Origin of the sequence: Jiangella alkaliphila (assembly GCF_900105925.1) — a bacterium.
Taxonomy (GTDB): domain Bacteria; phylum Actinomycetota; class Actinomycetes; order Jiangellales; family Jiangellaceae; genus Jiangella; species Jiangella alkaliphila.
Genome location: NZ_LT629791.1, coordinates 1018166 through 1072670, shown reverse-complemented (window position 1 = coordinate 1072670; position 54505 = coordinate 1018166). Strand labels below are relative to the sequence as shown.

60 protein-coding genes and 3 tRNA genes (1 of these 63 only partly in view) are annotated in these 54505 nt (G+C 72.4%); 35 read left to right on the top strand and 28 right to left on the bottom strand.

Annotated elements, in window-relative coordinates; translation table 11 throughout:
• On the bottom strand, positions 1-98 hold the start of the coding sequence (locus BLV05_RS05020; protein ID WP_052762166.1) for a Stp1/IreP family PP2C-type Ser/Thr phosphatase. The gene continues 1171 nt to the left of window position 1, outside the view; only the first 98 of its 1269 coding nucleotides appear in the window; its start codon is at positions 96-98; its stop codon lies off the left edge, out of view.
• Positions 99-708: 610 nt separating this feature from the next.
• Here BLV05_RS05020 and BLV05_RS05015 point away from each other — a divergent pair.
• Entirely contained in the window at positions 709-1146 is a 438-nt protein-coding gene (locus tag BLV05_RS05015) for a hypothetical protein (RefSeq protein WP_052762167.1), read from the top strand.
• A gap of 160 nt (positions 1147-1306) precedes the next feature.
• On the opposite strand, the gene BLV05_RS05010 is transcribed toward BLV05_RS05015, so the two are convergent.
• Complete coding sequence (locus BLV05_RS05010; protein WP_046767082.1) at positions 1307-2254, bottom strand: AraC family transcriptional regulator; 948 nt, start codon at positions 2252-2254, stop codon at positions 1307-1309.
• Positions 2255-2334: 80 nt separating this feature from the next.
• Between BLV05_RS05010 and BLV05_RS05005 the strand changes: the two genes are divergently transcribed.
• A complete protein-coding gene (locus BLV05_RS05005; protein ID WP_046767083.1) occupies positions 2335-3168 on the top strand; it encodes an NAD(P)H-binding protein in 834 nt (277 codons plus the stop codon).
• A gap of 260 nt (positions 3169-3428) precedes the next feature.
• Positions 3429-3734, top strand: a complete 306-nt coding sequence (locus tag BLV05_RS05000) for a hypothetical protein (RefSeq protein ID WP_157524200.1) — start codon at positions 3429-3431, stop codon at positions 3732-3734.
• A gap of 83 nt (positions 3735-3817) precedes the next feature.
• Here BLV05_RS05000 and BLV05_RS04995 read toward each other — a convergent pair whose 3' ends face one another.
• Positions 3818-4375 (bottom strand): PIN domain-containing protein, encoded by a 558-nt coding sequence (locus BLV05_RS04995; RefSeq protein ID WP_046767085.1) that lies wholly within the window; start codon positions 4373-4375, stop codon positions 3818-3820.
• 3 nt (positions 4376-4378) lie between these two features.
• A complete protein-coding gene (locus BLV05_RS04990; RefSeq protein WP_046767086.1) occupies positions 4379-4873 on the bottom strand; it encodes a helix-turn-helix domain-containing protein in 495 nt (164 codons plus the stop codon).
• 140 nt (positions 4874-5013) lie between these two features.
• Here BLV05_RS04990 and BLV05_RS04985 point away from each other — a divergent pair, with 140 nt between their 5' ends.
• On the top strand, positions 5014-5307 hold the full coding sequence (locus BLV05_RS04985; protein WP_046767087.1) for a GRAM domain-containing protein: 294 nt from the start codon (positions 5014-5016) through the stop codon (positions 5305-5307).
• Between the two features lie 54 nt (positions 5308-5361).
• Here the strand turns inward: BLV05_RS04985 and BLV05_RS04980 are convergent.
• Positions 5362-5437, bottom strand: a tRNA-Arg gene (locus tag BLV05_RS04980).
• 158 nt (positions 5438-5595) lie between these two features.
• On the opposite strand from BLV05_RS04980, the gene BLV05_RS04975 reads away from it, so the two are divergent.
• The 3 genes from BLV05_RS04975 to BLV05_RS04965 all read left to right on the top strand — a co-directional run bounded on the left by BLV05_RS04975 (position 5596) and on the right by BLV05_RS04965 (position 9530).
• Positions 5596-6801 (top strand): metal-dependent hydrolase family protein, encoded by a 1206-nt coding sequence (locus BLV05_RS04975; RefSeq protein WP_046767088.1) that lies wholly within the window; start codon positions 5596-5598, stop codon positions 6799-6801.
• Positions 6802-7100: 299 nt separating this feature from the next.
• A complete protein-coding gene (locus BLV05_RS04970) occupies positions 7101-8936 on the top strand; it encodes a phosphoenolpyruvate carboxykinase (GTP) (protein WP_046767089.1) in 1836 nt (611 codons plus the stop codon).
• A 159-nt stretch (positions 8937-9095) separates the two neighbouring features.
• On the top strand, positions 9096-9530 hold the full coding sequence (locus tag BLV05_RS04965) for a VOC family protein (RefSeq protein ID WP_046767090.1): 435 nt from the start codon (positions 9096-9098) through the stop codon (positions 9528-9530).
• Here the strand turns inward: BLV05_RS04965 and BLV05_RS04960 are convergent.
• Positions 9527-10297, bottom strand: a complete 771-nt coding sequence (locus BLV05_RS04960) for a hypothetical protein (protein WP_046767091.1) — start codon at positions 10295-10297, stop codon at positions 9527-9529. The two genes, BLV05_RS04965 and BLV05_RS04960, sit on opposite strands and share 4 nt — an antisense overlap.
• Positions 10298-10395: 98 nt before the next feature.
• Entirely contained in the window at positions 10396-11286 is an 891-nt protein-coding gene (locus BLV05_RS04955) for a class I SAM-dependent methyltransferase (protein ID WP_046767092.1), read from the bottom strand.
• 87 nt (positions 11287-11373) lie between these two features.
• Between BLV05_RS04955 and BLV05_RS04950 the strand changes: the two genes are divergently transcribed.
• Positions 11374-11760 carry a VOC family protein gene (locus BLV05_RS04950; RefSeq protein WP_046767093.1) on the top strand — a complete coding sequence of 129 codons (387 nt, stop codon included), beginning with the start codon at positions 11374-11376 and terminating at the stop codon, positions 11758-11760.
• Positions 11761-11892: 132 nt separating this feature from the next.
• On the opposite strand, the gene BLV05_RS04945 is transcribed toward BLV05_RS04950, so the two are convergent.
• Positions 11893-11983 (bottom strand) — tRNA-Ser (locus BLV05_RS04945).
• An 80-nt stretch (positions 11984-12063) separates the two neighbouring features.
• Between BLV05_RS04945 and BLV05_RS04940 the strand changes: the two genes are divergently transcribed.
• Positions 12064-12717, top strand: coding sequence for a phosphoribosyltransferase (locus tag BLV05_RS04940; protein WP_083421273.1), 654 nt, complete (start codon positions 12064-12066; stop codon positions 12715-12717).
• 164 nt (positions 12718-12881) lie between these two features.
• Entirely contained in the window at positions 12882-14495 is a 1614-nt protein-coding gene (locus tag BLV05_RS04935; RefSeq protein ID WP_052762168.1) for an LCP family protein, read from the top strand.
• A gap of 1 nt (position 14496) precedes the next feature.
• On the opposite strand, the gene BLV05_RS04930 is transcribed toward BLV05_RS04935, so the two are convergent.
• The 5 genes from BLV05_RS04930 to BLV05_RS35555 all read right to left on the bottom strand — a co-directional run bounded on the left by BLV05_RS04930 (position 14497) and on the right by BLV05_RS35555 (position 18225).
• Positions 14497-15528 (bottom strand): hypothetical protein, encoded by a 1032-nt coding sequence (locus BLV05_RS04930; protein WP_046767095.1) that lies wholly within the window; start codon positions 15526-15528, stop codon positions 14497-14499.
• Between the two features lie 38 nt (positions 15529-15566).
• Positions 15567-16043, bottom strand: a complete 477-nt coding sequence (locus tag BLV05_RS04925) for a hypothetical protein (protein ID WP_046767096.1) — start codon at positions 16041-16043, stop codon at positions 15567-15569.
• A gap of 89 nt (positions 16044-16132) precedes the next feature.
• Positions 16133-16309, bottom strand: a complete 177-nt coding sequence (locus BLV05_RS35560; protein ID WP_157524198.1) for a hypothetical protein — start codon at positions 16307-16309, stop codon at positions 16133-16135.
• 166 nt (positions 16310-16475) lie between these two features.
• Complete coding sequence (locus tag BLV05_RS04920; RefSeq protein WP_052762169.1) at positions 16476-18131, bottom strand: bis-aminopropyl spermidine synthase family protein; 1656 nt, start codon at positions 18129-18131, stop codon at positions 16476-16478.
• Between the two features lies 1 nt (position 18132).
• Positions 18133-18225 (bottom strand) — tRNA-Ser (locus BLV05_RS35555).
• Between the two features lie 47 nt (positions 18226-18272).
• Between BLV05_RS35555 and BLV05_RS04915 the strand changes: the two genes are divergently transcribed.
• Complete coding sequence (locus tag BLV05_RS04915) at positions 18273-19028, top strand: phosphotransferase (RefSeq protein WP_152690600.1); 756 nt, start codon at positions 18273-18275, stop codon at positions 19026-19028.
• 83 nt (positions 19029-19111) lie between these two features.
• On the opposite strand, the gene BLV05_RS04910 is transcribed toward BLV05_RS04915, so the two are convergent.
• On the bottom strand, positions 19112-19942 hold the full coding sequence (locus BLV05_RS04910; RefSeq protein WP_083421272.1) for a sulfurtransferase: 831 nt from the start codon (positions 19940-19942) through the stop codon (positions 19112-19114).
• 101 nt (positions 19943-20043) lie between these two features.
• Between BLV05_RS04910 and BLV05_RS04905 the strand changes: the two genes are divergently transcribed.
• The 4 genes from BLV05_RS04905 to BLV05_RS04890 are packed head-to-tail and all read left to right on the top strand — an operon-like array spanning position 20044 to position 21645.
• On the top strand, positions 20044-20487 hold the full coding sequence (locus tag BLV05_RS04905) for an SRPBCC family protein (protein ID WP_046767097.1): 444 nt from the start codon (positions 20044-20046) through the stop codon (positions 20485-20487).
• Positions 20488-20504: 17 nt separating this feature from the next.
• A complete protein-coding gene (locus BLV05_RS04900; RefSeq protein WP_152690601.1) occupies positions 20505-20834 on the top strand; it encodes an ArsR/SmtB family transcription factor in 330 nt (109 codons plus the stop codon).
• Positions 20831-21208 carry a VOC family protein gene (locus BLV05_RS04895; protein WP_197683535.1) on the top strand — a complete coding sequence of 126 codons (378 nt, stop codon included), beginning with the start codon at positions 20831-20833 and terminating at the stop codon, positions 21206-21208. Before BLV05_RS04900 ends, BLV05_RS04895 begins: the two co-directional genes overlap by 4 nt.
• Positions 21209-21249: 41 nt before the next feature.
• The gene (locus BLV05_RS04890) at positions 21250-21645 is read left to right on the top strand and encodes a VOC family protein (RefSeq protein ID WP_046767099.1); all 396 of its coding nucleotides are present in this window, start codon (positions 21250-21252) and stop codon (positions 21643-21645) included.
• 6 nt (positions 21646-21651) lie between these two features.
• Here the strand turns inward: BLV05_RS04890 and BLV05_RS04885 are convergent, their stop codons facing one another.
• Positions 21652-22218: a hypothetical protein gene (locus BLV05_RS04885; protein ID WP_046767100.1), complete on the bottom strand. Its 567-nt coding sequence runs from the start codon at positions 22216-22218 to the stop codon at positions 21652-21654.
• Positions 22219-23844: a long-chain fatty acid--CoA ligase gene (locus tag BLV05_RS04880; RefSeq protein ID WP_046767268.1), complete on the bottom strand. Its 1626-nt coding sequence runs from the start codon at positions 23842-23844 to the stop codon at positions 22219-22221.
• A 240-nt stretch (positions 23845-24084) separates the two neighbouring features.
• Here BLV05_RS04880 and BLV05_RS04875 point away from each other — a divergent pair, with 240 nt between their 5' ends.
• From BLV05_RS04875 to BLV05_RS04855, 5 genes are all read left to right on the top strand, one after another.
• The gene (locus tag BLV05_RS04875; protein ID WP_082154969.1) at positions 24085-25440 is read left to right on the top strand and encodes an ammonium transporter; all 1356 of its coding nucleotides are present in this window, start codon (positions 24085-24087) and stop codon (positions 25438-25440) included.
• A gap of 70 nt (positions 25441-25510) precedes the next feature.
• Positions 25511-26782, top strand: a complete 1272-nt coding sequence (locus tag BLV05_RS04870) for a glycoside hydrolase family 15 protein (RefSeq protein ID WP_046767101.1) — start codon at positions 25511-25513, stop codon at positions 26780-26782.
• 25 nt (positions 26783-26807) lie between these two features.
• Positions 26808-27686, top strand: coding sequence for a hypothetical protein (locus tag BLV05_RS04865; protein ID WP_046767102.1), 879 nt, complete (start codon positions 26808-26810; stop codon positions 27684-27686).
• A gap of 88 nt (positions 27687-27774) precedes the next feature.
• Positions 27775-28134, top strand: coding sequence for a YciI family protein (locus BLV05_RS04860; protein WP_046767103.1), 360 nt, complete (start codon positions 27775-27777; stop codon positions 28132-28134).
• A 2-nt stretch (positions 28135-28136) separates the two neighbouring features.
• On the top strand, positions 28137-29345 hold the full coding sequence (locus tag BLV05_RS04855; protein ID WP_046767270.1) for an RNA polymerase sigma factor: 1209 nt from the start codon (positions 28137-28139) through the stop codon (positions 29343-29345).
• Here BLV05_RS04855 and BLV05_RS04850 read toward each other — a convergent pair.
• Positions 29338-29913: a dihydrofolate reductase family protein gene (locus BLV05_RS04850; RefSeq protein WP_046767104.1), complete on the bottom strand. Its 576-nt coding sequence runs from the start codon at positions 29911-29913 to the stop codon at positions 29338-29340. The genes BLV05_RS04855 and BLV05_RS04850 overlap by 8 nt on opposite strands.
• On the opposite strand from BLV05_RS04850, the gene BLV05_RS04845 reads away from it, so the two are divergent.
• Positions 29885-30904: an RNA polymerase subunit sigma-70 gene (locus BLV05_RS04845; RefSeq protein ID WP_331245859.1), complete on the top strand. Its 1020-nt coding sequence runs from the start codon at positions 29885-29887 to the stop codon at positions 30902-30904. The genes BLV05_RS04850 and BLV05_RS04845 overlap by 29 nt on opposite strands.
• A gap of 82 nt (positions 30905-30986) precedes the next feature.
• Here BLV05_RS04845 and BLV05_RS04840 read toward each other — a convergent pair whose 3' ends face one another.
• Genes BLV05_RS04840 through BLV05_RS04820 form a run of 5 tightly spaced genes read right to left on the bottom strand, consistent with a single transcriptional unit; the run spans position 30987 to position 37039 of the window.
• Positions 30987-32435, bottom strand: coding sequence for a sulfatase-like hydrolase/transferase (locus tag BLV05_RS04840; protein WP_052762170.1), 1449 nt, complete (start codon positions 32433-32435; stop codon positions 30987-30989).
• Positions 32432-33727: a Gfo/Idh/MocA family protein gene (locus BLV05_RS04835; protein WP_046767106.1), complete on the bottom strand. Its 1296-nt coding sequence runs from the start codon at positions 33725-33727 to the stop codon at positions 32432-32434. The genes BLV05_RS04840 and BLV05_RS04835 overlap by 4 nt, the downstream gene beginning before the upstream one ends.
• Before the next feature lie 2 nt (positions 33728-33729).
• A complete protein-coding gene (locus BLV05_RS04830; protein WP_046767107.1) occupies positions 33730-34593 on the bottom strand; it encodes a carbohydrate ABC transporter permease in 864 nt (287 codons plus the stop codon).
• Complete coding sequence (locus tag BLV05_RS04825) at positions 34593-35627, bottom strand: carbohydrate ABC transporter permease (protein WP_082154970.1); 1035 nt, start codon at positions 35625-35627, stop codon at positions 34593-34595. Before BLV05_RS04825 ends, BLV05_RS04830 begins: the two co-directional genes overlap by 1 nt.
• 5 nt (positions 35628-35632) lie before the next feature.
• Entirely contained in the window at positions 35633-37039 is a 1407-nt protein-coding gene (locus BLV05_RS04820; RefSeq protein WP_046767108.1) for an ABC transporter substrate-binding protein, read from the bottom strand.
• Positions 37040-37161: 122 nt separating this feature from the next.
• Between BLV05_RS04820 and BLV05_RS04815 the strand changes: the two genes are divergently transcribed.
• Both BLV05_RS04815 and BLV05_RS04810 read left to right on the top strand, forming a co-directional pair.
• Positions 37162-38181 (top strand): Lrp/AsnC family transcriptional regulator, encoded by a 1020-nt coding sequence (locus tag BLV05_RS04815; protein WP_046767109.1) that lies wholly within the window; start codon positions 37162-37164, stop codon positions 38179-38181.
• Positions 38182-38254: 73 nt separating this feature from the next.
• Positions 38255-38809 (top strand): GrpB family protein, encoded by a 555-nt coding sequence (locus BLV05_RS04810; RefSeq protein ID WP_046767110.1) that lies wholly within the window; start codon positions 38255-38257, stop codon positions 38807-38809.
• On the opposite strand, the gene BLV05_RS04805 is transcribed toward BLV05_RS04810, so the two are convergent.
• Together BLV05_RS04805 and BLV05_RS35550 are read right to left on the bottom strand one after the other, a co-directional pair.
• On the bottom strand, positions 38781-39731 hold the full coding sequence (locus tag BLV05_RS04805) for a DUF389 domain-containing protein (protein WP_046767111.1): 951 nt from the start codon (positions 39729-39731) through the stop codon (positions 38781-38783). The genes BLV05_RS04810 and BLV05_RS04805 overlap by 29 nt on opposite strands.
• 30 nt (positions 39732-39761) lie before the next feature.
• A complete protein-coding gene (locus tag BLV05_RS35550; RefSeq protein ID WP_157524194.1) occupies positions 39762-39914 on the bottom strand; it encodes a hypothetical protein in 153 nt (50 codons plus the stop codon).
• Between the two features lie 220 nt (positions 39915-40134).
• Between BLV05_RS35550 and BLV05_RS04800 the strand changes: the two genes are divergently transcribed.
• The 12 genes from BLV05_RS04800 to BLV05_RS04750 all read left to right on the top strand — a co-directional run bounded on the left by BLV05_RS04800 (position 40135) and on the right by BLV05_RS04750 (position 50439).
• Positions 40135-41067, top strand: a complete 933-nt coding sequence (locus BLV05_RS04800) for a 2-hydroxyacid dehydrogenase (RefSeq protein WP_231948745.1) — start codon at positions 40135-40137, stop codon at positions 41065-41067.
• 7 nt (positions 41068-41074) lie between these two features.
• On the top strand, positions 41075-41854 hold the full coding sequence (locus BLV05_RS04795) for a carbon-nitrogen hydrolase family protein (RefSeq protein ID WP_046767113.1): 780 nt from the start codon (positions 41075-41077) through the stop codon (positions 41852-41854).
• Positions 41851-42426, top strand: a complete 576-nt coding sequence (gene mobA, locus BLV05_RS04790) for a molybdenum cofactor guanylyltransferase (protein ID WP_046767114.1) — start codon at positions 41851-41853, stop codon at positions 42424-42426. Before BLV05_RS04795 ends, mobA begins: the two co-directional genes overlap by 4 nt.
• A 42-nt stretch (positions 42427-42468) precedes the next feature.
• Positions 42469-42732 carry a DUF6457 domain-containing protein gene (locus BLV05_RS04785; RefSeq protein WP_046767115.1) on the top strand — a complete coding sequence of 88 codons (264 nt, stop codon included), beginning with the start codon at positions 42469-42471 and terminating at the stop codon, positions 42730-42732.
• Between the two features lie 24 nt (positions 42733-42756).
• Positions 42757-43857 carry a potassium channel family protein gene (locus tag BLV05_RS04780; protein ID WP_046767116.1) on the top strand — a complete coding sequence of 367 codons (1101 nt, stop codon included), beginning with the start codon at positions 42757-42759 and terminating at the stop codon, positions 43855-43857.
• 13 nt (positions 43858-43870) lie between these two features.
• Entirely contained in the window at positions 43871-44848 is a 978-nt protein-coding gene (locus tag BLV05_RS04775; RefSeq protein ID WP_046767117.1) for an NAD(P)H-quinone oxidoreductase, read from the top strand.
• 99 nt (positions 44849-44947) lie between these two features.
• Positions 44948-45493, top strand: coding sequence for an NUDIX hydrolase (locus tag BLV05_RS04770; RefSeq protein WP_046767118.1), 546 nt, complete (start codon positions 44948-44950; stop codon positions 45491-45493).
• Between the two features lie 124 nt (positions 45494-45617).
• Positions 45618-46211: a PadR family transcriptional regulator gene (locus tag BLV05_RS04765; protein WP_046767119.1), complete on the top strand. Its 594-nt coding sequence runs from the start codon at positions 45618-45620 to the stop codon at positions 46209-46211.
• Positions 46208-46939, top strand: a complete 732-nt coding sequence (locus BLV05_RS04760; RefSeq protein WP_046767120.1) for an ABC transporter ATP-binding protein — start codon at positions 46208-46210, stop codon at positions 46937-46939. Before BLV05_RS04765 ends, BLV05_RS04760 begins: the two co-directional genes overlap by 4 nt.
• Positions 46936-49686, top strand: a complete 2751-nt coding sequence (locus BLV05_RS04755; RefSeq protein ID WP_046767121.1) for an FtsX-like permease family protein — start codon at positions 46936-46938, stop codon at positions 49684-49686. The genes BLV05_RS04760 and BLV05_RS04755 overlap by 4 nt, the downstream gene beginning before the upstream one ends.
• Positions 49683-49844, top strand: coding sequence for a hypothetical protein (locus BLV05_RS35545; RefSeq protein ID WP_157524192.1), 162 nt, complete (start codon positions 49683-49685; stop codon positions 49842-49844). Before BLV05_RS04755 ends, BLV05_RS35545 begins: the two co-directional genes overlap by 4 nt.
• Positions 49845-49854: 10 nt before the next feature.
• Complete coding sequence (locus BLV05_RS04750) at positions 49855-50439, top strand: bacterial proteasome activator family protein (RefSeq protein WP_046767122.1); 585 nt, start codon at positions 49855-49857, stop codon at positions 50437-50439.
• A 96-nt stretch (positions 50440-50535) separates the two neighbouring features.
• Here BLV05_RS04750 and BLV05_RS04745 read toward each other — a convergent pair whose 3' ends face one another.
• The 4 genes from BLV05_RS04745 to pheA form a co-directional block, all read right to left on the bottom strand.
• Positions 50536-50991, bottom strand: coding sequence for a DUF6918 family protein (locus BLV05_RS04745; protein ID WP_046767123.1), 456 nt, complete (start codon positions 50989-50991; stop codon positions 50536-50538).
• Positions 50992-51315: 324 nt separating this feature from the next.
• On the bottom strand, positions 51316-52125 hold the full coding sequence (locus BLV05_RS04740) for an HAD family hydrolase (protein WP_046767124.1): 810 nt from the start codon (positions 52123-52125) through the stop codon (positions 51316-51318).
• Entirely contained in the window at positions 52122-53384 is a 1263-nt protein-coding gene (gene serS / locus BLV05_RS04735) for a serine--tRNA ligase (protein WP_046767273.1), read from the bottom strand. Before serS ends, BLV05_RS04740 begins: the two co-directional genes overlap by 4 nt.
• A 57-nt stretch (positions 53385-53441) precedes the next feature.
• A complete protein-coding gene (gene pheA, locus BLV05_RS04730; RefSeq protein WP_046767125.1) occupies positions 53442-54377 on the bottom strand; it encodes a prephenate dehydratase in 936 nt (311 codons plus the stop codon).
• Positions 54378-54505: the final 128 nt, after the last annotated feature.

Sequence of the window (54505 nt, the reverse complement as noted above, 5' to 3'; positions counted from 1 at the left end):
ACCGCCAGGAGATAGGGACCGGCGTAGCCGGAATCCTCATTGCCCTCCCGGACCAGGCCGACGTCGGAGCGCGCGGCATAGCGCAGCGTCAGCGGCATCGATCTCCTACTCCCGCACCCAATCGAGGCGCCGGGGGCCCGAACGTGCCCACCACGCCGCCTCCCCCCAGAGACTTGTCGATCACAGCGGATCGTAACCGGCCCCGGTTCGTCACCGTGGAGGCGCCACGCGGACGCCGTTGTCCACAGCCCACTCCGATCTGCTGACTTGTCCACATTTCCGGGTTTGGCGGGAGCGGGCGAGGGCCGGTTCGGCGAACGATGAAGGGGTCCGGCCGGATCGCCGGGCCGGGGCCTCCGGGCCTCGTGTGGTCGTGGGAGAGGAATGGCGTTCATGCAGCTCATCAAGGGTGCCGCGGTGTGCGGCCTGACGGTTGCCGCGCTGGTCGCGGGAGGTTCGATGGCCGGCTCCGCAGCGGAGATTACGCCGACGTCGAGCGGGCTGGCCACGGGCGGACAGGCGAGTGGATCTACGGCAGGTGTCCTGCCAGCAAGTGCGCCGGCGCGGGCCGCGCCGACGGGAGGTATGTGGGCCGGGCCGTTGGGATCGGCCGGGAGCGGGTCGGCCGGTGGCCCCTCCGCAGGTGCTGTGCTGGCAAGCCCTGGGACGGCGCCCGTCGTCGCGAGCCGGACCGTCGACTGCAGACCAATGCCGCCGCCCCGGCAGCGGCCGTTGCTCGACGGCTTCGCGGTCGGCTGGGTGCCGCAAGGCATCGGACCGATGGTCACCGACTTCGAGTACGAGTGGGAAGACGTCGGCTTCCTGTCGCGCGTCTGGGAGTCCGGGCCCTACCCCGACGAGTCCTACCGGGTCGACCTCCAGGTCACGGTCATGCGCAGTCCGTCCTTCACCGACGTGGCGGCGCTGCGGGAGTTCCTGGTCGGGTACCTCGAACGCGATCCCGCCGCCTGGGCGACCGAACCGTTCCTGCACCTCGACGGCCCCGGACTCACCGACGTCGGCGAGCTGTTCTGGCTGGCCGAGCCCGGCGTCGCCGTCCGCGTGTTCGGGGGTGGCGAGCAGATCGACTTCCGCGACCTCACCCGCACAGCCTGTGCGGTACGGCAGGTGATGCCGGTGGACTGACGCCGCAAGCCAACGGGCACGCCGAGCACCTCGCCCGCCGTTCGACGTCGACGTCGGACAGCCATGGAGCAGCCGCCAGAACTGCATCCGCCGACCCCTGATCCCGGCGGGCGCGACCGCCGGCGAGGTGCCGGCACCGATCGATCGGTGTCTGACGGGGTCAGCCCGCGGCGGCGCGGAGGCCGGGCGCCGGCCGGCTGATCGCCCGGTGCTGCGACGGAGTCAGACCGCGGCGTCGCTTGAACGCGGCGCTGAGCGCGAACGCGCTGCCGTACCCGACCTGGCCGGCGATGCTCTCGATGGTCGCGTCGGTCTCGCGCAGCAGGTCGGCGGCGATCGAGAGCCGCCAACCGGCCAGGTAGCTCATCGGCGGCTCGCCCACCCGAGCGGCGAAGTCGCGGGCCAGCAGCGCCCTCGACACTCCGATCGCGGCGGCCAGCGAGCCGACCGTCCACCCGTGGCCGGGGTCGTCGTGCAGGAGCCGGAGCGCTTGGCTGACCGGCGAGTCGTCCAGTCGCCCGTACCAGTGCGGCGCCTGCGCCTGCGGCCGGTCGAACCATCCGCGCAGCGTCGAGACCAGCAGGAGGTCGAGCAGGCGGTCGAGCACGACCTGCTGACCGGGTCGGTCGGCGGCGAGCTCGGCGGCGACGAGGTCCAGCATGGGGCACGGGCAGTCGTCGTCGGCGATCACCAGCACGCGCGGCAGCGCGTCGAGCAGCCGTTCGCTGATGCCTGCGGCGCCGTCGTAGGTCCCGGTGAGCACGACGGCGTCGCCGACAGCGCCCGGGTCGCAGGTCCGTCCGGCCGCGCCCGCCTGCACGCTCCACGCGCAGTAGTCGGCGAGCTTGACGGCGTCCTCGGGCCGCGCGGCCGGGTCGGCGGCGACGGTGAACGGCTCCGGCCCGCGGACGACGGCGACATCGCCGGCGCCGACCCGCACCGGCTCGCCGTCGGCCGACCGGAGCCAGGCGGTCCCGTCGAGGACGGCGAGCAGCGTCAGTTCGGAGCCGGTCGCGAACCGCACCGACCACCTCGGGTCGAGCACCGTCCGCCCGATCAGTGCGCCGCTCGCCCGGACGCCGTCGAGCAACTCGGTCAGCGCGTCCATCCCACCACCGTAGACGACGTCGCATGAATCGGAGCGTCTGGACCATTCAGAGTCCACCCAGACGGAGGTTGGCTGGCGGCATGACGATTCTCCTCATTGGCGCCACCGGCAAGGTCGGCCGCCGGGTCGCCGCCCGTCTCGACGACCTCGGTGTGCCCGTGCGGCAGGCCGGACGCACCAGCAGCCCGCCGTTCGACTGGACCGACGACGCCACCTGGCCGGCCGCCCTCGACGGCGTGCGCTCGGCGTTCGTGGTGCCGTACGACGCCGCCCCGCTCACCCGTCCGTTCGTCGACGCCGCGATCCGCAGCGGGGTCGAGCGGATCGTGCTGCTCTCCGGCCGCGGCGTCGACGTGCCCGACTACCTGCCGGCGGACCTGATGGAAGGCAACCCGCACATCGACGGCGAGGCGGCGCTGCGTCCGGCCGCGGTGGACTGGACGATCCTGCGGCCGGGATGGTTCGCACAGAACTTCAGCGAGGGCTTCTTCCGCGACGCCGTCCTGTCCGGCGACCTGCGGCTGTCCGCCGGCGACGGTGCCGCGAGCTTCGTCGACGCCGACGACATCGCGGCGGTCGGCGTCGCGGCGCTGACCGAGGACCATCATGTCGGGCAGACGTACGAGCTGTCCGGGCCGCGCGCCCTGACGATGGCCGAGGCGGCCGCGGAGATCGCTGCGGCGTCCGGCCGCGACGTCCGCTACACCCACATCGAGCACGACGACCTCGTGCGCGAGCTGGTGGGTCAGGGCTGGTCCGCGGACGACGCAGAGGGGTACGCGATCATGGTCAGCCCGGTCCGCCGCGGCATCGACGCCTACCTCTCCGACGGCGTGGAGCGCGCCCTCGGCCGCCCGGCCCGCGACTTCCGCGACGTCGTCCGAGCGGCGGCGGAAACCGGGGCCTGGTCCTAACCTGCCTGGCTGGTCAGCACCGCCAGGCGAACTGGTACCAGCCCGGGTACCACTGCGCGGGCCGGACCGGCGACGCCCTTCGTGCACCAGACCGTGCCCGACGACCGGGCCGTCGCCGACGTCGACTCGGCGGCCGGCGGCGAGCGCCGCCATGACTCCGGCCATGGCCAGGCGAGACCTGAGACGCATGTAGCCGGGCGTGCTGCTGTGCATCAACGCGACGCAGCCCTTGCCTACCCTGACGGATCTGGAGGTGAAGGATGTCTACACCCACCCCAAAGCCGGTCAACCCGTATCAGATGACCCTCGGTATCCTGGCGATCCTGCTCCTGCTCGCCGGCCTGATCACGCTCCTGGCGAGCCAGCCGTCGGACGCCTCAGAGTTCTACGTGGACGACGGTAGCCCGGGCGGTCGGCTGGCCGGAGCGGTGCTGATCGGCGCCGGCGCATTGCTGTGCGTCGCCTGGCTGGGGGTCGGCGCGCTGCTGTGGAAGCCGGAACGGTCGCGGCCGCGGCATGTCCCCGACCCACAGCTCGATCGGATCGCGCCGGAGCCGCCCCTCTGAGAGCTCGGCATCGAACCCTAACCTTCTGATCCGTAGTCAGATGCTCTGCCACTCGAAGCGCAGGCGCTCAGGCACGGCGGGGCTCAGGCGAACTCGTGGCGGCGGGTCTCGGCGGCGAAGCCCGGCACACCGGCGCGAGCCAGTCGGCCGAGGAGTTGTCCCATCGTCAGCGGTGGCCGTTTCGCGGCCGTGAGCTGCGCAAGGAGCGCTCGTCCCACCTTCGCCGGATACAGATCGAGCTGGTCGAGGAGAAATGCGTCCGGGCTGACGACCGTGACATGGAACGGCTCGGTCGACTCGGGCGGAAAGTCCTTGAGGTTGAACGTCACGAGCACCTCGCACCCACCGTGTACCGCAGCGGCAAGAACGTGGCGGTCCTTCTGATCGCAGCTCATCACCTCGATGAGCGGCTCGTACTCGATGACCTCCGCCGCCGGGAACGCCCGTTGCATCTGGGCGATTCGGCGGGCGGCCTGCTCACGCTTGAGTCCGGCCTCGCGCACGAGCACGCTCGCCAGCTCGGTCATCACTCCAGCGGACCAGTGCGGCCGGAACGCGCGCTCCTCGGCGATCCGAAGCAACGTGTCAGTGAGGGTGGCACTGTAAAGAGCGCAGGTGTCGATGAACGCGGGGAAGCTCATGTGTCAGCGCGTCACCGGCGGAGGTCCGTCGGTCGCCGAGTACAGGTCGGTGTCGACGGCATCCTCGACCAGTTCGTCGAGAGTGGTTCGCGTCTGCTCGCGCTGCTGCGACTGATAGTCGAGCAGATCTCTGAGCTGGACGAACCGGTGCCGTCCTGGCTTCGTCATCGGAATGTCGCCGCGCTCGAGGATGCGTACCAGGGTCGGGCGCGCGATCCCGAGGAAATCGGCTGCCTCCTGAGTGGTCAGCATGGCGTTCATTGGGGCGATGGTGACGCCCATACCGCTTGACAGGGTCTCGGCGACCTGGAGCAGTACGTGATACATGGCCTCCGGCAGTTCGAGCCGGGCGCCGTTCGCCGCGACCAGCGCGGGACGCACGTCTGGACCGACCCGGCCGGCGGCCTCGAGCGCCTTCACGAAGTCGAGGATCTGGGCGTCCTGCTGCTCGTCGGGCATATATGTTCTGACGTTGCTGCTTGCTGCCGTTCTCGCCATGATCGCCTCCTCCCCTCAGTTTAAACGAACAAAACGAACAGGGGCCAGGTTTAGTCTCGCATCTCGCCGGCCTGCTCAACGTCACGGGTGCTGCCGATACGCTGCGCCGGTAACGGAATATCGAGCAGGAGGGCGGTCGCGTGGCTCAGGGCGGTGAACTCATCCGCGTGAAGGCGAATCATTGGCGCGGCGACCTGAGCGTGGGCGGTCATCTCACGCTGACAAACGAACTGCTGTCCTTTCGCGCCCACAGACTGAACACCGACACTGAACCGCTCGACCTCCCGGTCGCCGACATCGCCTCGGTCGCGACGTATCGCAGCATGGGCTTCATCCCCAACGGCGTCGTCGTCACCACGACCTCCGGCGTCGAGCACCGCTTCGTCGTTTCCGGCAGGGGTCGCGTCGTTGCCGCGATCGAGTCGCTGCGCTAGACCCGCGGGCACGACGAAACCCCAGGCAGCAACTCGCTGGCCTGGGGTTGTGGTTGGCGCGCCCGAAGGGATTCGAACCCCTAACCTTCTGATCCGTAGTCAGATGCTCTATCCGTTGAGCTACGGGCGCTCGACCCGCGACGAAGCGGACCGGTGACCGAGTGTACCGGTCTGAGCGGCGAGGCCGAAATCGGATAACCTCGCCGGCCGGCGGACCGCTCACGACCAGCGCGGACGGCCCCCTATAGCGTGTGACATGACACCGACGGGACGAAAGGGTGACCGCCCATGGGCCAGCAGCCGGCCAGCCTGACCATCACGAACGCGCGCATCTTCGACGGCTTCTCCGCCGAGCTGACCGAGGGCGACGTCCACATCGTCGACGGCGTCGTCGTCGACCCCGAGACGGTCGACACCGAGGACCGCGGCGGCGACACGATCGACGCGCGGGGCGGCACGGTGGTTCCGGGCCTGATCGACGCGCACTGCCACGCGTACGGCGTCGGGCTGGACATGGTCGGCATCGAGTCGAGCCCGCTGAGCTACGTCGCGCTCAAGGCGGCCCGGCGCCTGAGCAACGCCCTGCGCCGCGGCTTCACGACGGTCCGCGACGTCGCGGGCGGCGACCCTGGGCTCGCCCGGGCGCTGGACGAGGGGCTCGTCCGGGCGCCGCGCTACTTCTACACCGGCCCGGCGCTGTCCCAGACCGGCGGCCACGGCGACCCCCGTCCGGGCGACCGCGATCTGTGCGTCGGTCACGCGCACATGTCCGAGGTGGTCGACGGCGTCGACGCGGTGCGAGCGGCGGTCCGCGACCGGTTCCGGCGCGGCGCCCATGCGATCAAGATCATGGCGTCCGGCGGCGTCGTGTCGCTGACCGACCCGATCCGCCGGCCCCAGTACAGCGCCGACGAGGTCCGCGCGATCACCGACGAGGCCGCCCGGCGCGGCTCGTACGTCGCCGCGCACGCGTACTCACCGGAGGCGATCGAGCACGCCGTCGGCAACGGCGTCCGCTCGATCGAGCACGGCAACCTGCTCGACGAGGCGACCGCCCAGCTGATGGCCGACCACGACGCGTTCCTGGTGCCGACGCTGGCGGCGTACGACGCGATGGACCGGCGCGGGGACGCCGTCGGGCTGAACCCGATCTCCAAGGCGAAGAACCGCGAGGTCCTCGACTCCGGCAAGCACGCCATCGAACTGGCGAGGACCGCCGGCGTCGGCGTCGGCTTCGGCACCGACCTCATGGGCGACCTCGAGGACGACCAGCTGGTCGGGCTGCGGCTTCAGGCCGAAGTGCTCGGCGTGCTCGACACGCTCCGCTCGGCCACGTCGGTCAACGCCCAGCTTCTGGGTCGCGACGATCTCGGCCGCATCGGCCCGGGCGCGGCCGGCGACATCATCCTGTTCGACGGCGACCCGTTCGCGGACGCGTCGCTGCTCTGGAACGAGAAGGGACGCACCGTCATCCGCGCGGGCGTGGTCGTCTGACGAAGCGGCCGGGGCCCGAGCGGCCGGCGGCGCTGAAGACTGATCTGGTCCGTACCACTGCGCATCGGTGGTGAGGTGAGGTACGTACCAGTGTCTGATTTGTCCCGAATTTTGGCACCCTGTGTGGTCCTGATCACCCCGTTGTCGGTTCCAGTCCTTGAGATGCCGGCCCTAGCGTGCTGAGCATCCCCGCGGAACATCGCCCGTCTCCGAATGGCCTGAGATCGGGTCGCCTCCGCATACCCGGAACGCGCTGCAGGGCCGACTGCGCGCACCGACACGAAGAGGGTGACCGCTAGATGACGACGTTCGCCGAACCCGGAGCCGATCTCGATCTCGACGATGTCCCGACGTCCCATGCCCGGCTGCTCGCCTGGGTCCGCGAGGTCGCGGAGCTGACCCAGCCGGACCGGATCCACTGGTGCGACGGATCCGACGAGGAGTGGACCGCCCTCACCGACGAGCTCGTCGCCGCGGGAACGCTGACGCGGCTGAACCCGGAGAAGAAGCCGAACTCGTTCTGGGCGCGGACGGACCCGACGGACGTCGCGCGGGTGGAGGAGCGGACGTTCATCTGCTCGGTCGACGAGGCGGACGCGGGGCCGACGAACAACTGGCGCGACCCGAACGAGATGAAGGCCGAGATGACCGAGCTCTACCGGGGCTCGATGCGCGGCCGCACGATGTACGTCATCCCGTTCTGCATGGGCCCGCTGACCGCGGCGAACCCGATGTTCGGCGTCGAGCTGACGGACTCGCCATACGTGACGGTGTCGATGCGGATCATGGCCCGCATGGGCGCCCACGTCCTCGAGGCGATGGGCGACGACGCCGACTTCGTGCCCTGCCTGCACAGCGTCGGGGCGCCGCTGGAGCCCGGCCAGCAGGACGTCGCGTGGCCGTGCAACGAGACCAAGTTCATCACCCAGTTCCCCGAGGAGCGGATGATCTGGTCGTACGGCTCCGGCTACGGTGGCAACTCGCTGCTGGGCAAGAAGTGCTACTCGCTGCGCATCGCCAGCGCCATGGCCCGCGACGAGGGCTGGCTGGCCGAGCACATGCTCATCCTGAAGCTGACCGCTCCGCACGGCGCTGTGCACTACATCGCCGCCGCGTTCCCGTCGGCGTGTGGCAAGACGAACCTGGCGATGCTGGAGCCGACCATCCCGGGCTGGAAGGTCGAGACGCTCGGCGACGACATCGCGTGGATGCGCTTCGGCGACGACGGCCGCCTCTACGCCGTCAACCCCGAGTTCGGCCTGTTCGGCGTCGCGCCCGGCACCGGCTGGAAGACCAACCCGAACGCGATGCGCACCATCGCCAAGGGCAACAGCGTCTTCACCAACGTCGCGCTCACCGACGACGGCGACATCTGGTGGGAGGGCATGACGGACGACGAGCCGGCCCACCTGACCGACTGGAAGGGCCGTGATTGGAATCCGCCGTCGCCGGGCCCCTCATCGCACCCGAACTCGCGGTTCTGCACGCCGATCGAGCAGTGCCCGATCATCGCGCCGGAGTTCGACGACCCGCGCGGCGTGCCGATCTCGGCGATCCTGTTCGGCGGCCGCCGCCGGACGACGATCCCGCTGGTCACCGAGGCGCGGGACTGGACGCACGGCGTCTTCATGGGCGCCACGCTCTCGTCGGAGACGACGGCGGCGGCGACCGGCCAGGTGGGCGTCGTCCGGCGCGACCCGATGGCGATGCTCCCGTTCATCGGCTACAACGGCGGCGACTACTTCGCGCACTGGATCGCCATGGGCAAGGACGCCGACGCGGTCAAGCTCCCGAAGATCTTCTACGTCAACTGGTTCCGCCGCGACGACGAGGGCGGCTTCCTCTGGCCCGGCTTCGGCGAGAACGGCCGCGTCCTCAAGTGGGTCGTCGAGCGGCTGGACGGCCTGGCCGCGGCGACGGAGACGCCGATCGGCCACGTGCCGGCACCGGAGTCGCTGGACACCACGGGGCTCGACCTGACGGCGGAGCAGCTGGCCGCGTGCCTCGCGGTCGACCCGGAGGAATGGCGGGCCGAGGTACCGGGCATCACCGAGTGGTTCGACAAGTTCGGCGACCACCTGCCGACGCTGCTCTGGGCCGAGCTCGACGGCCTCAAGGCGCGCCTGGGCATGTGACCGCCCGTCGCCCATGATCATCAACCTTTCGTGTCGCCATCACAGCACAAGAGGTTGATGATCATGGGGCCACGGCGCCGTGAGGTCACATTCGTCCAAGCGGCTAGGGTGACGGGTGCTCTAGCGTCGGTTGTGTCACCCGGATCGAGGGGAGCCGACATGGCCACCGTCACGCCGTATCTCTGTGCCAAGGACACCGCGGCCGCGCTCGAGTTCTATGCCGCGGCGTTCGGCGCGGTCGAGACGAGCCGCTGGACCGACCCGGCGACCGGCACGATCGGCCACGCCGAGTTCACCGTCGAGGGCGCCGTCCTCATGATCGCCGACGAGTGGCCGGAGGGCGGCGTCTACGCGCCCGACCCCGGCCGCACCGCGGTGTCGCTCGTCCTCACCGTCGACGACGTGGACGGCCTGTTCGCGCGGGCGATCGCGGCCGGGGCGACCGTCGACCGTCCGGTCACCGACTCGCCGTACGGCCGCGGCGGTTGGCTGTACGACCCGTTCGGCCACCGCTGGCACCTGACCGCGCCCTCGGCCGACGTCTCGAAGGACGAGCTGCGCGAGGCCGTCGGCGACGAGTACGTGATCAGTTAGTAGCCCGCGGCCAGCAGCGCGGCGTCGATGATCCGCGCGACGTCGACGAGCGTGTCGCCGCCGCTGTCGAGGCTGGCGGCGAGCGTGACGGAGACGTCGTCGCGGCGCCAGGCGACCTGCAGGTTCGACGGCGCGCTCAGCGACGCCCACGCCTCGGTCCCGAGGTCGGCGATGTCCTCGGTGTCGCCGCCGAGCATGTCGGCGGCGCTGACCCAGTCGTCGAACGTCGAGATGTCGACGATCAGCTCGTGGCCGGTGCTGCCGGTCCAGGAACAGCCCGGGCCGAACTCCGTCGCCTCAGAGGTGTCCTCGGACGTCGGGTTCGCGCCGAGCACGCCGACGATCGCCTCGACGCCCAGCGTGCACGCGTCGACCGGCTGCGCGATCGGGTCGGCCGCCGGCGGGTCCTCGGCGTCGTCCGGATCGGGCGGCGGCTGGTCGCCGCCGTCACCGCCGTCGTCCGGTGCGCCCGCAGCATCCCCCGCCGCGTCGCCCTCGGTGCCGCCAGCGGGCGGGTCGGCCGGGGCCTCGCCGCTCTCCGCCGCCCCACCGGGCGCGGCCGGCTCCTCCGTCCCGCCGTCCGTCGCCTCCGTCGCCGGGGTCTCCGCGTCCGTCGGCGCCGCCCCCGCGGGCGTCGACTCCCATGCCGGCGTCGCGGAGGACTCGTCCCCCGCCTCGGCGTCGTCGCCGCCACCACACCCGGCCAGGACGCCGGCGGACAGGACCAGGGCAGCCGCGACCGCGGACCGCTTGGACGAAGAGATCACCTGCGGATGCCTCTCGTGAGCACGTCGAAAGCGGTCCCGACACTAGCAACAGTCCAGGTGAGACTCGATGGCTGAGCGGGTAACGGTCGAGGAACGACTCACGAGAGCTGGAAGTGCCAGATGACGGTGGACGGCTTGTCCCACACGGCCCGGACCACCGCGGGAACCACGGGCAGCAGGGTCCACGGCCAGTCCGCCCAGTCGCCGATGGCGGCGGCCTCCGCGGGCGGCGGGACCGGTTGGTCCGGCGTCGCGGGCCGGGGTTCCTCACAGCGCCGGACCTGGAACCCGGCCGGCAGCGCCGCGCGAAGGTAGTCGCCGGTGAGGTGTCGGTAGGTCGGCGTGACGCCCGGCTCGCCGGCCGGTCCGGGCGAGTGGACGACCGAGCCCAGCAGCACGAGGTCGCGGTGGACGTCGGAGATGACCAGGTGCCCTCCGGGGCGCAGCACGCGGGCGAACTCTGCCATCACCGGGGCCAGCGACGGGACGTGGACCAGCGCCAAGGCGCAGACCACGATGTCCACCGAGTCGTCGTCCACGGGCAACTCGTGCAGCTCGCCGCTCAGGAACGTCCCGTCCGGCACTCGGGTGCGGGCTCGGCCGAGCATCGCGGGTGAGCTGTCCACACCGACGATCCGGTGCCCGCGACCGGCCAGGTACGCCGCGTACCGCCCCGTGCCACAGGCCGCGTCGAGGACCGTTCCGGCCGGCAGTTCGTCCAGAATGGCGTGCATGACCGGCTCGTCGACGTCGAACAGGCTGTTGCGCGGCTCGTCGTACGTCGTCGCCCACGCCTCGTAGCCTGCCAGCGTGTCGCCGCGACGCACGACCACGCCGTCGTGGCCGGCCAGCGTCTCGTCGTCCAGCAGCCGGCGTACCTCGGCCAGCCGCGCCTCGACGAACGCCTGATCGTGCTCACCGGCCCACGCCCGCAACAGCGCCAGACCCTCGATCCCGACCAGGTACGCCAACGGGTGATGGTAGATCACGGCCCCGACCGTAGCCCGACGTCGTCGACCACTTCCACGCGTTTATGGCGCGGTCAACTGTCGGACCTCGCCATTACCGTGGCGAGCATGAAACCACAAGCCAATGCCCTTGCGCTGATCGTCTCGGACATCGCCGCATCGGTCGACTTCTATCGGCGGCTCGGCCTCGACTTCGGAGACGTGACCAGCGCCCACATCGAGTGCGAGTTGATGCCGGGGTTCAAGCTCATGCTGGACGACGCAGCCAATGCCAAGGTGTTCTATCCGGACTGGACGCCACCGACCGGAGGTGCCCACACCGCGCTCGCTTTCGAGTTCGGCTCGCCGTCCGAGGTCGACGAGATCTATCGGGAGCTAGCAGATGTGGGATTAGGCAGCGCGCACGAGCCGTTCGACGCTCCATGGGGACATCGGATCGCGACCGTGCGCGACCCCGACGGCAACAACGTCGATCTCTACGCCCGACTGAGTTAGGGCGACTGCCCTCGCGACCTGCACCTAGTGCGGCTTCCCTGCGGACTCTGACAACTGAGATCAGAATTGAGACCGGACGCACGTCGGGCCGGTCCTGGTTCGGACCGGCCCTCGGCATTGGTGCTGGTGGTGCGGAGGCGGCGGGATTTGAACCCGCGAGAGGGTTTGAGCCCTCAACCCGCTTAGCAGGCGGGCGCCATAAACCGGGCTAGGCGACGCCTCCATGCCCGAGGGAGCACTGCGTGCAACACCGGGCGACGCAAGGCTACCGTTCCTGCGCCGGAGACGGCAAAGTCGGGTGGTGTGAGATCTCGCGGGCGAGCCTGGCGCGATCGTCGCGAGGCTGGTGAGCAGCTGGGCGCGGCGGTCCAGGAGCAGCTCGGCGACGTCGGGGACGTGCTGGTGCTGGGGCTGCCGCGCGGCGGGGTGGCCGTCGCGGCGCCGGTGGCCGCGGCACTGGGCGGCGAGCTGGACGTGCTCGTGGTGCGCAAGGCCGGCGTGCCGTGGCAGCCAGAGCTGGCGCTGGGCGCCGTCACGGCGTCGGGGCACCGGGTGGTGAACGCCGAGGTGGCCCGGCGCATCCGGCTCGGCGACGCAGAGGTCGAGGTGGTCTTCGCCGACGCCCAGGCCGCGGCCGAGCAACGCCAGCGGCTCCTGCGCGGCGGCCGCCCGGCCCTGCGGCTGGCCGGCCGCACCGTCGTCCTGGTGGACGACGGGATCGCGACGGGCGCGACGATGAGGGCGGCGGCCGAGCTGCTCGCGACGGCGGAACCGGGGCCGCGCGTCGTCGTCGTGGCGGTGCCGGTGGGGCCGGCGGACACGGTGGACGAGCTGGCGGAGGTCGTGGACGCGGTCGTCGCGCTGGAGATCCCGGCGACGTTCCTCGCGGTCGGCGAGTGGTACGACGACTTCACCCAAGTCGAAGATGCCGACGTCAGAGCGTTGTTGAGGCCGTGACCGTGGTCACGTAGGCAACTTATGCGCGGGTTCGGGCGTCTTGTACACAGGGGCGTTGGGTCGACGTCCGCCGGTGCCGGGCCGAGGTGTGATTATCCTGGCTTCGGCGAATAGAGCGGATCATGAGAGCTGACGACGTGAGAGCAAGGAGGGGTGACCGGCCGGTGCAGCGTGCACGACGAGGCCAAGGTGCTCGACGCTCCCGGCTGCAGACGCGCCGGGCCGAGCGCAACGGACGCTACGGCCGCTTCATCGGGCTCACCGCACTCGGCTCGCTGGTCCCCGGCGCCGGGTTCATCGCCGCCGGCAAGCGCCGGCTCGGCACGACGCTGCTGGTGATCCTCGTCGCGCTGCTCATCTTCGGGCTCGCCGTCGTCGTGCTCGTGCCGCCCGGCGAACTGGCGTCGTACGGCGGCGACCGCCAGATGATGCTGATCCTCGGGACGGCGCTCGCGGCCGGCGCCGTGGCCTGGCTGCTCATCGCGCTCGGCAGCCACCGGTCGTTGGAGCCGGACGGCCTGACCACCGGCAAGCGGCTGGCCGGCGCGGCCGTCGTCATCGTCTGCGCGTCGGTCGTGGTCGCGCCGATGGCGGTCGGCTCCCGGTACGCATTCACCCAGCGCGAGCTGGTCGGCAACATCTCCTCCAGCGGCGCCAGCAACACCACGCCTGACGTCGACATCTCCGACCCGTGGGCGGACAAGCCGCGGCTGAACGTGCTCTTCCTCGGCGGCGACGCCGGCGAGGGCCGCACCGGACTACGTCCGGACACCCAGATCGTCGCCAGCATCGACACCGAGACCGGCGCGACCACGATGATCTCGCTGCCGCGCAACCTGCAGGGCATCCCGTTCCCCGAGGGCACGCCGCTCGCCGAGGCCTATCCCGACGGGTTCAGCGGCGGCGGCGACCCGCTCGAGTGGATGCTCAACGCCGTCTACGCCAACGTGCCGCGCGACCACCCCGAGGTGTTCGAGGGCGTCGGCGACCCTGGCGCCGACGCCACCAAGTGGGCGGTCGAGGGCGCGCTGGGCATCGAGGTCGACTACTTCATCATGGTCGACCTCGCCGGCTTCGAGGCGGTCGTCAACGCCCTCGGCGGCATCACCGTCGACGTGCCGCGCGACATCCCGTGGGGCAACAAGAGCCTCCCCGACGGCACCTGCACCGAGGCCAACGGCTACATCCAGCAGGGCGACGACCAGCTGCTCGACGGTTTCCAGGCGCTCTGGTTCGCCCGCTCGCGCTGCGGCAGCGACGACTACGAGCGCATGGAGCGGCAGCGCTGCGTCATGAACGCCATCGTCGACAAGGCCGACCCGGCCACGCTGCTCAGCCAGTACCAGAGCCTCGCCTCGGCGGCCGGCGACATCATCACCTCCGACGTGCCCGCCGACCTGTTCCCGGCGCTGATCGAGCTCATGGTCAAGGTCCGCACCCAGCCGCTGGAGAGCCTGACCCTCGACAACGAGTTCTTCGGCAGCATGGGCACCACGTCGAGCGACCCCGACTACGACCAGCTGCACGCACGCATCCAGGAGATCCTCGCCGGCACCCCGGCCGCCCCCGAGGGCGGCGAGACCGGCGAGACGACGCCGCCGCCCGAGGACACCACCGAGGCGACCGGCCAGAGCGCCGACAACGCCAGCAGCGACCGCTCCGGCGCCACCATCGAGCAGGCCTCCGGCGAGACGGACGAGCCGGCCGAAGAGCCGACCGAGGGCGCGACGGACGAGCCCGCGGCCGACGAGCCGGTCGACGCCGGCGCGGTCTGCTGACTCACTCGTACAGCACGTAGTCAGGCGTCGGCAGCAGCGCGAGCACCTCGGCGGGTGTCATCAGCGGCCCCCGCGCGGCGTCCTCCTCGAAGAACAGCTTGAAGCCGGCGGCGACGTGCGGCGGCTTCGTGCGCATGAGCGTGGTCCAGGTCCGCTCCTTCTCCGCGCGGTTGCCGATGCCGTCGACGCTCTTGATGGTGACGACGCCCGGGTGCGGCAGCAACGCGGCCTCGTCGAGGACGACCGACGCGTGCACCTGGTGGAACACCATGACCTTCTCGGGCAGGTCGTGCGCGGCGACCAGCGTCGACAGGTAGGCGGCGACGGAGTCCAGCTCGGCGCCGGTCGTACTGCCGTAGACGTCGCCCGGGACCTCGTCCGGCCCGACCGCCCACTCCGGGTCCAGCGCCAGCCCGACGTCGGGCTCGGTCAGCCACGGCTCCAGCCGGGCCACCTCGTCGAGGAAGCCGGCCCGCCCGGGCTGGACGTTGAGCAGCAGCAGGGCGCCGTGGCGCCGGGCCGCCGCCAGGTACGCCGCGATGACGTCATCGGGCTCGTGCGTGCGGTACAGCCCGTCGGCCGCCGGCGACCCGTGGGCGACGACGGTGATCAGCTCGAATACCGGCAGCACGCTGCGCCCGTCGCCGGTGTACGAGGCGGCGATCGCGTCGATCTGCTCGGCCGCGGCGTCGAGGCCCTCCGGGACCAGCCGCCCGAACGCCGGTGAGCGGCCGCCGGCGAACCCGACCAGCCGGTGCTCGGGCAGGATCGTCGTCCCGCCGCCGGGCAGGGTGGCCGGCGGCGTGGGCGTCGGGCTCGGTGTGGGTGTCGAACTGGGGGACGGCGACGGCGTTCGGCTCGCGGCGGGTGGACGGCCCGGGTCCAGCGGGGGTGACTGTGACGTCGATTCCGTCGGGTCGCCCGCTGCCCACGGCGCGACCGGGGTGCGTCCGTCGCCGGCGCCGCCGGGCCCGGCGGCGCACCCGGCCGTCGCCAGGACGGCGATCGTCAGCAGGATCAGAGATCTACGCACTCATCCCAGTGTGCCCGGCGGCCCGGACAGCCATGCGTTCAGCGCGCCTCGTCCTGGCCCGACAACGGCCGGTAGCCGCGGTCCTGGTTGAGCCGTCCGCGCAGCTCACGGGCCAGCACCCGCGGCTCGACGTCGATGGACGTGGTGCGGATGAGGCTCTGCCGGCCGCCGGAGAGGTCGACGGAGACGATGGCGCCGTCGGTCTGCACCTTGCGGACGTCGCGCCACGGCACCCGCCGCCCGACGCCGAACCCCGTCGCGTTGACGAACCCGTCGTCGTCGAGCACCAGCCGGGTGCCGCGGCCGAACACCCGCAGCACACCGACGAGCAGGATGACCAGCGACACGACCGCGGCCAGCGCCAGCAGCACCAGCAGCGTGCCGCGCAGCCAGCCGGCGGGGTCGGCCGCGAGCACGATCGTCAGCGCGATGGTGACCAGGCCGAGGCCGGCGGCGCCCACTCCGATGCCGCGGACCGCGAGCTGGGTCGGTGGGCCGTAGACCGTGCGTGTCACGGACCCAGTGTGTCACGCGAGCGCAGGTCAGCCCGCGTAGAGGGATGGTAGCCGACCGCAAGGTCTGACGTCAGTCCCCAAATGTTGAGTCAGGCTGTGGACGCCAGCCGGGCGCGGTTCTCGGCGATGATCCGGCACAGCGGGCACAGGTCGAGCCCGTGCCGCCGGGTCCAGCCGGAGAGCGTCGCGCGAGCATGGTGTGGCGTCGACCCCAGGGTCCCCAGATCGCCGCATTGGTCGCAGACGATGGCCACTTGTGCGCTCATGGTCTCCTACCTGTCTGTCGTGCGCCGCCCCGGCGCATCCCACCCATGTCAAGGATGCCTGACCGATAGTGATGTCGCGAGCAAACTCGCCGCGCAGCACGATCGAAAACCTCCGTGACCTGCATCCAGGCTAGCGATCACAACGGTGCGAGGAGGGCGAAAACGATCAATTCGCGTCGAGGCCGGCGATGATCGAAGCGATGCGGTGCGCGGGAAGCTCGATCAGCGGGCTGTCGAGCACGTGGGCCGGCAGCCCGGACTCGTCGACGATGCGCCGGGCCTCGTCCTTGCCGAGCGGCTCGCCGCCCGTGCGCCGGCTGCCCTTGATCAGGGCGTCGCGCCAGGCGGTGCCGAGGCGCCGGTGGCCGTTGTCGAGCAGGAACCGCCGCGCGACGTCGGCGGGCGCGAGATCCGCCGCGTCGACCTCGGCCGCCTCGACGATGGCGTGCCGCGAGTCAGGGGTGCTGCGCCGGAACCGGAGCCGCCACTTCGCGCCGACCAGCCGCTGCAGCTCCTGCTGGCCAGCCTGCGACGTCACGGCCGGATGGGCGTTCTGGACGGCGACCGCCAGCCGCCGCACGTCCAGGGCCAGCAGCGTGCGGAGCAGCCAGGTGCTCGGGTCGCCGACGAGGTGGACGGCGACCGCGGCCGAGCGGGCGTTCGGAACGGCGGCCGCGGCCCGCCCGGCGAACACGTCGCCGAGTGCGATGCCGCCCGGCGGACGCCGCAGCGCGACGACCGCGCCGACGTCCAGCGACTCGGGCCCGGCGGCGGCCTCGAGCAGCGTCGTCATGACGTCCTCGGCGTCGGGCCGGCCGCCCTCGAGCGACTGGGGACCGTGCGTGTAGATCGTGACGGCCTCCTGCGCCGCGCGCGGCAGCGCCTTCCACGTCGCGGCCGTCGGCTGGCAGACGTAGAGGTCGCTGGCGCTGCCGATGGCCTGCGCGCCGTCGTAGCGGTTGAAGTGCGGCAGGATCGCCTCGGTGGCCAGCGACAGCCCGACGAGCTCACGCTGGACCTTCAGCCCCAGCGCCGGCTGGTGCCGTCCGTACCCGTAGGCCAGGACCAGCCGGCCGTTCGCGCGGTCGCGCAGGCTCTCCAGGCCGCGGGTGAGGAAGAGGCGCACGCCCTCGGGCGTATAGGGCGGGTCGGTGAAGACGAGGTCGCCCACCTCGCGCGCGGCCGACGGCAGCCCGGCCCGGAAGTCCGCGTAGGCGGTGCGGATCGGCAGGTCCAGCGCCGCGGCCTGCTGGTCGACGTACGCGAGCAGGTCCTCGTCGAGGTCCGCGACCACGACGTTCACCCGCGGGTTGACCAGGCACACCGCGACGGACGTCAGGTCGTGGTCGCCGACGCACACCAGCGTCGCGCCGTCGAGGTCGAAGGTGCCGTCCAGCCACAGCGCGCGGCGCAGCGCGGTGACCCGCGTCGCGGGCACGTGGTCGAGCGCTTGGACGGCGGCCGGTGCGGCGGCGACGACCTCCGCGATGCGCCGCGCGACGTCGTCGGCCGGCAGCGCGTCGACCGGACCCGGGAGTTGGGGCCGCTCCAGGCGGTCCAGTCCGAACCGCTCGCGGTACCGCACCCGCGCGTCGGCCCGCACCCCCGCCGACCGACTGCCGGACGTCGTGAGGTCGCCGCCCAGCGCGTCGAGCAGCGCCTCGGCCAGCCGCCGCGGCAGCGCGAACCGGCGGACGAGGTCGTCGAGCGTGACGGACCCGGCGACCAGGGCGGCCAGCGCCGCACGCACCGGGCGCGCGCCGATGCCGAGTCCCGACACGAGGTCGGCGACGCGGTCGATGGGGTCGGTGCGCGGGTCCAAGCGGAGGGCATGGGATTCGAACCCATGAGGACGGAGAGGGCCCCGCCCTAGAACTTTTCAAGAGTTCCCCGTTCGGCCACTCCGGCAGCCCTCCAGGCAGGTGCAAGTGTGCCATGTCCGGCGTGTGGCAGCATCGGGCCGGTGAGCGAGGCCGAGACGCCGTTGCCGGGTGGCCGGGTCGGTGGGGCCGTGCGCGTCGGCGACACCGTGCGGCGGCCGACCGGGCCGTGGACGCCGGCGGTGCACGCGCTGCTGGACGCGTTGCGGGCCGCCGGACTGGACGGCGTCCCCGCGGTCCATGGGGTCGACGAGCAGGGCCGCGAGGTGCTGGGGCTGATCCCCGGCCGCAGCATCGCCCGCGACGAGGTCGTCGGTGAGGCGCTGCTGGCCGACGGGGTCAGCTGGCTGCGCCGCTTCCACGACGCGGTGGCCGGCTACCGGCCGGCGGGCGAGGTGACGTGGCGGCACGGGCGCCGCGCGCTGGCCGACGGCGAGCTCGTCTGCCACAACGACCCGGCCGCCTACAACTGGATCGCCGACGGCGACCGCGTCGCCGGCGTGGTCGACTGGGACATGGCCGGCCCGGGTGTCGCGCTCGACGATCTCGCCTTTGTCGCATGGATGTCGGTGCCGCTGCGCCGCGAGCTGCCGGTGGACGACGTCGCGCGGCGGCTCGGGGTGATGGCCGACGCCTACGGCGACGTGAGCCCGGAGGCGATCCTGGCGCACGTGCGGGTCCGGATGAGCATGGCGGCCGACCGCATCGAGGCCGGTCAGCGACGTGGTGACCAGGGGCTGCTGAACCTCGCGGCGATCGGCGAGCCGGGCAACACCCGGGCGGCGCTGGCCGCGCTGGCCGCTCGCGAACCCGCGATCGCCGCCGCCCTCCCCCGTTGATCTTGGAGTTGTTCGGCAATTGCGGGGTGGAATGTCCGATAGATACGCGAAGAACTCCAAGATCAACTTCTATGGCGGGGTAGTCAGGGGCCGGTGGCCACCGGGCGGTCGGGGTCGGACGACCACTGCGACCAGGAGCCTGGGTAGAGGGTCGCGTCGATGCCGGCGACGGCGAGGGCGGCGACCTCGTGGGCGGCGGTGACGCCGGAGCCGCAGTAGGCGCCGACGGGCCGGTCGCCGTCGACGCCGAGGGCGGCGAACCTCGCACGCAGCGCGGACGGGTCCAGGAACCGGCCCGCGGCATCGAGGTTGTCCGCCGTCGGGGCGCTCAGGGCGCCGGGGATGTGCCCGGCCCGCGGGTCGACCGGCTCGGTCTCGCCGCGGAAGCGCTCGCCGGCGCGGGCGTCCAGCAGCACCCCGTCGTCAGGCAACGCGGCGGCGTCGTCGGCGGACAGCGTCGGCAGCGCGCCCGGCCGCAGTGTCACGTCGCCCTCCGGCGGTGTCACCGGACCCGACTCCAGCGTCCCGCCGGCCGCCGTCCACGCGCTCAGCCCGCCGTCCAGCAACCACACGTCCGTCAGCCCGGCCCAGCGCAGCAGCCACCACGCCCGGGCCGCCGACAGGCCGCCGAGGTCGTCGTACGCGACGACGGTGTCGCCGTCGCGCACGCCCCACCGGCGGGCGGCCGCCTGCAGCACGCCGACGTCGGGCAGTGGGTGCCGGCCCTGCTCCGGTGACGGCGGCCCGGCCAGCTCGGTCTCGAGGTCGGCGTAGGCCGCGCCGGGCAGGTGACCGGCCAGGTAGTGGTCGTGGCCGTGCGGGTCGCCGAGCTTCCAGCGGACGTCGAGCAGGACGGTGCGCTCCCCCGCGGCCAGCCGCCGGCCGAGCGCGTCGGTGTCGATCAGGACGCTCATGCCGCTCACGCTAGCCCAGCCCGAACCGCAACCCGTGAGTTGCACAACCATCATGCCATGTGCAACTCTGTAGTTGCACCACCGACCAAGGAGGAGACTCGATGAGCACCGACCGCATCGAACGCGACATCGTCATCGCCGCCGCCCCGCAGCGGGTCTGGGCGATCGTCACCCGCCCCGAACACCTGGGCACCTGGTTCGCCGATGCCGGCGCGGAGATCGACCTGCGCCCCGGCGGCGAGCTGACGCTCACGTGGAAGGACCACGGCGTCTCACGCGGCGTCGTCGAGACCGTCGAGCCGTACACGACGTTCGCGTTCCGCTGGGCGCTCGACGACGGCCGGCCGGGCGAGGGCAACTCGACGCTCGTCGAGTTCACGCTGAGCCCTGACGGCGACGGCACCCGGCTGCGGGTGGTCGAGAGCGGGTTCAGCCGGCTGGCCGGCGGGCCGGACCAGCAGGCGAAGCATGTCGCCGAGAACACCGAGGGCTGGCGGCTGGAGCTGGACGAGCTGCGCGGCTACGCCGAGTCCGTCGCGGCATGAGCCGAACGACTGATGTCATGAGCCGAACCCTGCTCGACGCGGTGCTGGTCGCGCTGGCCGAGCCGACCCGGCGGCAGCTGCTCGACCTGCTCGCCGACCGCGGCGAGGCCAGCGCCAGCACTCTGGCCGGCGCGTTGCCGGTGACCCGGCAGGCGGTCGTCAAGCACCTCGCCGTGCTCGACGACGCCGGCCTGGTCAGCGGCCGCCGGGTGGGCCGCGAGGTGCTCTACCGGACCCGGCCCGAGCGGCTGGCCGAGGCGGCCCGCGACCTGAGCGAGCTGGCGACGGCGTGGGAGTCGCGGCTGGCGACGATCAAGCGCCTGGCCGAGGAAGGAGACCGGCCGTGACGTTCCACGGCAGCGTCAACATCGCCATGAAGATCCCGCGCGCGCAGTACGCCGCGACGGTCGCGTTCTACCGCGACGTGCTGGGCCTGCCCACGCGCGACGTCACCGGAACAGACATCGCTGCCGGGGTGACGCGCAGCATGCGGGTGGAGTTCGGGGCGAACGTGCTGTGGCTGGACGAGGTGCCCGCCTACAGTCGCTCCGACGTCTGGCTGGAGCTGGGAACCGACGATCTCCCGGCGGCCATGGAGCGGCTGGCCGCCGCCGGCGTCGTGGCCCGGGACGAGCTGGAACCGCTGCCCGACGCCATGCGGGCGCACTGGATCGCCAACCCCGCGGGCGTCGTGCACCTGGTGGCCGAGGCCCCCGAATGATCCGGAAGGATTCCGTCCGGAACCGCGGCTAGGGTCGGGCCATGGCGACGCACTGGACGCTCGGGGGTGATGCCGCCGACCCGCAGACGCTGGCCGCGTTCTGGGCCTTCGCGCTCGGTTACGTGCCCGAGCCCGGCTACGACGACCCCGACGGTGCCTCGATCGTCGATCCGGACGGTGTGGGCCCGGCCATCGGGTTCCTGCGGGTGCCCGAGCCGAAGACGGCCAAGAACCGGCTGCACATCGATGTCCGCGTCGCCGGCGAGCCGCCGTGGGACTGGCTCGCCCGGGCCGACCTGATCCGCGCGAAGGTCACCGGGCTCGTCGAGCACGGCGCGACCGTCGTCCGGGAGGAGCACTACCGGGACGAGCGCGGCTCCGTGCTCGGGCACGTCGTGATGCTGGACCCGGAGGGCAACGAGTTCTGCGTCGCCTGACCAGCGCTAGGCCGGCGGGACCTGCCGGGTCCAGGTCTCGTGCGTCGCGATGACCGCCGACGAGTGGGCGCGGCCGTCGGTGCCGCCGACCTCGGGCCGGCCGAGCACCCGGGCGCCGTCGACCTCGAGGGTGGCGTCGGTGCAGAAGGTCAGCAGGTTGGTCAGCGTCCACGGCACCCCGCCCAGCTGCCACGCCGACGCCTCGCCGGGACGCGTCTCGACCGGCCGGCTGATCGTCGCGACGACGCGGGTGCCGTCGGCGCCGACCACCTTGACGCGGGCGTGGTCGGAGCCGATGTGCCACTCGACGACGTCGCAGTCGACCGGCTCGCCGATCTCCGGCAGCCCGTCCAGCTCGGGGAACCAGCGGCTGAACGTGCTGGACAGCCAGGCGCCGAGCGGTGCGTCGGGCGTGAGCAACCGGACGACGTCGTCGCCGTCGACCCAGACGAGGATCGCCAGACCGGAGCCCTCGACGCTCCACTCCGCCTCCCAGAGGGAGACGAATCCGGCGCGTGAGTCCGCGCGCATGAGGGTGGCGCTCGGGTTGGCTCCGATGAACTCGACCGGCATTCAGCCGAGCGTAGTGACGTTCAGGTCATCTTGTGCGTACGCCGCGCGAATGATCTTCTTGTCGAACTTGCCGACGCTGGTCTTCGGGATCTCCGGCACGACCGCCCAGCGCTCGGGCAGCTGCCACTTGGCGACCTTCGTCGACAGGAAGTCGCGCAGCTCGGTGACGTCGACCTGTTCGCCCTCCTTGACGACGACGGTGGCCAGCGGGCGCTCGCCCCACTTGTCGTCGGGCACGCCGACGACGGCCGCCTCGACGACGGCGGGATGTGCGGCGAGGTGGCCCTCCAGCTCGACCGAGCTGATCCACTCGCCGCCGGACTTGATGACGTCGCGCGCGCGGTCGGTGAGGCGCAGGTAGCCGTTGGACGTGATGGTGCCGACGTCGCCGGTGCGCAGCCAGCCCTCGTCGAAGCGGTCCTCGTCGTTGTCCAGGTAGTACGACCCGGTGATCCACGGACCGCGCACCTCGAGCTCGCCGACGGTCTCGCCGTCCCAGCCGAGCACGTCGCCGTCCGGGCCGACCAGCCGGGCCTCGACGGGCGCGGCGAACCGGCCCTGGGTGAGCCGGTAGCCGGCGGACTCCTCGTCGTCCGCGCCGGCCGGCGGCCGCGAGAGCGTGCCGAGCGGGCTCATCTCCGTCATCCCCCATGCGTGCAGGCCGGTGATGCCACGCGCGTCGAGGCCGCGCATCAGCGCCTCGGACATCGCCGACCCGCCGACGACGAGAGAGGTCAGCGACGAGAGGTCCGCCTCCGGGTGCGCCTCGGCGTACTGCAGCAGCCCCATCCAGACGGTCGGCACGCCCGCGCCCTTGTTCGGCCGCGCTGCGGCGATGAAGGCGGCCAGCGGCTCCGGCGCGAGGAAGCGGTCGGGCATGGCCATCGACGTGCCGGTGGCGAACGCGGCGTATGGAAGCCCCCACGCGAGCACATGGAACTGCGGGACGACGCCCAGCAGCAGGTCGCGGGCGGACAGGTCGAACACGTCGGGCATCGACTCGGCCAGCGCGTGCAGGTAGATCGAGCGGTGGCTGTAGACGACGCCTCTGGGGTGGCCGGTGGTGCCGGACGTGTAACACATGGCCGCGGCCGCGCGCTCGTCGACGTCGGGCCAGTCGTAGGTCACCGGCTGCGCCGCCAGCAGCGTCTCGTAGTCGTGTACGCCGACACCGGTGCCGTCGAGCACGCTGCGGTCGGCCGCGCCGGCGACGATGACGTGCCGCACCGACTTCAGCGACGGCAGCAGCTTGGCGAACCCCGCGAGCAGTGAGTTGTCGACGATGACGACGCGGTCCGCCGCGTGGTTGGCGGTGAACGCGATCTGCTCCGGGAACAGCCGGATGTTCAGCGGGTGCAGCACCGCGCCCATCGCGGGCACCGCGAAGTACGCCTCGACATGGCGGTGGTTGTTCCACATGAACGTCGCCACCCGGTCGCCGGGCCGGACCCCGAGCGACGACAGCGCGCCGGCCAGCCGGGCCGCGGCGCGGGCGATGTCGGCGAAGGTCGTCTCGTGCGTGCCGGTGCCGGTTGCCGTGACCACCCGGCTGGTGCCGTGGATCGTGGAGCCGTGCTCGAGCAGCCGGCGCACCTGCAGCGGAACGTCCATCATCGTGCTGGTGATCACGAGACCTCCCCATCGAGGACCCGGCGACGCCGGCGTCTGTCGGTCCACCCTGCCGCAGGAAAGCGGCCGGCGGAAGTCTTGATCTCTCTCGTGTTTAACGATCACGACATACGCCGGTAGTCGCGACATCACCTTGTAACCACCTGCGTCACCTGGCGAAACGCCCGAGGAACACGCTGTCCGCGTTCGGAGGTCGCAACGGCGCGGCCCGGCACGGAAGGGAGGGGACGGCACTCCATGGATACCGGAGACACCGCCTGGATTCTCGCATCCACGGCACTCGTCATGCTGATGACTCCGGGCCTTGCGCTGTTCTACGGCGGCATGGTCCGGGCGAAGAGCGTCATCAACATGATGATGATGAGCTTCGGCGCGCTCGGCGTGATCAGCGTGCTGTGGGTTCTGTACGGATACTCGATGGCCTTCGGTTCCGACGTCGGCGCCGGTCTCCTGGGTGACCCCAGCGAGTTCTTCGGCCTGACCGGTCTGATGAGCCCTGACGCCCTGGTAGGCACCATCCCGTCGACGGTGTTCGTCGGTTTCCAGGGCATGTTCGCGGTCATCACGGTCGCGCTGGTGTCGGGCTCGATCGCCGACCGCGCGAAGTTCTGGACCTGGCTGCTGTTCGCCGGCATCTGGGGCACGCTCGTGTACTTCCCGGTCGCGCACTGGGTGTTCTACTTCGCCGACGGCGACGGCGGCTGGATCGCCGACCGGCTGCTCGCCCTCGACTTCGCCGGTGGCACCGCGGTCCACATCAACGCCGGTGCGGCCGGCCTGGCGCTGGCGCTCGTCCTCGGGCGGCGCCGCGACTTCGCCAAGGGCTCGCACCGTCCGCACAACCTGCCGCTGGTGATGCTCGGCGCCGGCCTACTGTGGTTCGGCTGGTTCGGCTTCAACGCCGGCTCGGCGGTGGGCGCCAACGGCATCGCCGGTGTGGCGCTGGTCAACACCGTGGCCGCCACGGCCGCGGCGATGCTGGCCTGGATCATCGTCGAGAAGCTCCGCGACGGGCACGCGACGTCGCTGGGTGCGGCCTCCGGACTGGTGTCCGGTCTGGTAGCGATCACGCCGGCCTGCGCGGCGCTGAACCCGGTCGGCTCGCTGATCCTCGGCGTCGTGGCCGGCGCCATCTGCTCGCTGGTGGTCGACCTGAAGTTCCGGCTGCGCTACGACGACTCGCTCGACGTCGTCGCGGTGCACCTGGTCGGCGGCCTCGTCGGCACCATCGCCATCGGCTTCCTGGCCACGGCGGACGCTCCGGCGGGCGTCGACGGCCTGTTCTTCGGCGGCGGTGTCGACCAGCTCTGGCGGCAGGTCGTCGGCGCCGGTGCGGTGCTGGGCTACTCGTTCGTCGTCACGTACCTGATCGGCCTGGTGCTGCAGCGGACGATCGGGTTCCGGGTGGACGACGACCACGAGGTGGTCGGCGTCGACCGGATCCACCACGGCGAGTCCGGCTACGAGATCGGCTCCGAGGAGGTCTCGGAGGACGTGCTGGCCCGGGTGGCCGCGCCCGCGGCGGCCGACGTGACCGACGCTCCGGCGCCCGGTCGCGTGATCCCGGCCGGTGGTGACGTCGCCACCGCGTAGTTCGACCGTTCGACAGCGGCCCGGGGTGTCTCGCCCCGGGCCGCGGCTTTTCCGCGTCTAAGGTGTGCCGATGCAGCTCGGCACCAAGGGCACGGCGTGGTCGCCGGAGACCCGGCTCTACTCCGACGGCGTGGTCATCGGCACCGACGGCGCCCCGGTCGTCGTCCCGCCGCACAGCGGGCTGCGGCGGCTGCCCGGCACCGGCTACCTCGACCCCGCGTCCGGCGCGCTGCCAAGCGCGGCCGTGCCCACGACAGACGACGTCGAGGCGGCGTGCGAGCTGCTGGCGGCCTGCGAGCTGCCCGGCCGGGGGACGCCGTACCAGGCGATGGCCGAGGAGGCGCTGACCGACATCGGCGTGCTGACGTTCCCGAACGGCGCCGTGGTGGCGGCCGGCAGCCCGTACTGGCGGTACGTGTGGCCGCGCGACGCCGGGTACATGGCCGCCGCGCTGACGGTGTGCGGGCGGCCGGGGCCGGCGTACGCGCAGCTCGCGTACGTGGCGGCCATGCAGGAGAAGGACGGAACCTGGCAGGCGCGATACCTGCCCGACGGCTCCCGCGCGGTGCCCGACGACCGCGGCCTGCAGCTCGACGGCATCGGCTGGACGCTGTGGGCGACGTGGCTCTGGGCCGGCGCCGGTGGCTCCGCCGGCCCGCTGGCGCCGATGGTCCGCGCCGCCGTCGAGGCCGCGCTGGCCGCGCTCGACCCCGCGACCGGGCTGCCACGCGCGTCGCAGGACTTCTGGGAGATGGACCTCGACGAGGCGACGCTCGGCTCGGCGGCGCCGCTGCTGCTCGGCCTGCGCGCCGGCCGTGAATTGCTGGCGCTGCTCGGCGGGCCGGACGACGCCGAACTGGCGGCCCGGGCAGCGGACGGCGCCGGCCGGCTGGCCGCGGCCGTCACCGAGGGGTTCGGCGGGCACGGCTACGCCCGGCGGATCGGCGGCACCGGCGGCCGGGACGCGTCGGGCGCGTTCCTGCTGCCGCCGTTCGCCCCGTTCACAGACGGAGCGGAAGCCGCCTGGCGGGCGGCCGTCGACGCGACCACTGTCGGCAACGGCGGCGTCCGGCCGGGCGAGGAGTGGACCGACCTCGTCACCGCGTGGACGCCGCAGGTGTCGCTGCACGCGCTGACCGCCGCGTCGATCGGCGACACCGCGCTGGCCCACCGGCTGCTCAGCTGGCTCGACCTGCGCCGGACCGCGCTGGGCGCGCTGCCGGAGAAGGTCACCGCCGACGGCCGGCCGTCGGCCGTGGCGCCGCTCGGCCTGACCGGCGCGACCGTGCTGCTGGCGCTCGCCGCGCTCGGCGGACGCCCGCTCCCGGTGCCTCCCGCCTGAGGCTGTTCACGGGGGATAATGCACCATGCGCCGCTTGCGGTTCGTCCTGGCCCTCGTCGTGACGGTGCTGCTGGCCGCCATCGCTGCCACCATCGTCGCGCTTGCCACCGGCGATGACGACGAGGTCGCCTCCGGCGAGGCCGCGGCCGGCCCGGTGCCGGACCTCTCGGCGACGGCCGAGATCCGCCGCTCGTTCAACCGGTCCGGCCTGGTCGTCATCGCCGTCACCAACCACGGCGCCGAGCCGGTCACCGTCACGTCGGCGGAGCTGCTCAGCGACTCGTTCGCGGCCACCGGGCCGCAACCCTTCGACGCCACCATCCCGCCGGGCGAGACCCCGCGCGACCTCCAGGTCGAGTACGGCCCGGCCAGCTGCCCCGACGGTATCGACTCCACGACGCCCGCGTCGCGCGTCAGCCTGGTGGCGCGGGCCGAGGGCGGTGCCGACCAGGTACTGGCGGTCGACCTCCCGTACCCCAACGGCACGCTGGATCGGCTGCTGCGCGCCGACTGCGGCGCCCAGGTACTGGCGGAGTCCGTCACGCTGACGATGGGCCCGCTGGCGTCGAACGCCGACGGCACGCTGACCGGCGTCCTCACCGTCACACCGGTCGTTCCGGGCAGCACGCCGATCATCACCGACACCCGCGGCAGCGTGCTCTTCGAGGTGGCGCCGCAGCCCGATCCCGCGACGCCGCCCGGGCAGCTACACGTCCGGTCCGACGTGCAGCGCTGCGGCGGGCACGCCATCGGCGACGCCAAACGGCCGTACGGATTCACGGCCTGGATCGACCTCGGCGACGGCCAGGAGATCCCCACCGCCATCCCCGTCGACGACGATCAGCGCGCCGCCCTCGACGCGATGCAGGCGGTGCGGTGCGCGGACCGCAACGACGAGAGCTGACACCGCCGGGTTGTCGAGAACGCGGAGACGGCTCCGACCCACTGCCGAGAGCGCCCCGAAACGGCGCCCACGAGACGGGAGCGACCCGATGAAGTACATGCTGATGATGTTCGGCGACGTCGAGACCACGATGGCCACCCGCTCGAAGGAGTGGATCGAGGAGATGATCGGCTTCATGGTCCAGTTGGACAAGGACCTCGAGGCCTCCGGCGAGCTGGTCTTCCAGCAGGGCCTGGCCGACCCCCGCACGGCGAAGACCGTGCGCCTGCAGGACGGCCTGCCGGTCGCCACCGACGGCCCGTTCGCCGAGGCGAAGGAGTCGCTGATCGGCTTCTGGGTGGTCGACGTCGAGAGCGAGGAGCGGGTCCTCGAGCTGGCCGGGCAGATCGTCCAGTACTCCGAGCGGCTGGAGGTCCGCCCGGCGATGGACGCCCCGCCCGATCTGTGACCATGCCCGCCGTCGAGGACCTGCTGCGCGAGGCCGCGCCGCAGGTCCTCGGGGTGCTCGTGCGCCGGTACGGGCAGTTCGACGCCTGCGAGGACGCCGTGCAGGAGGCGCTGCTGGCCGCAGCGACGCAGTGGCCGGTCGACGGCGTGCCCGACAGCCCGCGCTCGTGGCTGGTGACGGTCGCCTCGCGGCGGTTCGTCGACGAGGTGCGCAGCGCGGAGGCCCGCCGTCGCCGCGAGGAGACCGTGGCCGCGCTGGATCTCGTCGAGCCGGGCGAGGTGGAGCGCTCCGACGACACGTTGACGCTGCTGTTCCTGTGCTGCCACCCGGCGCTGCCGCTGCCCGCCCAGCTGGCGCTGACCCTGCGTGCGGTCGGCGGCCTGACGACGGCGGAGATCGCGGCGGCGTTCCTGGTGCCCGAGGCGACGATGGCGCAGCGGATCAGCCGGGCCAAGCAGAAGCTGCGGGCCGGCAACGCCCGGTTCGACCTGCCGCCGCCGGACGAGCGGGCCGCCCGGCTGCGCGCCGTCCTGCACGTGCTCTACCTGATCTTCAACGAGGGCTACACCGCCAGCTCGGGCGCGCAGAGCGTGCGGACCGACCTCACCGGCGAGGCGATCAGGCTGACGCGGCTGCTGGTGCGGCTGGCGCCCGGCGACGGCGAGGTCACCGGGCTGCTGGCGCTGATGCTGCTCACCGACGCCCGCCGGGCGGCACGGACGACCGGCGACGGCGTCCCCGTCCCGCTGGCCGAGCAGGACCGGACCCGCTGGGACGCCGCGCAGATCGCCGAGGGCGTCGCGCTGCTCACCGGCGTGCTCGGCGGCGGCCCCGTCGGCCCGTACCAGCTGCAGGCCGCCATCGCCGCCGTCCACGACGAGGCTGTGACGGCCGACGCGACCGACTGGCCGCAGATCCTCGCGCTGTACGAGGTTCTGGAGAAGGTCGCGCCCGGCCCGGTCGTGACGCTGAACCGGGCCGTCGCCGTCGCGATGGTGCACGGGCCGCGGGCCGGGCTGGCGCTGCTCGGCACGCTCGACGCCGACGACAGGATGTCGCAGACGCACCGGCTGGACGCCGTCCGCGGCCACCTGCTCGAACTGGCCGGCGACCCGGACGGCGCCCGCGCAGCCTACCTGCGCGCGGCCCAGCGCACGGCGAGTCTGCCGGAGCGGCGCTACCTCACGCTGCGTGCCGCCGACGTCACCTGAGCACGCGATAGAGCACGTGCGTGGCCGCCTCGGTGTGCACCGCGCTCACGGGCTCCAGTTCGACGTGTCCGTCGCCGGTCCGGTCGAACAACGGCGTGCCGTCGCCGAACAGCACCGGCACCACGTGCAGGGAGATCTCGTCGACCAGCCCGGCGGCGATGTACTGGCGGGCGATGTCGGCGCCGCCCATGACGCAGACCGCGCCGTCGCCGGCCGCGTCTCGGGCCTGGGCGAGCGCGTCCTCGATGCCGCTGGTGACGAACGAGTACACGCCGGTCTCGGGCGACTCCGCCGGAACCTCGTGCGTCAGGACGACGACCGGTCGCCGGGCCGGCCCCGAGGGACCGTCGGCGCCCCATCCCGGGAGCGAGTCGTCGTAGGTGCGCCGGCCGGTGATGACGGCGCCGAGCCCGGCGACCGCCTCGGTCAGCAGGTCACCGCCGCTCTCGGTGCGGATCCAGTCGTGCAGGCGCTCGCCGCCGCGCCCGAGGGGCTCCTCGGGGGTCCGGCCGGCCGCCGCGATGTAGCCGTCGAGGGAGATGCTGATGTCCAGGGTGAGTGTGTTCATGCCCCCTGTAACGACGCCGCGCGCGCCGACTCATCGGTCCCGGGGCGACGAAATGCAGAATGTCCCGATGGACGACTTCTCGGCAGCCATCCAGGAGCATCGGCGCGAGCTGCACGTGCACTGCTACCGCATGCTCGGCTCCTTCGACGACGCCGAGGAGGTGCTGCAGGAGGCGCTGCTGCGGGCCTGGACGCACCGCGACACCTTCGAGCCAGGCAGCAACCTGCGCGCCTGGCTCTACCGCATCGCGACCAACGCCTGCCTCGACCAGCTGCGCAAGCGCTCGCGCCGGCCCGAGCAGCTGAGCTCGTTCGCCGAGGTGCCGTGGCTGCAGCCGTACCCCGACGTGCTGCTCGACCAGGCCGCCCCGCGCACGGAGGAACCGGACGCCGTCGTCGTCGGACGAGAGACCATCGAGCTGGCGTTCATCGCGACCATGCAGCTGCTGCCCGCGCAGCAGCGCGCCGTGCTGGTGATGCGCGACGCCATCGGCTGGTCGGCCGCCGAGACAGCGGCCATCCTCGAGACGACGGTGCCGACGGTGAACAGCGCCCTGCAGCGGGCCCGCGCGACGCTGCAGCGCGAGCAGCCGTCGCCGGCGAGCACGCCCCGCACCGGCCTCAGCGCCGACGAGCGCGACCTGCTGGACCGCTACATCGTCCTGTCCGAGCGCCCCGACGCCACGCAGATGGCGGCGCTGGTGCGCGACGACATCCGGGTCACCATGCCTCCGCAGCCGGTCTGCTTCGACGGCTGGGCCGCACTGGCGCCCCTGCACGCCGCCGCGGCCGAGCACGGCGAGTGGCGGCTGCTGCCGACCAGCGCCAACCGGATGCCGGCCGCCGCGTGCTACCTGCGCGCTCCCGGCGCGAGCGGGTTCGCCGCGTTCAAGCTCGACGTTCTCCGGGTCGAGGACGGCCTGATCGCCGAGGTCACCACGTTCGGCCCGGAGCTGTTCCCCGCGTTCGACCTCCCCGCCGAACTCCCCTGACCCCCTTTTGCAATGAGCACCTATACGCACCACGCGTGGGTGGTGCGTATAGGTGCTCATTGCAAAGGGGGAGACGCGGTGGTCAGTGCCGGACGTCGAGGTGGAAGGCCTCGGTGTGGTAGCCGGGCCAGCCGCTCGCGCGCTGTTCGGCGACGGTGTCGTTCAGCGGCGCGACGGCGGGCAGCTGGCCGGCGTCGAGGTGGTGGGCGCCGCCGGCGTCAGTGATCGCCGCGACGAGGCGGTCGCGCCAGCCGGCCAGGTCGCCGTCCGCCGCGGAGCCCGCGAGGTCGTGCCGCTCGTCCGGGTCGGACGCGAGGTCGAACAGCTGCTGCGCCGGTCCTTCCGGATACCAGACGTACTTGTGCCGCCCGTCGGTCATGGCGAGGTAGTACGGCAGCCCCGGCGGCCCGGCGTCACCGCCGGCCAGGCCCACGACGACCCGCTCCCGATGCTCGGAGGCGGCCAGCGCGACGAGGTCCGTCCCGTCGACGTCAGGCGGAACCGGCCCGCCGGCCGCCGCCACGAACGTCGGCAGCACGTCGGCCAGCGTCACCGGTGTCTGCACCACGGTCCCGGGCGGCACGGACGACGTACCCGCCGCCGGCCGCACGATCATCGGCACGCCCGCCGACGCCTCGTGGAAGAACACCTTGTTGCCGGTGCCGTGGTCGCCGAGGAACTCGCCGTGGTCCGACGTGAACACGATCGTCGTGCGGGTCAGCTCGCCGGCGTCCTGCAACGCGGCCAGCACCCGGCCGAGGTTGTAGTCCAGCTGCGTCACCAGTCCGTAGTACGCAGCGCGTGCCGCCCGGACCGTCGAAGAGTCCAGCAGGTCGAACGAGCCGCGGTGCCGCTGCCGCCGGAACGCGGCCGGCGCGTCGTCGCCGGCCCAGTCGCCCACGACCGGCGCGGGGATCGACGCGTCACGGTACATCGAGTAGTACGGCTCGGGCGGGTCCAGCGGCGGGTGCGGCTTGCTGTAGGACAGCCACAGGAACAACGGCCGGGTCGGGTCGCGGCGGTACCGGATGTGCTCGACCGCCCGCTCGGACAGCCACGACGTCAGCGTCTCCGCCTCCGGGACGGTCGCCATGCCCGGCGACAGCTCGTTCTGCCCGAGCCCGTGCCGCATCGCCGGCACACCGGTCCGGTAGTAGTCGTCGGGCAGGATCAGCTGCTCGAAGCCGTGGTGCGCCCGCGGCGGCGTGAAGTGCATCTTCCCGATGCCGACGGTCGCGTACCCGAGCGCGCCCAGCCGGGCCGGTAGCGTCGGCGCGCCCGGCGCCAGCACGTCGCAGGTGCGGCCGTTGTGCGTCATGCCGTGCCGCAGCGCCGACTGCCCGGTGAGCAGCGTGACCCGCGACGGCACGCACACCGGCGTCGACGCGTACGCGGCGTCGAACCGGATCCCCTCGCGCGCCAGTTGGTCCAGGTGCGGCGTGCGCAGGAACGACGGCGACCGCGGGCCGACGGTGTCGCGGCGCTGCTGGTCGGTGGTGACGAGCAGCAGGTTCGGCCGGTCCGGTGTCATAGGTACTCGACGGTACCGTTCTGCCGCGACCGCTCGGCCGCGAACGCGACCCAGTGGCTCTCGAGGCTCTCCTCGAACGCGCTCGGCGCGGCCTGCACCGGCAGGCCGGCCCGGCGCCGGCGGATCCGCTCGGCGAAGTCGGCCATCAGCCCGGCGTCGCCGCCGGAGTGCCCGGCGCGATCGTCGGCGATCTGCTCGACGTGCCGGGCGGCGGGCGGCAGGCCGGCGACGTCAGGTGCGGAGTCGCCGAACCGGACCACCTCGATGCGGCCGGCCTCGAGGTCGGCGTTGATCTCGCCGTGGCTGCCCATCAGCGTGATGATCCGGGTGTTCTTCTCGGTGAACGCCGACACGACCAGCGACGCCGTCACGCCGTTGGCGTAGCGCAGCGAGGTCGTCTGGTGGTCGACGACGTCGTTGTCCATGCGGTAGACGCAGCGGCCGTAGTCGGTCTCGCGCAGCGCCTTCAACCGGCCCTCCGGCGACGGGTCGCTGGTGATGACCGAGACCGGCCAGGTGTCGACGCCGGCCAGCTGCTCGACGTAGAACCGGTGCGCGTTGTACGGGCAGGTCGCCGCGACGGCGCACCCGTCGATGCAGCGATCGGTGGAGCCGGGCGGCGCGTTCTCGATGCGGAAGTGCCGCCGGTCCCCGAACGAGGACACCGCGATGCACGGCGAGCCGACCAGCCAGCGCAGGATGTCGAGGTCGTGGCATGCCTTGGCCAGCAGCATCGGGCTGGAGTCGGCGGTCCGGTGCCAGTTGCCGCGGACGTAGCTGTGCGCGTAGTGCCAGTACGCGATGTGCTCGGCGTGCTCGACGCCTTGCAGCTCGCCGATGCGGCCCTCGTCCAGCAGCCGCTTGAGCGCGTTGAAGAACGACGTGTAGCGCATGACGTGCGAGACGGTGATCGCGCCGGGCCGGTCCTTCGCGGCGGCGATCAGCCGGTCCAGCTCGCTCGGCGTCGGCGCGATCGGCTTCTCCAGCAGCACGTCGAAGCCGAGCTCCAGCGCCCGCAGCGTCGGGTCGACGTGCATGCGGTCCGGGGTGGCGACGACGACGGCGTCCCAGGGACCCGGACGGGACAGCGCCGCCCGCCAGTCGGTGTAGCGGTGCTGCGCCGGCACGCCGTGCGCGTCGCCGACGCCGGCCAGCCGCGCCTCGTCGCGGTCGGCGAGGCCGGTGACCACGGCCGTCCCGGGATGCTGCAGGCACCAGCCGGCGTAGGCGTTGCCGCCCCGGCTGCCGGCGCCGATCACCAGCAGCCGCACCGGCGCGTCGAAGTCCGTCATGCTCACCCTTTCTCGGCCCCGGCGGTGAGGCCCTCGACCAGCAGACGCTCGGCGGCGAAGAACAGCGCGATGACCGGCAGCGTCAGCAGCACCGACCCCGCCATCAGGACGGTCGCCGACACGCTGATGTCGTCCAGCTGTGCCAGGCCGAGCGAGACCGTCCAATTGTCCCGGCTCTCCAGCAGGAAGAGCAGCGCGAACAGGTACTCGTTCCAGGCGATCATGAACACGTAGAGCGAGGTCGCGGCGATCGACGGCATCGCCAGCGGCAGCACGATCCGGACGATCACCTGGACCCGGTTGCAGCCGTCGACCATCGCCGCGTCCTCCAGTCCCTTCGGGATGGACCGGAAGTAGTTGCGCAGCATGTACACCGACACCGGCACCGTCGACGCCAGGTAGATGACGATCAGCGCCGGCAGCTCGCCGCGCAGCCCGAGCCGCGAGAACAGCACGAACAGCGGGATCGCCATGACGATGCCGGGGAACATGTAGACGGCGAAGAACGAGACGTTGACGACGTTCTTGCCCGGGAAGCGCAGCCGGGTCGCGGCATACGCGCCGAGCACCGACACCAGCACGGTCGCCACGACGGAGCCGAGCGCGACGATCAGCGAGTTGCCGAAGAACGAGAGCAGGCCGTAGCCGCCGTCCTCCGGCGAGGCGACGACCCGCCGGTACGCCTCCAGGTTCAGCTCGCTGGGCGACGGCACGCCGAGCGGGTCCTGCAGCACGGCCTGCAGCGGCCGTACCGACAGCAGCAGCATGTAGAACAGCGGCAGGATGCAGGCGACCATGATGAACGCCAGCCAGAGCACCCGCGCGACCCCGAGGACGCGCGTCTCGACCACCTCGCGCGACGCCATCAGACCTCCGCCTCCTGCTTGAGCACGCCGTACCGGTAGTAGACGGCGAAGGCGATGATCAGCACGACGGACATCAGCAGGCCGAGCGCGGCCGCGCCGCCGACGTCGTTGCGGGCGACCAGGTACTGGTACACCTGCACCGCGACCACCTCGGTGCCGGCGGCGCCACGGGTCAGCAGGTACACGTCGTTGAAGTTCTGGAACGTCCAGATGAACCGCAGCAGCACCAGCAGCGCGATGACGCCGGACAGCTGCGGAGCGACGATGTAGCGGAAGCGCTGCAGCGGGGTGGCGCCGTCGACGCGCGCCGCCTCCTCCAGGTCGCGCGGCATGCCCTGCAGCCGGGCCAGGATGAACAGGAACGCCAGCGGGAACGTCTTCCACGCCTCGAACACGATGACGGTGAGCAGCGCGATCGGCGCGTCGAACCCGACGCCGAACAGTTCGACGTGGTGGAACCGCTCGCTGAGGAACCCGATCGGCTGGTCCCAGCCGAGCACGTCGACGCCGAACACGTTGACCGGCCCGAACTGCGGGTTCAGCAGCGTCCGCCAGACCAGCGCCGCGGACACCACCGGGATGACGTACGGCACCAGCACGAACGCCCGGATGATCATGCGGCCGGGGAACCGCTGCCGCAACGCCAGCGCGGTCGCCAGCCCGGCGCCGATCGACAGCACCGTCCCGCCGATCGAGTAGATCAGCGTCGTGCGGACCATCTCCCACAGGTCCGCGCTGCCCAGGACCGTCTCGAAGTTGCGCAGCGTCAGCGTGATGTCGAAGACGTTCTGCAGGTCGATCAGCCGCAGCCGCTGGAACGACATGACGATCGTCCACAGGAACGGCAGCACGACCACCAGCAGGACGATCAGGACCGTCGGGCTGACCAGGACGAGGCCGGCGCGCGACTCGCGGGTGCGCAGCGACGGCCCGCCGCCGCGGCGGCCACGGCGCCCGCCGCGCCGCGGGCCACCGTCGCCGGTGCCGGCCGGCTCGGTGTCCGCGGCGGACGGGGCGATCGGTCCGGAGGCCACGGGCCTCAGCCCAGTTCGGACTGGAGCTGCGTGGCGCTCTCGTCCATCTGCGCGGCCGCCTCGGCCGCCGTGATGGTGCCGTCCAGCGCGTCGCGCAGGATGTTCGTCAGCTCGAGGTCGCCGTACATCGCGGTGACCAGCGCGCCCTGACCCTGCGGGAAGCCCCAGCGCTCGAACCCGGTGGCGCCCTCGGTGATGGTCTGGACCGCGTCGTCGCCGTACAGCTCGCCGACGCTGAGCTGCTCCTGCCCCGAACCCACGGCCAGGCCGGTCCAGCCGTCGACGTAGGACGTGTCGCCGGCCTCCGGGCCGGTGCGCATCGGGAACCGGCCCTCGGGCGAGATGGACAGGAACCCCATGTACCCGTCGCCGAGCAGGTACCGCACCAGCTCGCTGGCCGGCTCGGTGTCGGCGGACGTCGTGATGCCCAGGTTGATGGTCAGGCCGAACTGGGTCGGCTCGTCGCCGGACGGACCCTGGAACAGCGGCAGCATCGTGGTGCGGTCGACCAGCCACTGCTGGTCGTTGGCACAGTCGGCACAGGTCAGCGGCGTGTCCGGGAACAGGCCGGCCAACTCGTCCAGCAGGTGCGGCGACCACGACGTCATCGCCGTCTGCCCGGCCAGGTAGTTGGCCCGGGTGGTGTCGACGTCGCCGGCGCCGGTGGGCGCGTACTGCGCGAGGTCGACGTAGAACTGGATCGCCTCCTCGCACTCGGGGCTGTCCAGCGTCACCTCGCCCTCGTCGTCGACCAGCTGGCAGTCGTTGGCCAGCGCGACGTGCTCGAAGACCTGCATGGTGAAGCCGTCGCCGCCGGTGCTGCCGATCGCGAAGCCGGAGCCGCCGTTCTGCCCGTTGAGCTGCTCGGCGGCGGTCAGCACGGCCTCGTAGCTGGTCGGCTCCTCCAGCCCGGCGGCGTCGAACAGGTCGGTCCGGTAGAAGATCATCTGGCCCCAGCCGTCGGACGGGACGGTGGCGTACTCGCCCTCGGCGTCCTCGACCCGGATGAGGTTCAGCGCGCTCTCGTTGAACGTGTCGGTGCCGAGCTCGTCGATCAGCTCGCTGGCCACGGCGGAGTCGAGGATGCCCTCGGCGACCCAGCCCGCGGCCAGCTCGACGCCGTGCACGACGACGTCGGGGAGGTCGCCGGCGGCGGCCGCCGACACCATCGCCTGGGAGAGGTCGGGCGCGCTGACGCCGACCAGCTCGACGTCGATGCCGGACTCTGCGGTGAAGTCGGCCAGCACCTGCTGCATCGTCGCGATCCGGTCGGCGGTGTCGTAGACCGTCCACAGCGTGATGCTGCCGCCGTCACCCTCGCCGGAGCCCGCGCTGTCGCCGTCGTCGTCGCCGGAACACCCCGCCGCGACCAGGCCGATCACCGCCAGTGCACTCAGAGGTCGTCGCCACATGTTGCCGTCCCTCCTCGATGGAGCGCCTGCAGATGTGGGGCACCATGGTTGGTAAATGTGATTCAAGGTGTCAACGAATGGAGAAGGTATGCAAGGAATCGTGAACGCGAGACGGTGATCTGATGAAATCGGTGAAGATCGACGAACTCGACCGGCTGGTCGTCGCCGCCCTGCTCGCGAACCCGCGGGCCACCCACGCCGTCATCGGGCAGGCGGTGCGCAGCTCCGAGGCGACGGTGTCGCGGCGGCTTGCCCGGCTGCGGCGGACCGGCGCCGTGCGCGTCGTCGGCGCACTCGACTCGCAGATCAGCCACCGGGCCCGGTCGGTGTTCGTGCGGCTGCGGTGCGCGCCGGGCGCGGCCGACGACCTGGCGCTGCCGCTGGCGCAGTGGCTCGAGACCGGCTCGGTCAAGGTGCTGACCGGCAGCGTCGACTGCGTCGCGGAGGTCGCCTACACGTCCAACGAGCACCTCTACGCGCTGATGATGCACCGGCTGCCGCAGTTCGACGGCGTCATGGCGACGTTCAGCAATCAGGTGATTCGCCGCTTCTCCACCCCGCACGGCTGGAACCCCGGCCTGCTGCCCGACACCGTCGTCGCCGAGCTGCGGGCCGAACGGCGCGACCGGTGGAGCGAGCACCCCGAGCCCGACGACGCGGCGCCGATGTCGGAGCTGGACGAGCAGCTCGTCGACGCGCTCATCGACGACGGCCGGACGAGCTGGCAGGACCTCGCCGCCCGATGCGGTGTCACGCCCAGCACCGCCCGCCGGCGCACCGAGGCGCTGATGGCGCAGGGCGTGCTGCGCATGCGCTGCGTCGTCGAGCCGGAGGTGCTGGGGCTGACGGTGAACGCGTTCGTCTGGCTGACCATCAACCCGACGAAGATCGGCATCGCCGGCGAGATCCTGGCCCGGCACCGCAACGTCATCATGATCGCGGCCACCACCGGCGACCGGAACCTGTGCGGCGAGATCGCCGTCGCCAGCGACAGCGCGCTCTACGAGTTCCTCTCCGAGACCGTCGGCCACCTGCCCGGGCTCATCCACGCCGACGTCGCGGTCGCGCTACGCACCGTCAAACGGGCCGGCATGATCGCTCCGGAACTGCGTAGCGCCGACTTGTCCCCGTCTGTGCCGTGAACAGGGCCGGAACTCCTCACGATCATGGGTATCTCATGCGTCACATCGGGCGCCGGAGGGCTATGGTCGGGGTATGCACGAGAGTGATGCAGCGCACGATGCTGTGCGCCGCGACCCGATAGAAATCCTTCCTTACGACACCGCGTGGCCCGAGTCCTTCGAGCAGCAGCGCCGCAACGTCGAGCCGGTACTCCGCCCCTGGCTGATCGGCTCGGTCGAGCACGTCGGCAGCACGGCGGTGCCGGGCCTGTCCGCCAAGCCCATCATCGACATGATGGCCATGGTCCCCTCGTACGAAGAGGCCGAGGGCACCATCGCCGCCATGCGCGAGATCGGCTGGACGCACGTGTGGGAGACCGGCGACGCCGAGCTGCGGCGCTGGTCGTTCTGCCACCCCGACCCGGCCTGGCGCACCCACCACCTGCACGTCGTCGAGTATGTGTCGCAGCTCGGCCGCGACTGCCTGGCCTTCCGCGACCACCTGCGGCACCACCCCGACGACGCGCAGAAGTACGCCGGCATCAAGCAGAGCCTGGCGGCCGTGCACCACGACGACCGTCCGGCCTACCGTGCGGGCAAGGCGCCGTTCATCGAGGACATCATGCGACGGGCGTCCGTCCAGCACTGAGCCGGGGCAGCCGGTCGGCGGTGGCCTTCTGCGCGAGCAGGGTCAACACGCCGGCCAGCACGATCGCGGCCATGTTGATACCGAGCTGAGCGGCCGCGCCGCCCAGCTCGGTGGCGTCGCCGAGAGCCAGGGCCAGTCCCAGGTTCCCGGCCGCGGGCACCGTCGTCACCGAGATGAACACGCCCACCAGCGCACCCGACTTCGCGGACGTGAGCGACAGGATGCCGGCGATCCCGGCGATGAACGCCACGACGAACGACCACCGGTCCGGCCGCCAGATGAACCCCGTGAGTGGCCGTTCCGCGGTCAAGACCGACGCGTCGATCCATCCTGCCCACGATGCCAGCAGGCACAGCACCGTCGTGACGGCGATCGCAATGGCGAACCCGGCCACCAGCGTCACCAGTGACTGACGCACGATGCCGAACCGTCGGTGCACCAGCCCGACGGCGATGCCTGCCAGCGGGCCGAACTCCGGCCCGACGACCATCGCGCCGACCACGAGGATCGCGGAGTCGAGCACGATCGCGATGGCGGCCAGAACGGCGGCCAGGCTGAGGAACCAGACGAACGTGTTCGACAGCACCGAGTCCTCGTCGGCGCGGCGCACCACCTGCTCCCAGATGACGGCGTCGGCGCCGTGGCCGGGCGCGTCGTCCTCCGCGCGTTCGGCGGCCGCCGAGATGGACGTCTCGACCGACTCCAGTGCGATGCTGCCGGTCTGGTCGACGCCGAGCTCGCGCAGCGCGCCGATCAGCTCCTCGGCCGACTCGCGGGCCAGCTCGGCCAGGACGACATCACCCTCGGGACGCACCGAGGCGCCGCGCAGGACCGCGATGCTCGCGACGCCTGTCGACTCCTGCAACAGCGCGACGATGCGGTCGGTCGTCTCCGCCGGAGTCGAGACGCGCAGGTGCAGCACGCCGCCATCGTAGGGGTCCCGCGGGCGGGGTCAGCGCAGCGCGCTCGCCAGCAGGGTGGTGTCGCAGGGCCAGGCCGAACCGCAGACGGCGCACAGCCCGGCGTCGTCCACGTGGTCGTTGAGCACGGTGTTGCCGTCGGTGAGCCAGAGCAGGACCCCGGGCTCCCGTTGCTTGACGTCCATGCCCCTCATTCAAAGACGATCATGTTGAGTCCGGTGTTCGGGCACGTGACGGCGGTGTGAACAGTGGCTTGTACGCTGGCGGCCAGTGGAGGGCCGTGCACACCGGCGGCGACTGGGGGCCGGAGGCTCCCACGAGTCGTCGGTCGAGAGCGGAACGGGATCGGAGGGCGTGTGATGACGTGCATGGCCCGACACATCGGAGGCGTAATTGTCTGATGGTGTGATCCTGCAGGTCGGCGGCCTCCATCCCACGGTCGAGCGTGAGCTCTCGACGACGTACGGCGCGCTCCGGCTGCCTGCCGGCGACGGGCCGTACTATGCGTTCCTCGCCGAGCACGGGCCGCAGGTCACCGTCGCGGTCACCGGCTCCGGCATGGACGCCGCGCTCATCGGCGCGCTGCCCCGGCTGGCCGCCGTCATCAACCTCGGCGTGGGCTACGACTCGGTCGACGTCGCGGCGCTGAAGCCGCGCGGCATCGCGCTCAGCAACACGCCCGACGTGCTCACCGACTGCGTGGCAGACCTCGCCGTCGGCGGGTTGATCGACGTCTTCCGCGGCATGTCCGCGAGCGACCGGTTCGTCCGTCGCGGCGAGTGGGCGGCCGGGCACAAATTCCCGCTGCAGCGGCGGGTCAGCGGCACCCGCGTCGGCATCCTCGGACTGGGCCGCATCGGCCGGGCCATCGCGCATCGGCTCGAGGCGTTCGGCTGCACCGTCACGTACCACAACCGCCGCCGCGTCGACGACGTCGCGTACGGCTACGCGGCCTCGCCGCTGGAGCTGGCCCGCTCGGTCGACGCGGTCATCGTCACCACCCCGGGTGGCTCGGACACCCAGGCGCTGGTCTCGGCCGAGGTGCTCGCCGCGCTCGGCCCCGACGGCTTCCTCGTCAACGTCGCGCGCGGCAGCGTGGTCGACCAGGACGCGCTGGTGGCGGCGCTGGCGTCGGGCGCGCTGGGCGGCGCGGCGCTGGACGTGTTCACCGACGAGCCGCGGGTGCCTGAGGAGCTGTTCGCGCTGGACAACGTCGTGCTGCTGCCGCACATCGGCAGCGCCACGGTCGAGACCCGCGAGGCGATGGCCCAGCTCGTGCTGCGCAACCTGGAGCGGTTCCTGGCCGACGGGACGCTGGTGACGCCGGTCCTGCTTTGATGAGGGCATGCGGGTTGCACTGGTCCAGCTCTCGGCGGGCACCGGCACGGACGCGAACCTGGCGGCGATCCGGCGGCTGACCGACGGCGTCGACGCGGACCTCGTCGTGTTGCCGGAGGCGGTCATGCACGACTTCGGCGACCCCGCGCTGCCGCTCGGCCCGGTGGCCCAGCCGCTGGACGGCCCGTTCGTCGCGACGCTGGCCGAGGTGGCGAGGGCGGCCGGCGCCGTCGTCGTCGGCGGCATGTTCGAGCGGTCCGGCGACGCCGACCGGCCCTACAACACACTGGTCGCCGTGGGCTCCGACGGCGCCGTGCTGGCGACGTACCGCAAGGCGCACCTCTACGACTCCTTCGGCTACCGCGAGTCCGACCGGCTGCGCGCCGGCGACCCGGTGCCGGTGGTGTTCGAGGTCGCCGGGGTCCGGCTCGGCCTGCTGACCTGCTACGACCTGCGCTTCCCGGAACAGGGACGGGCGCTGGTCGACGCCGGCGCCGATGCGTTCGTCGTCCCGGCGGCGTGGGTGCGCGGGCCGCTGAAGGAGGACCACTGGCAGACGCTGCTGCGCGCGCGGGCGATCGAGAACACCGTCTACGTCGCCGCGGCGGCGCAGAACGGGCGGGCGTACTGCGGGCTCAGCCAGCTGGTCGATCCGCTCGGCGTCGTGGTCGCCGGGCTGGGCGACGAGGAGGGCCGCCTGATCGCCGAGCTCGACCCGGACCGCGTGATGGCGGCCCGCGAGCGCAACCCGGCGCTGCGGCACCGGCGGACCTGGCCGGTGCCATGACCGGCGGCGGGCCGTGGGCGGCGGTCGTGCTCGCCGGCGGCGCTGGACGGCGGCTGGGCGGGACGGACAAGCCCGCGCTCGTCGTCGGCGGGCAGACGCTGCTGGAGCGGTCCGTCGCGGCGGCGGCCGGAGCGGGCGCCGCGCAGGTCGTCGTGGTCGGCCCGCGGCGCGACCTCGCGATGCCGGTCACGTGGACCCGCGAGGATCCGCCCGGCGGCGGCCCGCTGGCCGGGCTGGTGGCCGGCCTGGCCGCGTTGGAGCCGGCGCCCGACACCCTCCTCGTGCTCGCCGCGGACCTGCCGCGGGTGTCGTCGGCGCTGGTCGGACGGCTGCTGGCGGGGCTGGAGCCGGACGCCGACGCCGTCGCCGTCGTCGATGCCGGCGGCTGGGTACAGCCACTGGTGGCGGTGTACCGGGCCGGGGCGCTGCGGGCCGCGCTGGACGCCGTCGGCGACCCGCGGAACCGGCCGGTCCGCGCGCTGCTCGAGCGGCTGCGGGTGACGACGCTCCCGGACGAGGACGGTGCCGCGGACATCGACACGCCGGGCGACCTGGCCCGATGGCGGCCATGATCAGTGGAGGATGGGCCGGTCGGCGGGAGGAAGGTACGTGACATGGACAGCTGGGTGACCGCGTTGTGCGAGCGGCTGGGGGTGCCGGTCGACGACGTCGACGTCGGCGCGATCCTCGACCTCGCCCGCGACGCCGCGCACACGGTGGAGCGGCCGGCCGCCCCGGTGACGGCGTTCATCGCTGGGTACGCGGCCGCGACCAAGGGCGGCGGCGCGGCGGCCGTCAACGCCGCCATCGACACGGCGGGCGAGCTGGCCCGCGACTGGAACGACGGCCCCGACGCCGCCACGCCGCCGCTGCAGTGAACCGCGTCCGCTAGCGTCACGCCTGTGCAGACCAAGAGCTCCGTCCATCTACCGGCGCCCGCCGATGTGGTCGACCCGCTGCGCCTGCTGACCCAGCGGGTCATCATCGCGGTCTCGGTGCTGGTGCTGACGGCCCTGCTCGTCTACGTCGACCGCGAGGGCTACAACGACAATTCCGACGGCTCGGTCGACCTGCTGGACGCGTTCTACTACACGACCGTCTCGCTCTCGACCACCGGCTACGGTGACATCGCGCCGACGTCGGACACCGCGCGGCTGGTCAACATCGTGCTGATCACGCCGCTGCGCGTGCTGTTCCTGATCGTCCTCATCGGCACGACTCTGGAGACCCTGACCACCCGGAGCCGGGAGCAGGTGCGGCTCAACCGCTGGAGGAAGAAGTTGCGCGACCACACCGTCGTCATCGGCTACGGCGTCAAGGGGCGCAGCGCGGTGAACACGATGCTCGCGAACGGCATGTCGGTCGAGACGCTCGTCGTCGTCGACCCCGATCCGGCCGCGATCGCCGAGGCCAACGAGCAGGGACTGGTCGCCGTCATGGGCGACGCCACCCGCACCGAGGTGCTGCGCCGGGCCGGCGTGCCGACCGCCAACCGCATCGTCATCACCACGGCCCGCGACGACGCCAGCGTGCTGGCCACGCTCACCTGCCGCCAGCTCAACCAGACCGCGAACATCGTCGTGTCGGTCCGCGAGGCCGACAACCTCGCGCTGGTCCGTCAGGGCGGCGCCAACGAGGTCGTCACGTCGTCCGACGCGGTCGGCCGGATACTGGGCCTGGCCACGGTCAGCCCGGCGCTCGGCCACGTCCTCGAGGACCTCACCACCTCCGGCGTCGGCCTCGAGGTGGCCGAGCGGCTGGTCTCGCCGCGCGAGGAGGGCAAGCAACCGCGGCAGATCGCCGACCTCGTGGTGGCGGTGGTCCGCGACGGCGACGAGCTGCCGTTCCACTCGCCGGCCATCGGGCACCTCGTCCGCGGCGACCGCCTCATCGTCATCCGGCCGTCCGAGGAGTACCCCTGGGCCCGGCGCGAGGACGCCCACGAGCCGCCGCCCGAGGAGGAGCCCGAGGACCCGGCGGACCGCCCGCCGGGCGGCATCTGAGCGGAGGGGTCGCGTGCACGCGGTCGTCATCACCGAGCCCGGCGGGCCGGAGGTCCTGAGCTGGGCCGAGGTGCCCGACCCGGTCTGCGGGCCGGGCGAGGTCGTCGTCGACGTCGTCGCGTCCGCCGTCAACCGGGCCGACCTGCTGCAGCGGATGGGCAAGTACGACGTCCCACCCGGGGCGCCGGCCTGGCCGGGCCTGGAGTGCAGCGGCACGATCAGTGAGGTCGGTGAGGGGGTCACCGGCTGGAAGGCCGGCGACCAGGTGTGCGCGCTGCTGTCCGGCGGCGGATACGCGGAGCGGGTCGCGGTGCCGGCCGGCCAGCTGCTGCCGGTCCCGACCGGCGTCGACCTCGTCACGGCGGCCGCGCTGCCCGAGGTCATGTGCACCGTCTGGTCGAACCTGGTGATGACGGCCGGCCTGCGCGCCGGCGAGGTGCTGCTCGTGCACGGCGGTGCCAGCGGCATCGGGACGGCTGCCATCCAGGTGGGCCGCGCGCTCGGCGCCCGGGTCGCGGTGACGGCGGGGACGGCGGCCAAGCTGGAGCGGTGCGCCGAGCTGGGCGCCGAGATCCTGGTCAACTACCGGTCCGAGGACTTCGCCGAGGTGGTGACGGCCGCGACCGGCGGGCACGGCGCCGACGTCGTCCTCGACATCATGGGCGGCTCGTACCTCGCCCGGAACCTCGACGTGCTGGCGATGGACGGCCGCATCACGATCATCGGGACCATGGGCGGCCGGCGCACCGAGCTGGACCTCGCCGCCGTCATGGGCAAACGGGCCCGCATCACCGGCTCGCTGCTGCGCCGGCGCACACGTGCAGGGAAGGCCGCCGTCGTCGCCGAGGTGTGCGAGCACCTGTGGCCACTGATCGAGTCCGGCACCGTCCGGCCGGTCGTCGACCGCACGCTCCCGATGACCGAGGCGGCCGAGGCGCACCGCGTCGTCGCCGACGGCGAGCACGTCGGCAAGGTGCTGCTCACCACCTGAGACTCAGGGCAACCTGCGGCGATGATAGCCTCGATGATGACTCGATGAGACATCGACGGTCACGGCCCGCGAAGGGGGCGTACCCTGGCGAACGTGGTCATGTCGTTGGAGTCCGAGCTCGACCGGCCGGTCACGCACCGCCGGACCGCCCGGGTGCTGCTCCTGGAGCCCGGGGGCCGCGTCCTGCTGTTCGAGGACAGCGATCCGTCCGCGCCCGGGTCGCCGACGTTCTGGATCACCCCCGGCGGCGGCGTCGATCCCGGCGAGACCCTGCTCGACGCGGTCGTTCGCGAGGTCCTGGAGGAGACCGGCCTGCGGCTGATGCCGTCGGCGGTCCGCGGACCGATCGCCGAGCGCACCGTCGTGCACGCCTACGCCGACAAGATCGCCGTCCAGTCCGAGACGTTCTTCGTCGCCGACGCGCCGGGCCAGGAGATCGAGCCGGCCGGGCTCACCGAGGAAGAGCAGCTCACCGTCATCGGCCACCGCTGGTGGAGCCTCGACGAGCTGAGCCACACTGAGCGGCCGATCTGGCCGGTCGGCCTGCCCGGACTCGTGGCCGCCGTGCCGGCTCCCGCCAGCTGGCCGGTCGCCCTGAGCGCCGCCGAGGAGTCGACGGTCCCGACCAACCACTTCGCCCGCTGACGTTCAGCGGGGTGGTCTGCGCCCCGGCCATCTCGTCCGGTCCCCGTGCGGGTGAGGTTGCTGCGCCACCCCTCCGACCAGCGTCGACTTGACTGGCCATACCGAGTATGCATACTTGGTAGCCATGTCGATTCGTCACGGTCTGCTGGCGCTGCTGGAGCGTTCCCCGATGTACGGGTACCAGCTGCGCCACGAGTTCGAGCGGTCCACCGGCGCGACCTGGCCGCTCAACGTCGGCCAGGTGTACACCACCCTGGCGCGGCTGGAACGCGACGGCCTGGTCGAGCAGACCGGCGAGTCCGACGAGGACGGCAAGGTCGTCTACCGCCTCACCGACGCCGGGCACGCGGAGCTGACCGGCTGGTTCGCCACCCCGCTCGGCGGCACCGACCGGCCGCGCGACGAGCTGGCGATCAAGGTCGCGCTGGCGCTGACGACGCCGGGCGTCGACGTGCGGGCGGTGCTGCAGACACAGCGCACCGCCACGCTGCGGCACCTGCAGGAGCTGACCCGGCTCAAAGCGGTCGCCGACGGGTCCGAGGACACCGCGTGGCTGCTGGTGCTCGACTCGATGATCTTCCGGGCCGAGGCCGAGGTCCGCTGGCTGGACCACTCCGAGACCCGGCTCGCGCGGCTGGCCACGGCGCCCCGTCCGCCGGCGTCGCCGCCCGCCGCCGTCCGCGCGGACGAGCCGAGCGATCGGGCCGTCCGGCGATGACCACCGACGTCGTGCTCGAGCTGCGTGGGGTCGGCCGAGTGCACGGCGACGGCCCCACGGTGGTGCACGCGCTGCACAGCATCACACTGACGCTGCGCACCGGCGAGCTGATCGCCGTCATGGGTCCGTCGGGCTCGGGCAAGAGCACGCTGCTGCACCTGGCCGGCGGCCTGGACACCCCCACCGACGGCGTCGTCCTCGTCGAGGGCACCGACCTCGCGACGCTGAGCCGGGCCGAGCTCGCCGCCGTCCGCCGGCGCAGCCTCGGCTACGTCTTCCAGGACCTCAACCTCATCCCCGCGCTCACCGCGGCCGAGAACGTCGCGCTGCCCCGCGAGCTGGACGGCGTCCGCGTCAAGGCCGCCCGGCGCGAGGCGCTGGAGGCGCTGGCCGAGGTCGGCGTCGGCGACCTCGCCGACCGGTTCCCGGACGAGATGTCCGGCGGGCAGCAGCAGCGGGTCGCCATCGCGCGGGCCCTGATCGGACCGCGCCGGCTGGTGCTGGCCGACGAGCCGACCGGCGCGCTGGACTCCCAGACCGGCGAGGACGTGCTGCGGGTGCTGCGGGCGCGCTGCGACGGCGGGGCGGCCGGGCTGCTGGTGACGCACGAGGCGCGGCATGCCGCCTGGGCCGACCGCGTGGTGTTCCTGCGTGACGGCGCGCTGGTCGACGACACCGGCGCGGCGCCGCCGCCCGAGGTGCTGCTGACCGCGGACGGGTTCGGGTGAGGCGGCCCGGACGCGGGTGGCGGCCGGCGCTGCGCATCGCCAGGCGGCAGGTGCGCCGGAACCTCGGCCGGTCGCTGCTGATCGCGGTTCTGGTCGGGCTGCCGGTGGCGGGCGCGACCATCGCCGACGTCCTGTACAGCAGCTCTGACTCCCCGGAGCGCACCGCGTACTCCCGCATCGGCGACGCCGACGCGATCATCGAGGTCACGCCGTACAACGACCTGCCGGTGCCGGGCGACGGCCGGCTACCGATGATCGACATGATCTACAACGGGACGATGGGCCGCGGCGAGGAGCGCGACGCCGGCGCCGTCGACCTCGCCGCGCTGCTCCCGCCGGGGACGGTGCTGGAGCCCGAGCGCCGCAGCCAGAGCATCCGGCTGCGCGACGGCGACACCGTGCTGCGCTCGATGCTGCTCGATGTCGGCACACAGGGCGGTCCGCTGACCGACCACGCCTTCCGGCTCGACGCCGGTCGCTGGCCGCAGGCGCGCGACGAGGTCGTCGTGACGCCGCCGCTGGCCGAGCGGCTGGACCTGCTCGACGACGGTGAGCTGCGGCCCGACGCGACGATCACGTTCCAGGACGGGCCACAGCTGCAGGTCTCGGGGCTGGTCATCGACCCGTTCATGCTCGACGGCGAGACCGTCAGCGCCGCGCCGGGCTCCGTCGCCGCCGAGTTCGCCGCCACGCGCGAGGAGAGCTGGGGCGAGCTGTCCAGCACCGGCGGGCCCGCCTACCTGGCCGACCTCCCCGACGTCACCGACGTCACCGAGCTCGGCCGGAGCCTCGCGGCAGACGGGGTCGGCCTCTGGCCGCGCGCCGCCGTCGCCCACCCCGAGCAGTTCTACCCGGACGAAGGCTCCGGCGGGCCGACCGCCTACGACCTGCAACGGGCCGCTCTGGTGGCCCTGGTCGTGGGCCTCGGGCTGCTGGAGATCGTGCTGCTGGCCGGCGCCGCGTTCGCCGTCGGTGCCCGGCGGCAGGTCCGCGAGATCGGCCTGCTGGTGGCCGGCGGTGCGAGCGCCGCACAGGTGCGCCGGACGGTACTGGCGCAAGGCCTGGTGCTGGGCACGATCGGCGCGGCGCTGGGCATCGTCGTCGGCGCGGCACTGGTGCCGGCCGCGGCGCCGGTCTGGGAGTGGTATCTCGGCGAGCTGATCGACGACTGGACGTTCGGCTGGGCGGAGCTGGCCGCTGCCGCGGGAGTCGGCGTGCTGTCGGGCCTGGCCGCCGCCGTGGTGCCGGCGATCGGCGCGGCCCGGATGAAGCCGGTCGACGCGCTGGCCGGGCGGTTCCGCACCACGAAGCTGGCGGCGCGGCTGCCGGTCGTGGGGCTCGTGCTGTTCATCGCCGGGGCCGGCGGTGCGCTGATCGCCAGCCGGATGCTGTCCGGGAACCTGGAGGAGTACGGCCGCCGGCTCGAGCGGCTGGCCGGCACCGGCGTCTACTTCGCACAGCCCTCGACCGCGCCCTACATCGCCGTCCAGCTGGCCGGGGCCCTGGTCGCGACGGCCGGGATCGTCATCATGCTCCCCGGGCTGATCACCGCGCTGGCCCGCGGGACGCACCGGCTGGGCCTCTCGGCGCGGCTGGCCGTGCGCGACGCAGCCCGGCACCGGCACCGCACGGCGCCGGCGGTCGCGGCCATCGCGATCGTCGTGGCGGGCTCGACGGCGGTCGCGTTCGGCGCCGGCGGGTCGGCCCGGGCCGACGAGCTGCGCTACACGCCGTCGCTGCCGGACAACCTCATCCGCATCGACGTCGACTGGTTCAGCCAGTCCGCCGACGAGGTCGCGACGCAACTCGCCGCCGCCGAGCAGGCGGCGGCCCGCGCCCTGCCCGGCGCCGTGACGCACCGGTTCACCGAGCTGGCCGTCCAGTACACGGCGGACGACGACACCGTCAGTTACAACACCGCGTGGCTGGAGACCGCCCCCGACTGCGCCGACTGCGGCGGGTCCAGCGGCTCGGTGAGCGTCGCGGTCGCCGACCCTGTGGTCATGGCCATCGTGTCCGGCCGAGAACCGGATCAGGCCGACCTCGACGCCGTCGCCGACGGTACGGTCGTGGTCTACGAACGGTCCTATCTTCGTGCCGACGGTTCCGTCGTCATCAACACCTTGCCGACCGGCGACGAGCCGGTGCCGGTCCGGTTCGAGCGCCACGCGTCGCAGCGCGATCTCGCTTACACGATGCTGCCGGGCGCGTTCGTCAGCGCGGAGGCCCTGGCCGCGCAGGTTTTCCAGCCGACGATGACCGCCAGCCTCGTGCGGTTCGACGGCGCGACGCAGGAGCAGCTCGACGCCGCCCTGACGGCCATCGAGGCGACCGGTGCGTGGGTCAGCGTCGAGCAGGACATCGAGCCCGAGGCCGACGCCTCGGTGCTGGCGCTGACCGCCGGCGCGGCGTTCGTGACGCTGGTCGGGGTGGCCATCGCGGTCTCCCTCGCGGCCGCCGAGGGTCGGGCCGACCTCGCCACGCTGGCCGCGGTCGGCGCACCACCCCGGCGCCGGCGCGGCCTGGCCGGAGCACAGGCGCTGGTGGTGGGCGGGCTCGGCGTACTGATCGGGTCCGGACTGGGTATCTACTTCGCGTATCTCGTCTGGCCGGCGCTCGGCGCGCCGGAGTTCATCTGGGCGTGGGACACCCTCGTCGTCACCGGCGTAGCCGTGCCCGTCCTGGCCGTGCTCGTGGCGGTGATCTTCACGCCGAGCAGGCTGCCGATGATCAGGAGGGTCGAGTGAACAGCGCGACAGTGCGCCGGGCCCGGCAGGCCGCACGGCGCCGGACGCTGGAGCTGCTCGCCCTGCGCCGGGCTGAGGCGGCCGGCCGGAAGCCGCTCGAGCGCCGCCCCGGACACCAAGTCCGACCCGGCCGGGCGGAAGCCGGGCCGGAGGGGTAAAGATGGTCCCATGACGGAGCCGAACCAGAACGCCGAGACCCACGACACCCACGAAGACGACGAGCAGCGCGTCGTCGTCGTCGGGCCCGGCGGCATGGCCGTCGAGTCCGCGCCCGGCAGCCAGGGTGAGACGCGCTCGCTCACCGATCTCATCGAGCAGCCGGCCAAGGTCATGCGCATCGGCAGCATGATCAAGCAGCTGCTCGACGAGGTGAAGGCCGCGCCGCTCGACGAAGCGAGCCGCCGCCGGCTGGGCGAGATCCACCGGGCCTCCCTCGACGAGCTCGAGGACGGCTTGGCCCCCGAACTGGTCGACGAGCTCGAGCGGCTGGCGCTGCCGTTCGACGACGACAGCGTCCCCACCGACGCCGAGCTGCGGGTCGCGCAGGCCCAGCTGGTCGGCTGGCTGGAGGGCCTGTTCCACGGCATCCAGACCACGCTGTTCGCGCAGCAGATGGCCGCGCGGGCCCAGCTGGAGCAGATGCGCCGGGCGCTGCCGCCGGGCGTGCAGCTGGCGCCCGGCCAGGCGCTGCCCGGTCAGCCGCAGGCCGGCACCGACGAGGGCGACCAGCGCGGCAGCGGGATGTACCTCTGACCGTCCCGGCCGGATGATCCAGGCCGGCGTGGCCCGCCTGGCCGAGCGGCTCGACGACGTCGAACCCGCCCGGCCACGCGGGTGAGTGATGGCCCGTCAGGCCGCGGTACGGGCGTGGCTCTCGATGACGCTGGCCAGTCGCGGCAGCGCCTCTTCGACGTGCTTCTGCGCCTGCGGGCGCAGCTTGCTGTAGACCTTCTTGACGCTGTCGCGCTGCGACGCCGCGGCGCGCGCGTCGGAGACGCCGAGGATGGCGTCGGCGACCTCGGAACGGCGGCCCTCGAAGTAGTCGCCGAGCGAGCCGCCGCCGGTGGCCTGGAAGTCGGCGTAAAACGGCTCGGCCTGCTCCACGAACGAGTCGAGCATGTTGTCGATGGTCTCCGGGACGAACCCGGCGTTGATCCTCTTCAGGACCGCGTAACCGCCCTTGACGGCCATCCCCGAGACGCCGCTCTTGTCGGAGACCTCGGCGTCGACGAGCTGGTGGAGGTCCTTGACGACGGCAGGCCGGCGGGCCGGGTCGAGAAGGATCTCGCGAAGTGTGTCAGCCATGTGGGAAGTGCCCCTCAGAATCGAAATCGATCATGTGTTGTCGGTGTGCTCCGCCACTGTAGAACACGAAGATCCGTGCGGCGAAGAGTGGCATTCGTCCGAATTGGTGCGCGTGCGGCCTGGTGGGATGCGTGTGGCCGGTGTTGCGCCGGCTTCGCCCTTGTTGCGGGTCGGTGCGGAGGGGGCGGTGGATGTTGCGCCGGCTCCGCTTCGCGGCGGTGAAGCATGCCGCGGGCGCTCTTGACGCCGGCTCCACATCCACCGCCCCCTCCGCACCTCGCGGGGCGGCTTGCGCGTGCCCTCGCTGTCTGTGCCCGCGCGCCGTTACTGGGGGTAGTAGGTGGTGAGGAGGGCGGCGAGGCCGTTGGACTCGACGTCGCCGCAGACGGCGTCGGCGGCCGCCTTGACGTCGTCGGGCGCCTGGCCCATCGCGATGCCGACGGCGGCCCAGCGCAGCATCTCGAGGTCGTTGTGGCCGTCGCCGGCGGCGAGCGCGTCGGCCGCCGTCAGGCCGAGCCGGCCGGCCACCTTGCTCAGCCCGGACGCCTTCGAGACGCCGACGGGCATGATGTCCAGCCACGCCGTGTAGCCGATCGCGTAGTCGACGCTGGGCAGGCCGGAGTCGCGGGCGATCTCGCGCAGCCGCTCGCGGTCGCCGTCGGGCCAGCGCACCACCAGCCGCGTCACCGGCTGCTCGACCAGCGCGTCGTGCGGCACCACCGTCACGTCGCCGTCGAGGTCGCCGGCCGGGAACTCGCCCGTGACGCGGTAGCCGCGGCCCAGCTCCTCGACCGCCAGGACGGCGTCGGGGATCTGGGTGGTGAAGTAGCGGACGGTGTCGGTGATGTCGAACGTCTCGATGTCGACCGGCCACCGCGCCGCGACGTCGACCACCACCGCGCCGTTCGAGCAGACCGCGTACCCGTCCTTCAGCCCCAGCTGGTCCAGCAGCGGCAGCGTCGAGTGCATCGACCGCCCGGTCGCGACGACGATGTGCGCGCCGGCGTCGTGCGCCCGGCGCACCGCGTCGACGACCGGCGGCCGCGGCGGCTCGTGGAACTCGGCGTACGTGACCAGGGTGCCGTCGACGTCGAGCGCGATGAGCGCCGGGCGCCACCCGTTGGTCACCGTCACGTCGCGACCGGTTCCAGCAGCTCGCGCCCGCCGAGGTACGGCCGCAGCGCCTTCGGCACGTGCACCGAGCCGTCGGGCTGCTGGTGGTTCTCGAGCAGCGCCACGATCCATCGCGTGGTGGCCAGCGTGCCGTTGAGCGTCGCGACCGGACGGGTGCCGTCGTCGGTGCGCTCGCGGACGCCGAGCCGCCGGGCCTGGAACGTCGTGCAGTTCGACGTGGACGTCAGCTCCAGCCAGCGGTCCTGCGACGGCAGCCACGCCTCGCAGTCGAACTTGCGGGCGGCGCTGGACCCGAGGTCGCCCGCGGCGACGTCGATGACGCGGTACGGCAGCTCCATGTCGCCGAGCATCTGCTCCTCCCACCCGAGCAGGCGCGCGTGCTCGTCGGCGGCGTCCTCCTCGTGGCAGTAGGAGAACATCTCGACCTTGTGGAACTGGTGAACGCGGATGATCCCGCGGGTGTCCTTTCCGTAAGAACCTGCCTCGCGGCGGTAGCAGGCCGACCAGCCGGCGTAGCGCAGCGGACCGTCGGAGAGGTCGAGGATCTCGCCGGCGTGGTAGCCGGCCAGCGCGACCTCGCTGGTGCCGACCAGGTAGAGGTCGTCGGCGTCGACCCGGTAGACCTCGTCGGCGTGCGCACCGAGGAAGCCGGTGCCGCCCATGATCTCCGGGCGCACCAGCGTCGGCGTGATGACCGCCGTGAAGCCTGCGGCGACGGCCGTGGCCATGCCGTGGTTGAGGATGGCCAGCTCGAGCTGCGCGCCCACACCGGTGAGGAAGTAGAACCGGGCCCCCGACACCTTGGCGCCGCGCTCGGTGTCGATGGCCCGCAGCCCCTCGCCCAGCTCCAGGTGGTCGCGGACCCGTTCGAGCGACGGCTTCTCGCCCACCTCGCGGATGACGGCGTAGTCGTTCTCGCCGCCCGCGGGCACACCGTCGAGGACGAGGTTCGACGGCACCCTGGCCAGCTCGTTGAGCCGCGCCTGGGCGTCGTCGGCGGCGGCCTCGGCGGCCTTCACCGCGGTGGCGAGCTCGCGCGTGGTGGCCAGCAGCTCCTGCTTCTCTTCCGGCGCGGCCTTCGGGATCAGCTTGCCCAGACGCTTCTGCTCCGCGCGCAGCCGCTCGAACTCGGCCAGGGACGACCGGCGCGACTCGTCGGCGGCCAGCAGGTCGTCGACGACGGTCTCGCTCTCGCCGCGCGCTCGCTGCGAGGCGCGGACACGGTCGGGGTCTTCGCGGATCAGGCGCAGATCTAGCACCACCCGAGGGTATCGGGCCACCTGGTCGCGGCGCGCGGGGGTTTCGCCGGCTGAACGTCAGCCGCGCAGCTGCTCCAGCCAGGTCGCGGCGTCGGCGAAGTCGCCGTTGGCCGTGCCCGGCAGCACCGGCGGCCGGACGCCGTCGGCGCGGGCGTAGGAGCCGAGGAAGCGGACGTTGGCGCAGACCCGGCGCAGGCCCATCATCGCCTCGCCGACCCGGGCGTCGGCGACGTGGCCTTCGACGTCGATGGCGAAGCAGTAGCGGCCCATGCCGTTGCCGGTGGGCCGCGACTCGATGCGGGTGAGGTTGACCCCGCGGGCGGAGAACTGCTCGAGGATCTCCAGCAGCGCGCCAGGATGGTCGTCACGGATGAATGCGACCAGCGTGGTCTTGTCGGAGCCGGTCGGCCGGCTCGGCTTTCCCGGCGGCAGGACCAGGACGAACCGGGTGACGGCGTCGGAGTCGTCGCCGATGTCGACGGCGAGCGCGTCGAGGCCGTAGCGCTCGCCGGCCAGCGGCGCGGCGATGGCGGCGTCGTACACCGTGCCGTCGGAGCCCGGCGTCCGGTTCGCGACGGAGGCCGCCGCCGCAGCCGTCGACGGGCCCATCGCGATGACCGCGTCGGGCAGCTTCGCCATGACCCAGGCGCGGCACTGAGCCTCGGCGACCGGGTGCGTGACAATGCGCCGGACGTCGGCGAGGTCCGTACCGGGGCGGGCGAGCAGCGTGAACGTCACCGGCAGCAGCACCTCGGCGGCGATGGCGAGCGGCTCGCCGCGGATCAGCTCGTCGAGCGTGGCGTTGACCGATCCCTCGACGGAGTTCTCGACCGGCACGACGGCGCCGGTCACGTCGCCCGCGCGGACAGCGGCGATGGCGGCGTGCACCGTGGGCGACGGCTCCAGCGTCGCGCCGGCCAGGGCGGGAAATCGGAGGGCGGCCGCTTCGGTGAACGTCGCCTCCGGGCCCAGGTAGGCGTAACGATCGGTCATGTCCAGCAGCTTAGTGTCAGGTCCGCCGCGAGGTCCCGGCGGCGACGAGGTTCGCAAGGCGAGAGAATAGTGTGTCAGCCTGGCCACAATTAGGGCCGTCGTTGTCTTCGGATCGAGCTGGTACGGAT

Bases quoted from the DNA above. Each gene is read 5' to 3' on its own strand.
- BLV05_RS04865 (WP_046767102.1), top strand. From the start codon at position 26,808: ATGCGCCGCTTGCGGTTCGTCCTGGCCCTCGTCGTGACGGTGCTGCTG.
- BLV05_RS04965 (WP_046767090.1), top strand. From the start codon at position 9,096: ATGGCCACCGTCACGCCGTATCTCTGTGCCAAGGACACCGCGGCCGCG.
- BLV05_RS04970 (WP_046767089.1), top strand. From the start codon at position 7,101: ATGACGACGTTCGCCGAACCCGGAGCCGATCTCGATCTCGACGATGTC.
- BLV05_RS35560 (WP_157524198.1), bottom strand. From the start codon at position 16,309: ATGAGCGCACAAGTGGCCATCGTCTGCGACCAATGCGGCGATCTGGGG.
- mobA (WP_046767114.1), top strand. From the start codon at position 41,851: ATGACCGGCGGCGGGCCGTGGGCGGCGGTCGTGCTCGCCGGCGGCGCT.
- BLV05_RS04975 (WP_046767088.1), top strand. From the start codon at position 5,596: ATGGGCCAGCAGCCGGCCAGCCTGACCATCACGAACGCGCGCATCTTC.
- BLV05_RS04885 (WP_046767100.1), bottom strand. From the start codon at position 22,218: ATGCCGGTCGAGTTCATCGGAGCCAACCCGAGCGCCACCCTCATGCGC.
- BLV05_RS04760 (WP_046767120.1), top strand. From the start codon at position 46,208: ATGACCACCGACGTCGTGCTCGAGCTGCGTGGGGTCGGCCGAGTGCAC.
- BLV05_RS04770 (WP_046767118.1), top strand. From the start codon at position 44,948: ATGTCGTTGGAGTCCGAGCTCGACCGGCCGGTCACGCACCGCCGGACC.
- BLV05_RS04750 (WP_046767122.1), top strand. From the start codon at position 49,855: ATGACGGAGCCGAACCAGAACGCCGAGACCCACGACACCCACGAAGAC.
- BLV05_RS04890 (WP_046767099.1), top strand. From the start codon at position 21,250: ATGGCGACGCACTGGACGCTCGGGGGTGATGCCGCCGACCCGCAGACG.
- BLV05_RS05010 (WP_046767082.1), bottom strand. From the start codon at position 2,254: ATGGACGCGCTGACCGAGTTGCTCGACGGCGTCCGGGCGAGCGGCGCA.
- BLV05_RS04820 (WP_046767108.1), bottom strand. From the start codon at position 37,039: ATGTGGCGACGACCTCTGAGTGCACTGGCGGTGATCGGCCTGGTCGCG.
- BLV05_RS04905 (WP_046767097.1), top strand. From the start codon at position 20,044: ATGAGCACCGACCGCATCGAACGCGACATCGTCATCGCCGCCGCCCCG.
- BLV05_RS04950 (WP_046767093.1), top strand. From the start codon at position 11,374: ATGAAACCACAAGCCAATGCCCTTGCGCTGATCGTCTCGGACATCGCC.
- BLV05_RS04870 (WP_046767101.1), top strand. From the start codon at position 25,511: ATGCAGCTCGGCACCAAGGGCACGGCGTGGTCGCCGGAGACCCGGCTC.
- BLV05_RS04785 (WP_046767115.1), top strand. From the start codon at position 42,469: ATGGACAGCTGGGTGACCGCGTTGTGCGAGCGGCTGGGGGTGCCGGTC.
- BLV05_RS05000 (WP_157524200.1), top strand. From the start codon at position 3,429: ATGTCTACACCCACCCCAAAGCCGGTCAACCCGTATCAGATGACCCTC.
- BLV05_RS05015 (WP_052762167.1), top strand. From the start codon at position 709: ATGCCGCCGCCCCGGCAGCGGCCGTTGCTCGACGGCTTCGCGGTCGGC.
- BLV05_RS04795 (WP_046767113.1), top strand. From the start codon at position 41,075: ATGCGGGTTGCACTGGTCCAGCTCTCGGCGGGCACCGGCACGGACGCG.
- BLV05_RS04815 (WP_046767109.1), top strand. From the start codon at position 37,162: ATGAAATCGGTGAAGATCGACGAACTCGACCGGCTGGTCGTCGCCGCC.
- BLV05_RS04875 (WP_082154969.1), top strand. From the start codon at position 24,085: ATGGATACCGGAGACACCGCCTGGATTCTCGCATCCACGGCACTCGTC.
- BLV05_RS04845 (WP_331245859.1), top strand. From the start codon at position 29,885: ATGCTGATGTCCAGGGTGAGTGTGTTCATGCCCCCTGTAACGACGCCG.
- BLV05_RS05005 (WP_046767083.1), top strand. From the start codon at position 2,335: ATGACGATTCTCCTCATTGGCGCCACCGGCAAGGTCGGCCGCCGGGTC.
- BLV05_RS04835 (WP_046767106.1), bottom strand. From the start codon at position 33,727: ATGACGGACTTCGACGCGCCGGTGCGGCTGCTGGTGATCGGCGCCGGC.
- BLV05_RS04900 (WP_152690601.1), top strand. From the start codon at position 20,505: ATGAGCCGAACCCTGCTCGACGCGGTGCTGGTCGCGCTGGCCGAGCCG.
- BLV05_RS35550 (WP_157524194.1), bottom strand. From the start codon at position 39,914: ATGGACGTCAAGCAACGGGAGCCCGGGGTCCTGCTCTGGCTCACCGAC.
- BLV05_RS04855 (WP_046767270.1), top strand. From the start codon at position 28,137: ATGCCCGCCGTCGAGGACCTGCTGCGCGAGGCCGCGCCGCAGGTCCTC.
- BLV05_RS04995 (WP_046767085.1), bottom strand. From the start codon at position 4,375: ATGAGCTTCCCCGCGTTCATCGACACCTGCGCTCTTTACAGTGCCACC.
- BLV05_RS04765 (WP_046767119.1), top strand. From the start codon at position 45,618: ATGTCGATTCGTCACGGTCTGCTGGCGCTGCTGGAGCGTTCCCCGATG.
- pheA (WP_046767125.1), bottom strand. From the start codon at position 54,377: ATGACCGATCGTTACGCCTACCTGGGCCCGGAGGCGACGTTCACCGAA.
- BLV05_RS04850 (WP_046767104.1), bottom strand. From the start codon at position 29,913: ATGAACACACTCACCCTGGACATCAGCATCTCCCTCGACGGCTACATC.
- BLV05_RS04910 (WP_083421272.1), bottom strand. From the start codon at position 19,942: ATGAGCGTCCTGATCGACACCGACGCGCTCGGCCGGCGGCTGGCCGCG.
- BLV05_RS04830 (WP_046767107.1), bottom strand. From the start codon at position 34,593: ATGGCGTCGCGCGAGGTGGTCGAGACGCGCGTCCTCGGGGTCGCGCGG.
- BLV05_RS04860 (WP_046767103.1), top strand. From the start codon at position 27,775: ATGAAGTACATGCTGATGATGTTCGGCGACGTCGAGACCACGATGGCC.
- BLV05_RS04840 (WP_052762170.1), bottom strand. From the start codon at position 32,435: ATGACACCGGACCGGCCGAACCTGCTGCTCGTCACCACCGACCAGCAG.
- BLV05_RS04810 (WP_046767110.1), top strand. From the start codon at position 38,255: ATGCACGAGAGTGATGCAGCGCACGATGCTGTGCGCCGCGACCCGATA.
- BLV05_RS04745 (WP_046767123.1), bottom strand. From the start codon at position 50,991: ATGGCTGACACACTTCGCGAGATCCTTCTCGACCCGGCCCGCCGGCCT.
- BLV05_RS04990 (WP_046767086.1), bottom strand. From the start codon at position 4,873: ATGGCGAGAACGGCAGCAAGCAGCAACGTCAGAACATATATGCCCGAC.